The following is a 56,192-nucleotide window of genomic DNA, read 5'->3' as shown; positions in this document are numbered from 1 at the left end:
CGTCTGCCTGTTCCGCCAACCCGGCAACAGCGCTGTTGGGAGTGTACCCGGTAACCGTTGAGGACTTCAGCTAGGTAGGCTCTTGGCAGCAGTACCAGCCTGCCCAGGAACAAGGAGCGCCCCCGTGACCGCCCCCGAGTCGCCCCAGCCCGTAGACGTGCCCGATGACGACAAGTCGCACGTGCCTCCGATGACGACCCGGGTCGTCATCGCCGAGGACGAGGCGCTGATTCGGCTCGATCTCAAAGAGATGCTCGAAGAAGAGGGGTACTCCGTCGTCGGCGAGGCCGGTGACGGTGAGGAGGCCATCGAGCTGGCCCGCGAGCACCGTCCCGACCTGGTGATCCTCGATGTGAAGATGCCGAAGCTGGACGGCATCTCCGCCGCCGAGAAGATCACCGAGGAGTCCATCGCCCCGGTGCTGATGCTGACCGCGTTCTCGCAGCGTGACCTCGTCGAGCGGGCGCGGGACGCGGGTGCGATGGCGTACCTCGTGAAGCCGTTCAGCAAGAGTGACGTCGTACCGGCGATCGAGATGGCCGTCTCGCGGTACACGCAGCTGAAGGAGCTGGAGAAGGAGGTCGCCGACCTCAGCCAGCGGCTGGAGACGCGGAAGCTGGTGGACCGGGCGAAGTCGATCCTCCAGACGGAGTACGGGCTGACGGAGCCCGCCGCGTTCCGGTGGATCCAGAAGACGTCGATGGACCGGCGGATGTCGATGCAGCAGGTGGCGGAGGCCGTCATCCAGGACGCGGCGGAGAAGAAGGCCGCGAAGGACTGACCCGGTCATTCCGTCAGGCAGCACCGAGGCCCGCGTTCCCCTGTCAGGGAACGCGGGCCTCCGCGTCGTAGGGACGTGCCTAGTCCTCGCCCAGGTACGCCTTGCGGACCGACTCGTCGTGCAGGAGGTCCTGGCCGGTGCCGGAGAGGACGACCTTGCCGATCTCCATGACGTGGCCCTGGTCGGCGAGGGAGAGCGCGGCCTGGGCGTTCTGCTCGACGAGCAGGATGGTCGTGCCCTGGGACTTCAGCTCCGCGATCGTCGCCATGATCTTCTGCATCATGATCGGGGAGAGCCCCATGGAGGGCTCGTCGAGCATGAGCAGCTTGGGCCGGGACATCAGGGCGCGGCCCATCGCGAGCATCTGCTGCTCGCCGCCGGAGAGGGTGCCCGCGGCCTGCTTCCTGCGCTCCCCGAGGATGGGGAAGAGGTCGTAGGCGCGCTGGATGTCCTTCTCGATGCCGGGCTTGTCGTTGCGGAGGAAGGCGCCGAGGCGGAGGTTGTCCTCGATCGTCATGCGGGGGAAGATGTGCCGCCCCTCGGGGCTGTGGGCGAGCCCGAGGGAGACGATCTGGTGGGCGGGGACCTTCTTCAGCGACTTGCCGTTGAAGCGGATCTGGCCGCCGACCGGCTTGAGCAGCCCGGAGAGGGTGCGCAGCGTGGTGGTCTTCCCGGCGCCGTTGGTGCCGATGAGGGTGACGACCTGGCCTTCTTCGACGCTGAAGGAGATGCCCTTGACGGCTTCGATCTTGCCGTAGGCGACCCGGAGGTCTTCGACTTCGAGGAGTGCGGTCATCGGTCGTTCTCCTTGCCGGGCGCGGCGTCCGTCTTGGCCTCGGCGTGTGCTTCGGCGGCCTCGACCTCGGCGGCTTCTTCGTCTCCGGGGGCGTTCTCGAAGGGTTCGCCGAGGTAGGCGGCGATGACGCGTTCGTCGCCCTGGACGGTGGCGGGGTCGCCTTCGACGAGCTTCTCGCCCTGGACGAGGACGGCGACGCGGTCGCAGAGGTTGAAGATGAACCGCATGTCGTGCTCGATGACGAGGACGGCGATGCCCTTGTCGCGGATGGCGAAGACGAGTTCCTCGGTGGCGCGGGTCTCCTGGGGGTTCATGCCCGCGGTGGGTTCGTCGAGCAGGAGCAGCCCGGGTTCGCTGGCGAGCGCGCGGGCGATCTCCAGCTTGCGCTGTTCGCCGTAGGGCAGGTTGCGGGCGAGGTGTTCGGACTTCTCGGCGAGGCCGACGAACTCCAGGAGTTCCATGGCGCGTTCGCGGGAGGCGGCTTCGGCCTTGTGGAAGCCGGGGCCGCGCAGGAGGGCGGACCAGAGGCCCTCCTTGGTGCGGGTGTGGCGGCCGACGAGGACGTTCTCCAGGACGGTCATGTTGGCGAAGAGCCGGATGTTCTGGAAGGTGCGCGCGATGCCGGCGGCGGTGACCTTGAAGGACTTGGGCGGCAGGATGTCGCCCTTGTAGCGGACCTCGCCCTCGGTGGGGATGTAGAGGCCGGTGAGGCAGTTGAAGAACGTCGTCTTGCCCGCGCCGTTGGGTCCGATGAGTCCGACGATCTCGCCGCTGCCGACGGTGAGGTTGACCCCGCGTACGGCGGTGAGGCCGCCGAAGCGCATGGTCACGCCGCGTGCGTCGAGGACGGGGGTGCCGGGGGTGGTGGTGCCCGGGGCGTTCTGGGTGGTGGTGTCGGTGGTCATGGTGGTCAGGCCCCTGCCTTGCTGAGGACTGTGGGCGGCTCGGCCTCTTCGTGGAATTCGAGCTGGCGGCGCCGGTTGGGGATGAGGCCCTCGGGCCTGAAGCGCATCAGCAGGACGAGTGCGAGGCCGAAGGCGAAGAGCTGGTAGTCGCCGAGGAACTGGAGCTTGGCGGGGATGAGGTAGAGCAGGGCGGCGCCGACGAGGGGGCCGCTGATGGTGCCCATGCCGCCGAGGACGACCGCGGCGAGCAGGAACGCCGAGTTCGGCGGGACGACGTGGGCGAACTGGTACTGCTCGGGCGTCACGGTGTAGGTGACGTGGGCCTGGACCGTTCCGGCGAGTCCGGCGAGGGCGGCGCCGAGGGCGAAGGCGATGAGCTTGACGCGGAAGCCGTTGATGCCCATGGCCTCGGCGGCGGTCTCGTCCTCGCGGATGGCGACCCAGGCGCGGCCGATGCGGCTGTCGCTGCTGCGTCGGAAGACGACCACCACGACGAGGGTGATGAGCAGCATCAGCAGGAAGTAGTTGGCGAAGCGGGCGATGGTGAAGCCCGCGATGCTGTGTTCGGCGCCGAAGTCGAAGCCCAGGATGTTGAGGTTGGGGATCGAGCTGATGCCGTTGGAGCCGTTGGTGATGTCGGGTCCGGAGGTGCCGTCCATGTTGAGGACGGTGATGCGGAAGATCTCTCCGAAGCCGAGGGTGACGATGGCGAGGTAGTCGCCGCGCAGCCGCAGGGTGGGCGCGCCGATGATGACGCCGAAGACCATGGCGACGGCGGCGCCGAGGAGCGCGGAGGCCCAGAACGGCAGGTGGACGTCGAAGGGGGAGCTGGGGGACCCGGAGACCATGGCGGCGGTGTAGGCGCCGACGCCGAGGAAGGCGACGTAGCCGAGGTCGAGGAGTCCGGCGAGGCCGACGACGATGTTCAGGCCCAGGGCGACGGTGGCGAAGATGAGGATGTAGACGCCGATGGTGGCGTACTGGTCGTCGGACTGGGTGAAGGGGAAGGCGGCGGCCGCGACGAACGCGCCGATCATCGTCACGTTGCGGTGCTTGGCGGTGACGGCGGAGACGCGGCTCACGAGTCCGGCCTTGGCGACGGCGGCGAAGCCGAAGCCCGCGGTGATGAGGAAGCCGACGAAGAGTTCGTCGTACTCGGTGCCGATGCCGTAGGTGAAGACGGTGAGGCCGACGGCGAGGGCCGCGACGATGATGAGGATCTCGGCGTAGGCGGGCAGCTTGCGCGCGGGCGGCGTGGTGCCGGTGGCGATGGACGCCTTGAGGATCTCGCCGGTGGTGCGCAGCTGGTGGCGCAGTTGTTCCTGCGGGGTGTCCTCGGGGTCGATGGGGTCGGGGTCCGGCCAGGTGAACGGCAGGGCCAGGGAGCCGAGGACGGCGGCGAGGGTGCCCACGGCGACGACGTAGCCGCCGGGTTCGAGGTTGACGACACCGCCGAGTTCGGAGCTGATGGCGATGACGGTGTACCAGGCGGTGCCGAAGGTGCCGAGCGCGGCGAGTTTGAGGGCGCTGTCGGCGCCCGCGGGGGTGAGCCAGCCCAGTCCCCGGACGCCGTAGGAGGCGAGGGCGAGGAGGGTGGTGAGGATGCCGCCGATGAGGACGAGGACCTGGAGGCCGCCGGGGTAGCCGTAGACGGTGAGGTCGCCGGGGAACTCGTCGGTCCAGGTCCAGGCGAGGAAGGTGGAGACGATGGTGAGGGCGCCGCCCGCGGTGGCGAGGGCGCGGCCGAGGTGTGCGGGGATGCCGATGAGTCCGGCGTGCTTGCCGGTGTCGGTCGTCTGCGGGGTCTGTGGTGCGGTGGTCTGTGTCGTCATCGGTCTCACGCCCTGTCCGCGACGCGCTCGCCGAGCAGGCCCTGGGGCCGCAGGAGGAGCACGAGGATGAGGAGTACGAAGGCCCAGACGTTGGCCCAGGACTGGCTGCCGAACTGGTCCATGCCAGGGATGTCGGAGATGTAGGCGGTGGAGAGCGACTCGGCGACGCCGAGGACGAGACCGCCGAGCATGGCGCCGTAGATGTTGCCGATGCCGCCGAGGACGGCGGCGGTGAACGCCTTGAGGCCGAGGATGAAGCCCATGCGGAACTGGACCTCGCCGTACTTGAGGCCGTAGGCGACCGATCCGACGGCGGCGAAGACGGCGCCGAGCGCGAAGGCGACCACGATGATGCGGTCGGTGTTGATGCCCATCAGCTTCGCGGTGTCGGGGTCCTGCGCGGTGGCCTGCATTCCGCGGCCGGTGCGGGTCTTCATCACGAAGTAGGCGAGGATCGCCATGCTGATGGGGGCGGCGATGATGAGGAAGATGTCGCCGGTCTGGATGGTGACGCTGCCGATCTCGAAGGGCCCGCCCTCGATGTGCGGGAAGGTGATGGCGGACCGGGCGTCGGGGTACCAGGCCCACACCGCCTGCTGGAGGGCGAGGGAGAGGCCGATGGCGGTGATGAGGGGGGCGAGGCGTGGCGCGCCTCGCAGGGGGCGGTAGGCGAACCGTTCCGCTCCTACGGCGACGAGGACGGAGACGATGACGGCTCCGATGAGCATGAGGGGGAGCGCTACCCACATGGACGTGCCGTCGGGCAGTACATAGAGGTAGACGGTGAGCGCGCCGAAGCCGCCCACCATGAAGATCTCGCCGTGGGCGAAGTTGATGAGCTGGACGATGCCATAGACCATCGTGTAGCCGATGGCGACCAGCCCGTACATGGATCCCAGGAGCAGGCCGTTGACCAGCTGCTGCGGCAGTTCGTTCACCGCATGTCCTCCGAGACGTGTCGATGATTCGACGGAAGGTGACCGGATGTGAGTCCGCGCGGGGCGCCAGTGGTGCAGCGCCCCGCGCGGCTCAGGGGTTGGGTGCGGCTGGGCTCAGCCCTCGAAGGTGCCGGACTTGGCCGACTTCCACTCGCCGCCCTCGACGGAGTAGACGGTGAGCTGCTTGTTGGTGGCGTCACCGAACTCGTCGAAGGAGACCTTGCCGGTCACGCCGTCGAACGAGACGTTCTGCATGGCGGCGGTGATCTTCTCGCGGGCGTCGTCGGGCAGCTTGCCGTCGTTCTCGTCGACGACGGCCTTGACGGCCTCGATGATCGCCCACGCCGAGTCGTAGGAGTAGCCGCCGTACGCCTCGTAGGCCTCCTTGTAGCCCGCGGCCTCGTAGTTGGCGACGAACTCCTTGGCGGAGGGCAGCTCCTCGACGGGGGCGCCGACGGAGGTGGCGAGGTCGCCGGTGCCGCTGGCGCCGGCGAGCTTGATGAAGTCGGCGCTGTAGATGCCGTCACCGCCGACGAGCGGGATCTTGGCGCCGGCGGCCTTGATCTGCTTGCTGAGCGGACCGGCCTGCGGGTACTCGCCGCCGTAGTAGACGACGTCCGCGCCGGAGCTCTTGACCTTGGTGGCGACGGAGGAGAAGTCCTTCGTCTCGGGGTCGATGTGCTCGGTGCCGACGATCTTGCCGCCGAGCTTCTCGAACTCGTCGGAGAAGGTGGCGGCGAGGCCAGCGCCGTAGGTCTTCTTGTCGTCGATGACGAAGACCTTCTTCTTCTTGGCGTCGTTGAAGACGTACTGCGCGGCGAACGGGCCCTGGATGGCGTCCGTGGTCGCGGTGCGGAAGTACGACTTGTACGTGCGGACCTTGTTGGTCTGCCAGTCCTGGCCCTGGGTCAGGGCGGGGTTGGTGTTGGCGGGCGAGACCTGGACGAGCTTCGCGTCGTCGAAGACCTTCTGCATGGACTCGGCGACGGAGGAGTTCAGCGGGCCGACGACACCGAGGACGTCGTCGTTGGCGACCAGCTTGGTGGCGTTCTGCTGGCCGGAGGCGGGCTGGGCCTGGTCGTCGAGCGCCTGTATCTCGAAGGTGACCCCTTCGACGTACTTCTCCTTGTTGGCCGTCTTGGCCGCGAGGTCCACGGAGTTCTTGATGCCGAGACCCAGTGCGGAGAGGTCGCCGGTCAGCGGGGCGTCGACGCCGATGATGACCTTGGTGCCGCCGCTGCCGGAGTCCGAGCCGCCGTCGTCGTCGCGCGAGCCGCAGGCGGTGAGGGTGAGAGCTCCCGCCGCCAGCGCGGCGGTGATGGCGATGAGCGAACGTTGACGCACGATCAGTCCTTTCCCTGGCGCGGCCCTTCCCCCTGGAAGCGGCCGAGTCGAGCGCTGGGCCGAAGTGACATTCCGACGGCGCGGTGACTGGCCGTGACTCTAAGCGTGTGAGGGGAACGTGGAGGAGTATCTGGCCAAGGCTGTGACGCTCTTGTTATGACACGACGTAATGCAGAGCGGTACTGAGTGGGTGGAACCGCGAAATTCGGGCCGGTTCGCCCTGTCCGCATAGTGAGAACTCCCAGGCCTCGCCAGGGTATTTCAGGAGTCTCGGGGGTTTTGGTGATTACCGCGGACTGTTGCTGCAGGCTACCTGTAGGGCCTCCGAGAGATGCTGTGCGTAGCGTGATCCCAGGATGAAACTGTGCGTTTGTATTGCACGCGTATTACGTAGAGTTACGTCCAGGAAAGGCAGTCCTGCGTTACCCGGTACTTTTTCGCATTCCGTGACCCGCATGGTGATAACGATCTTGCGGGAGGTGCCAGCGGCTGTCCGAAAAGGGGCGGGCGGGGTCGAGGCCACGGTGAGCCCGGCGTACGGCTGGTCGACCCGGGTCACGGTCACGGGCGGGCCGGACAGCACGCTCAGCAGCACGTCGAAGCGGAAGTCGGCGCCCCGTGCGGGCGCGTCGTTGAGGTAGACGACGTCCACGGCCTGCGACGGGTACGGGGCGGCGGTGTCGCGCGGGACGGGGCGGGGGAGCGCCGGTGCGGGGTCGGCCGGGTGCGGCCGGGTCGCGTAGAGGTAGCCGCCGCCCGCGAGGACGGCGGTGGCCGTCGCGGCGGCCAGGACGGCGCGGTGGTGCCGGTGGTAGCGCCGCCGCAGCCCGGCCAGGCGCCCGTGCGGCGGCGCGCTCCCCGTCGTCGGGAGGGGCTCCCGTACGTAGGTGTCCTCGCCCGGTTCGACCGGTCCGACGCCGCTCACTGCCAGGGCCCGCCGCTGGGTCCGCCGGTGCGGTACCAGTCCACGCAGCCCTCGCGCGCCCGGCGCCTGATCAACTCGTCGGCGGCGGCGCCGCCGTGGCGCCCGCGCTCCGCCCGCGCGGCGTCGACGACCTCCCGGAGGATCTCGTACTGCCCGTTCGACAGGCCCATCGACTGGTAGTCGCCGTAGGTGCCGGTGTCCAGGACCTCACGGGCCCAGTGGGTGACGAGGCGGGCGCACAGGTCCTCGGGGGGCGTGGGGGACGGCGCCCGCGCGGCTCCGGAAGTCGCGGTGGCCGGTGCCGCCGTACCCGCGTCCGTGCCGGTGTCCGTGCCGGTGTCCGCGCACCCGGCGGCCAGCAGGGCCAGCGACAGCGCCGCCCCCGCGCGGAAGACCCCTCCCCTTGCCATGCCCCGACGCTACGGCGTACGGGGGGAGTTGGGCCAGGGGAGGGGGTGCCGTCCGCTGCTGCGGGCCGGGGCTCAGGCCGGGGTGCCACCGCTGAAGCGCTCCGCGTCGCCGCGGCTGACGTCGCGCAACATGCAGGTGAGCCGGGCGCTGCACACCCGGCGGCCCTCCTCGTCGGTGATGACGATCTCGTACGTCGCCGTGGAGCGCCCCCGGTGCAGGGGCGTGGCCACGCCGGTCACCAGGCCCGAGCGGGCGCCGCGGTGGTGGGTGCAGTTCAGGTCGACGCCGACGGCGAGCTTCGAGGTGCCGCCGTGCAGCATGGAGCCGATCGACCCGAGGGTCTCGGCGAGCACCGCGGAGGCGCCGCCGTGCAGCAGGCCGTACGGCTGGGTGTTGCCCTCGACCGGCATGGTGCCGACGACGCGGTCCGCCGACGCCTCCAGGATCTGCACGCCCATGCGGGTGCCGAGGTGGCCCGCGGAGAACAGGGCCTGGAGGTCGACGCCGAGCGCGGCGTACTCGTCGATGACGTCCTGCGGGAACTTCACGTGCTGCTGCTCGCCCATGGGGCCGCGCTCCGTTCGTGGGTCTCTCAGGCTCGGGACGGGTCGGTCTCGGCTGAGCAAACGCTCAGTCGGTGGCCGATTGTTCCAGACGGACCACGACGGACTTGCTGGCCGGGGTGTTGCTGGTGTCCGCGGTGGAGTCCAGTGGCACCAGGACGTTCGTCTCGGGGTAGTAGGCGGCGGCGCAGCCCCGCGCGGTCGGGTAGTGCACCACCCGGAAGCCGGGCGCCCGCCGCTCGACGCCGTCGCGCCACTCGCTCACCAGGTCGACGTACGACCCGTCCGCGACGCCCAGCGCGCGGGCGTCCTCCGGGTTGACCAGCACCACCCGGCGTCCGCCGGTGATGCCGCGGTAGCGGTCGTCGAGGCCGTAGATCGTGGTGTTGTACTGGTCGTGCGAGCGCAGCGTCTGCAACAGCAGCCGCCCCTCGGGCAGTTCGGGGTACTCCACGGGGGCGGCGGTGAAGTTGGCCTTGCCGGTGGCGGTGGGGAAGCGGCGCTCGTCGCGGGGGGCGTGCGGCAGGACGAAGCCGCCGGGGCGGGCCACGCGCGCGTTGAAGTCGTCGAAGCCGGGCACCACGCGCGCGATGCGGTCCCGGATCGTCGCGTAGTCCTTCTCGAACTCCTCCCACGGGACGACGCTGGCCGCGCCGAGCACCCGGCGGGCCATCCGGCACACGATCGCCGGTTCCGACAGCAGGTGCGGGCTGGCCGGTTCCAGTCGGCCGTGGGAGGCGTGCACCATGCCCATGGAGTCCTCGACGGTGACGAACTGCTCGCCGCCGCCCTGGAGGTCGCGCTCGGTGCGGCCGAGGGTGGGCAGGATCAGGGCGCGCGCGCCGGTGACGGCGTGGCTGCGGTTGAGCTTGGTGGAGACGTGCACGGTCAGCCGGGCGCGCCGCATGGCGGCCTCGGTGACGTCGGTGTCGGGGGAGGCGGCCACGAAGTTGCCGCCCATGGCGAAGAAGACCTTGGCCTCGCCGTCGCGCAGGGCGCGGATCGCGCGGACGACGTCAAGGCCGTGCTCGCGCGGGGGCGCGAAGCCGAACTCCTTCTCCAGGGCGTCGAGGAAGGCGGGCGCGGGGCGTTCGAAGATGCCCATGGTGCGGTCGCCCTGCACGTTGGAGTGGCCGCGCACGGGGCAGACGCCCGCGCCGGGGCGGCCGATGTTGCCGCGCAGCAGCAGGAAGTTGACGACCTCGCGGATGGTGGGCACCGAGTGCTTGTGCTGGGTGAGGCCCATGGCCCAGCAGACGATGGTCCGCTGGGAGGCGAGGACGAGGTCCAGGGCGCGGCGGACGTCGTCCTCGGTCAGCCCGGTCGCGGTGAGGGTGGCGGCCCAGTCGGCGGCGCGGGCGGCCTCGGCGAACTCCTCGTAGCCGTGGGTGTGCTCGCGGACGAAGTCCTCGTCGACGGCGCCCGGGGTGTCCAGGATCAGCTTGTTGAGGAGGCGGAAGAGGGCCTGGTCGCCGCCGATGCGGATCTGGAGGAAGAGGTCGGTGAGGGTGACGCCGGTGGTGAGGCCCTTGGCGGTCTGCGGGTTCTTGAAGCGCTCCAGGCCGCCTCGGGCAGCGGGTTGACGCTGATGATCTTCGCGCCGTTCGCCTTGGCCCTCTCCAGCGCGGAGAGCATCCGGGGGTGGTTCGTGCCGGGGTTCTGCCCGGCGACGATGATCAGGTCCGCCTGGTGGAGGTCGTCCAGCAGGACGCTGCCCTTGCCGATGCCGATGGTCTCCGTGAGCGCCGAGCCCGACGACTCGTGGCACATGTTGGAGCAGTCCGGCAGGTTGTTGGTGCCCAGTTCGCGGGCGAAGAGCTGGTAGAGGAACGCCGCCTCGTTGCTGGTGCGGCCCGAGGTGTAGAAGACGGCCTCGTCGGGGGAGTCGAGGGCGGTGATCTCCTCCGCGATGATGTCGAAGGCGCGCTCCCAGGTCACCGGCTCGTAGCGGTCCGCCCCTTCGGGGAGGTACATGGGGTGGGTCAGCCTGCCCTGCTGGCCGAGCCAGTAGCCGCTGCGGGTGGCGAGGTCGGCGACGGGGTGCGCGGCGAAGAACTCCGGGGTGACCCGGCGTACGGTGGCCTCCTCGGCGACCGCCTTCGCGCCGTTCTCACAGAACTCGAACGTGTGCCGGTGGTCGCCCTCCGGCCAGGCGCAGCCGGGGCAGTCGAAGCCCTCCTTCTGGTTGACCCTGAGCAGGGTGAGCGCCGTGCGCCTGACGCCCATCTGCTGCTGGGCGACGCGCAGGCTCTGCCCGATGGCGGTCAGCCCGGCCACCGTGTGCCGGGGCTCGCTGACCTTGGGCGCGTCCTGGACCGGATCACCCTGGGGCGGCTTCGTGGCCATCGGCACCCTTCTCCTTCGACTGCGTGGCGGTGTGCGCCGCGGGTACGGCGTGTGACTGCGTGCGCGCTGCATCTGTGAGCTGCGTCTCCGATCCTCGCACGGCCCACTGACACCGGGACCGGGTTCGTCGGACGCCGGGCGGGGGCACAGCGTGCGTACGGCGTCCGACGCCGGGTGGGTGCGAGGCGGGCGTACGGCGTCCGACGCCGGACGGGGCACAGCGTGCGTCCAGCCGCCGCGTCGGGAGCGCTGGTGTGCGGGTGGGCCCGACTGTCAGTGGGCCGTGGCAGGATCGGGGACGTGGCAGAGACAGCATCGAAGAAGACCGACAACACCTCCGGCGGTGAGCGTCCGCGGCTGATGCTCATGGACGGGCACTCGCTGGCGTACCGCGCGTTCTTCGCGCTGCCCGCGGAGAACTTCACGACCGCGACGGGCCAGCCGACGAACGCGATCTACGGCTTCGCGTCGATGCTCGCCAACACCCTGCGTGACGAGGCGCCCACGCACTTCGCGGTGGCCTTCGACGTCTCCCGCAAGACGTGGCGCTCGGAGGAGTTCACCGAGTACAAGGCGAACCGCTCCAAGACCCCCGACGAGTTCAAGGGCCAGGTCGAGCTGATCTGCGAGCTGCTCGACGCGATGCACGCCGAGCGCTTCGCGGTGGAGGGCTTCGAGGCGGACGACGTGATCGCCACCCTCGCCACCCAGGCCGAGGCGGCCGGTTTCGAGGTGCTGATCGTCACCGGCGACCGGGACTCGTTCCAGCTCGTCAGCGAGCACACGACCGTGCTGTACCCGACGAAGGGCGTCTCCGAGCTGACCCGCTTCACCCCGGAGAAGGTCCAGGAGAAGTACGGCCTGACGCCCGCGCAGTACCCCGACTTCGCCGCCCTGCGCGGCGACCCCTCCGACAACCTGCCCGGCATCCCCGGCGTCGGGGAGAAGACCGCCGCGAAGTGGATCAACCAGTTCGGTTCGTTCGCGGAGCTGGTGGAGCGCGCCGAGGAGGTCAAGGGCAAGGCCGGGCAGAACCTGCGCGACCACCTGGAGTCCGTCAAGCTCAACCGCAGGCTCACCGAGCTGGAGCGGCAGGTGGAGCTGGACCGCGGCGTGACCGAGCTGACCCGCGCGCCGTACGACCGCAAGGCGGTCGCCATGGTGCTGGACACCCTGGAGATCAGGAACCCGTCCCTGCGCGAGCGGCTCTTCGCCGTCGACCCCGGCGCCGAGGAGGCGGAGACGACGCCGGTCGCCGCGGACGGCATCGAGCTGGACGGCAAGGTCCTCACGACCGGCGAGCTGGCCCCCTGGCTGACCGAGCGCGGCGCGGAGCCCCTCGGGGTCGCCACCGTCGATAGCTGGGCGCTGGGCAGCGGCTCCGTGGCCGAGGTGGCGCTGGCCACCGCGGACGGCGCCGCCGTCTGGTTCGACCCGGCCCAACTGGACGAGGCCGACGAGCGTGCGTGGGCGGCCTGGCTGGCCGACGCCGACCGGCCGAAGGTCTTCCACAACGCCAAGGGCGCCATGCGGGTCTTCGCCGAGCACGGCTGGTCGGTCGAGGGCGTCACCATGGACACCGCGCTCGCCGCCTACCTGGTCAAGCCGGGCCGCCGCTCCTTCGACCTGGACGCGCTCTCCCTGGAGTACCTGCACCGCGAGCTGGGCCCGGCCGCCGCGGCCGACGGCCAGCTCGCCTTCGGCACGGACGACGGCGCCGAGGCGGAGGCGCTGATGGTGCAGGCCCGCGCGATCCTCGACCTCGGCGGGGTCTTCGAGGGCCGCCTGGAGGAGGTCGGCGCCGCGGACCTGCTGCGCGACGTGGAGCTGCCGACGTCCGCCCTGCTGGCCCGGATGGAGCGGCACGGCATCGCCGCCGACCGTACGCATCTGGAGGCCATGGAGCAGATGTTCGCGGGCGCCGTCCAGCAGGCGGTGAAGGAGGCTCACGCGGCGGCCGGGCACGAGTTCAACCTCGGCTCGCCCAAGCAGCTCCAGGAGGTCCTCTTCGGGGAGCTGGCGCTGCCGAAGACCAAGAAGACGAAGACCGGCTACACCACCGACGCCGACGCGCTGGCCTGGCTCGCCACCCAGACCGACAACGAACTGCCGGTGATCATGCTCCGCCACCGTGAGCAGGCGAAGCTGCGCGTCACCGTCGAGGGCCTCATCAAGACCATCGCGGCGGACGGCCGTATCCACACCACGTTCAACCAGACCGTCGCCGCCACGGGCCGCCTGTCGTCCACCGACCCGAACCTGCAGAACATCCCGGTCCGTACGGACGAGGGCCGCGCGATCCGCCGGGGCTTCGTCGTCGGCGAGGGCTTCGAGTCGCTGATGACCGCCGACTACAGCCAGATCGAACTGCGGGTGATGGCCCACCTCTCCGAGGACGCGGGCCTCATCGAGGCGTTCACCTCCGGCGAGGACCTGCACACCACCGCCGCCGCGCAGGTGTTCTCCGTGCCGCCCACCGCGGTCGACGCGGAGATGCGCCGCAAGATCAAGGCGATGTCGTACGGGCTGGCGTACGGCCTGTCGGCCTTCGGTCTGTCGCAGCAACTGAACATCGAGGCGGCCGAGGCCCGTGCCCTGATGGACGCCTACTTCGAGCGGTTCGGCGGGGTGCGGGACTACCTGCGCCGGGCGGTCGACGAGGCGCGGGCGACGGGCTACACGGCGACCCTGTTCGGGCGCCGCCGCTACCTGCCCGACCTCAACAGCGACAACCGCCAGCGCCGCGAGGCGGCCGAGCGGATGGCGCTGAACGCGCCCATCCAGGGCACCGCCGCGGACATCGTCAAGATCGCCATGCTCAACGTCGACCTCGCGCTGCGTGAGGCGGGGCTGAGGTCGCGGATGCTGCTCCAGGTGCACGACGAGATCGTCCTGGAGATCGCGCCCGGCGAGCGCGATGCGGCGGAGGAACTCGTCCGCCGCGAGATGGCCGCCGCGGTCCAACTGCGCGCCCCGCTCGACGTCTCGGTGGGCGTCGGCCCGGACTGGGAGTCGGCGGCCCACTGACCGTCTGCCCGGACGGGTCTGACGGCACGGGCCCCGCGCACGCGCGCGGGGCCCACGCCCGGCGTCCCACCCGCCCCGCCACCCCGGCCCGGGAACGCCGCGCCCCGCGCGTCCCAACGGGATGTGGCCAACCGGTGAAAACCGGACGTGAACCGCTCCCCGCGCGAGAGAAGTTGTCGTAGGGTCACCTGGGTCGACAAGAGCTACTGGGCGAGCACACAGACGACGAACGGACGCTCGGACGTCCAGGGGAGGGGTTCACCGTATGGGGCCGCAATTCGGCAGGAGGCTGCGCAAGGGAGCGGCGACCACCGCTGTCGCCGCCGCCGCGGTCGCGGCGCTGTCCGCGTCCCAGGCTCCCGGAGTGACCACCGACGCGGACGGCAGACAGTCCACCACCGGCGCGCAGCCCTCACCGGACGAGTACGGGCAGGACAGCGCCACCGGCAACTCGCCCTACTACACGGACCTGCCGCCGCTGAACAGCCCCACCCCGTCGCCGAGCACCGGCACCACGCCGCCCGCCACCGGCGAGACGGAGGCGGGCATCCCGGCGACCGTCCTCGACGCCTACAAGAAGGCCGCCGCGAAGCTGCGCGGCGCCAAGCCGGGCTGCAACATACCCTGGGAGCTGCTCGCCGCCATCGGCAAGGTGGAGTCAGGGCACGCCCGTGGAGGTAACGTCTCCACGGACGGCACCACCCTCAGCCCCATCCTCGGGCCGCAGCTCAACGGCAACGGTTTCGCCAACATCAGCGACACCGACGGCGGCCTGTACGACGGCGACAGCTCCTTCGACCGCGCGGTCGGCCCGATGCAGTTCATCCCGTCCACCTGGGAGTGGGCGGGCCGCGACGGCAACGGCGACGGGGTCAAGGACCCCAACAACGTCTACGACGCCGCGCTCGCCGCCGGGCACTACCTGTGCCGGTTCGGCTGGGACCTCTCGGACCAGTCCGACCTCAACAGCGCGATCCTCAGCTACAACAACTCCACCGACTACCTGAACACGGTCCTGTCGTGGCTGGAGTACTACCGCAAGGGCACCCACGAGGTCCCCGACGGCACCGGCGCGCTCCCCGGCAACCGCAGCGACGACCCGGCCGGGGCCAGCCCCACGCCCACCCCGCCGCCCTCCCCGCGGGACCGGGGCAGCGCGTCCCCGAAGCCGACCCCGCCCTCTTCTGGCGGCAGCAGCCCCACTCCGTCGCCGACGCCGCCCGGGACCACGCCACCGGCGACCCCGCCGACGCCCACCGACACCGTGCACCACCTGGAGGACGCGGGCACCGCCAAACTCACCGCCATGGCGGGCGACGCCTTCAGCGAGCGGATCAACACCCGCGCGGAGACCAAGGACGGCACCGCCGTCGGCAAGGTCCGCGTCCGCTTCACGATCATCGGCTCCACCGACGCCACCTTCTCCACCGGCGAGACCGTCGCCACGGTCGTCACCAGCAGCGCCGGTGTCGCCGTCGCCCCCGCCCTGCAAGCGGGCGAGAAGACGGGCGACTTCACGGTCCGCGCCGCCGTCGTCGGCCGCTCCCTGCCCGGGCTCGACTACACCGCCACCGTCACCGCGCGCGCCGCCGACACCCTCACCCGCGTCGGTGAGGCCGCGCTGAGCTGCGTCACGGGCGGCGAGTTCGCCGAGCAGGTCCAGGTGAAGGCGGCGTACAAGGGCGCCGTCGCGGACGGGGTGGCGGCCACCGCGACCCTGATCAAGTCGGCGGACGACCCCACGGCCAACGACAAGGGCCCCTACTTCAAGGACGCCGACGGCAACGCCGTACGCACCCTCACCGGTCTGAAGACCGACGCCGAGGGACTGCTGACGCTGCCGAAGCTGTACGCGGACGACACCGCGGGCACCTATCTGCTGCGGGTCACCACCACCGGCGGCGCGGCGCTCACCCTGGAACTCACGGTGACGGTTCCCGAGCCGACCCCGACGCCGAGCGAGACCACCAGCGAGTCGGCCAGCCCCTCGGCCTCACCGACCGCGTAACGACGCCAGCACCCGCACAGGGCGCCCCTCCGCCACCGCGGACGGGCGCCCTTCGGCGTCCGCGCGAGCTGTTCTCATCTCGTCCGTCCGTTGCCACGGTATGCCGTAAACCTGACGGTGCGTCAGCTAGGCACCCCACCCGGCCTCGGAACCGCAGACCGTCACCGCCTGAGCCGCGCGTTGGTGTGCCGGGTCGGCTCCGCGCTGGCGGGGTCCTCCGGCCACGGGTGCTTCGGGTACCGGCCGCGCAGCTCCGCCCGTACGCCCTGGTAGCCGTCCCGCCAGAAGGACGCGAGGTCCGCCGTGACCGCGGCCGGGCGCCCGGCGGGCGACAACAGGTGCACGAGCACCGGCACCCCGGCCAGCACGGGCGACTGCTGGAGCCCGAACATCTCCTGCAACTTCACGGCGAGCACCGGCCGTTCCGGATCGGAGTAGTCAATCCGAATTCTGGACCCACTCGGTACGGTGATCCGCTCGGGGGCGAGTTCGTCGAGCCGCGCCGCCTCCCCCGTGGCCCAGGGCAGCAACCGCGCCAGCCCCTGCCCGGCGTCGATCCGCGCGAGGTCCGCCCGCCGCCGGGCCCGGCTCAGCTCCGGCTCCAGCCACTCCGCCACGCGCGCGTGCAGCGCGTCGTCGGACACGTCGGGCCACGGCTCGCCGAGCCGCAGCCGCAGGAACGTCAGCCGCTCCCGCAGCCCCCGGGCCTCCGGCGACCACCGCAACAGCCCGAACCCGTCCGCCCGCAGCCCTTCGAGCAGCGCCTCGCGTACGAGGTGGGGGTCGGCGTCCCGCAGCGGTCGTACCGCCAGCTCCACCGCCCCGAGCCGCTCCACCCGCCGGGCGACGACATCGCCGTCCGCCCAGTGGACCTCCTCCCGCTCCTCCAGCAGGGCCCCGGCCGCGTACCGGGCGACCTCCTCGTCCACCACGGCGGCGAGCTGCACGCGTGCGTGCCCCCTGCCCACCGGCCGGTCGGCCACGGCGACCGCCAGCCACGGCGCTCCCCCCACGGCGGACCCGTCCCGCACCTCGGCCCGGGTCCCGGACACCATGACGTACGACCCACCGTCCGCCCTGCCCACCCGCTCCGGGAAGGCGAGCGCGACGACGACCCCGACGGCGGCGTCCTCCCCGCCGCCGAACGCGCTGGAGAGACGATCCCGTGGCGAGGCGGCGGGACGGCGATCGCCGGAGCCCGTTCCGGTGGACGCCCGGGACTCACCCGCGGCCGACACCCCCGCGGCGGCGGCCCGCAACCGCCGGACCTCCGCCCGCCACCGCCCCGCGTAGGCGTCGCCCCCGCGCCGGGCGGTCCGCAGCGCGGCGGCGAGATCGTCGCCGTACTCGCGCGGCGGCTCCTCGCTCAGCAGCGCCACCACCTCCGCGGCCAGGTCGGCGCCCACCAGCGGCGCCGCGTCCAGCAGCGCCCGCCCCAGCCGGGGATGCAGCCCGAGCCGGGCCAGCCGCGCGCCGCGCTCCGTGGCCCGCCCCGCGGCGTCGACGGCGCCCACCGCCGTCAGCGCCGCCCGCGCCGCCGCCATCGCCCCGCCCGGCGGCGGGTCCAGCAGCGCCAGCCCAGTGGCCTCAGGATCGCCCCAGCAGGCCGCCTGAAGCGCGAACGCCGTCAGGTCGGCCACTTTGATCTCCGGCGCGGGAAAACGCGGCAGGCGCCCGTCCTCGGCCTCCGCCCAGCACCGGTACACCGCTCCTGGGGCCTCCCGGCCCGCCCGCCCGGCCCGCTGCCGCCCCGCCGCCTGCGAGGCCCGTACCGTCGTCAACGCGCTCAGCCCGCGCGCGTGGTCCACGCGCGGCTCCCGCGCGAGCCCCGAGTCGACGACCACCCGCACCCCGGGAACGGTCAGCGACGACTCCGCCACCGCCGTCGCCAGCACCACCCGGCGCCGCGCCCCCGGCGCCAGCACCGCGTCCTGCACGGCGGCCGGTGCCCGCCCGTGCACCTGGAGCACCTCCACGTCCCCCAGGCCACCGAGCTGCCCGGCCACCCGCGCGATCTCGCCCACGCCCGGCAGGAAGCACAGCACGTCCCCCGGCCGCTCGGCCAGCGCCCGCCGCACCACCGACGCCACATGCGCCAGCAGCGCCGGGTCGACCCGCATCCCGTGCGGTGGCCGTACCGCACGCGCGGGCGGCGCCCACACCACCTCCACCGGATGAGAGACCCCCGCCGCCTCGACCACCGGGGCGTCGCCCAGCAGCCGCGCCCAGCCCTCCGCGTCGGTGGTGGCCGACGCCGCCACCAGCCGCAGCTCAGGGCGGAGCGTCTGCCGTACGTCCCACAGGAAGGCCGCCGCCGTATCGGCGTCCAGATGCCGTTCGTGGCACTCGTCGAGCACCACCACGTCGACCCCGGCCAGCTCCTGGTCCCGCTGCACGCGCTGGAGCAGCACACCCGTCGTGACGACCTCCACGCGCGCGTGCCGCCCGACGACCCGCTCGCCGCGCACCGTGTAGCCGACGTTCCCGCCGACCTCCTCGCCGAGCAGCCACGCCATCCGCCGGGCCGCCGCCCGCGCCGCGATCCGCCGCGGCTCGGCCACGACGACCCGCCTGGGCGGCTGCCCGCCGTCCAGCAGCCCGGCCAGCGCCAGCGGCACCAGCGTCGTCTTGCCGGTGCCGGGCGGCGCGACGAGCACGGCGGTGCCGGGGCCGTCCAGGGCCTCGGTCAGGGCGGGCAGGGTGGCCCGTACGGGAAGGGCGTCCAGGGCGTCGTAGCGGATCACGCACTCAGTCTCGTACGCACACGAAGATCGCCGTGCCGGGGATCAGCCGCCCGCGCAGCGGGGACCAGCCGCCCCACTCGGAGGTGTTCCACGCGGGCCACTCCGGCTCCACCAGGTCCACCAGCCGCAGGCCCGCCGCCACGACGTCCCGCACGCGGTCGCCGAGCGTCCGGTGGTGCTCGACGTACACCGCGCGGCCCGCCTCGTCCTGCTCGACGTAGGGCGTGCGGTCGAAGTAGGACGCGGAGACGGACAGGCCCTCGGGGCCGGGCTCGTCCGGGAACGCCCAGCGGATCGGGTGGGTCACCGAGAACACGAACCGGCCGCCCGGCCGCAGCACCCGCCGCACCTCGCGCAGCACCAGCACCGGGTCGGCGACGAACGGCAGCGCGCCGTACGCCGAGCAGGCCAGGTCGAAGGAGGCGTCCGCGAAGGGCAGCGCGGCGGCGTCGGCGCACACCAGCGGGAACGTCCCACCGATCCGCAGGGCGTGCTGGAGCTGGCGGTGGGAGAGGTCGAGGGCGACCGGACGCGCGCCCTGCGCGGCGAGCCAGCGCGAGCACTGCGCCGCGCCCGCGCCGATCTCCAGGACCTCCTTGCCCGCCAGCTCCTCCGCGGGGCCGAGCAGCTCGGCCTCCACCTCGTCGAGGCCCTCGGGACACCACACGAAGCGGTCGTCGCCGAGGAACGAGCCGTGCTCGACCTGGTACTCGTCGGCGTTGCGGTCCCACCAGCCCCGGTTCGCGCGGGCGCTCTCCGCGACCCCGGCGGCGCGCCGGGTCGCCTCGGGCTCCTCGGTTTCCTCGGGTCCCTCGGGTTCCGCCGCCGCGCTGTCGGGCGTGGTCTGGGACATCACGGGCTCTTGGATGATGGGCTCCCTCGTCGTACTCTTCCGTCCAGCCCGTCCCGGTGGTGTCACCGAAGGGGCGCCATGCGGCACGCGTGGCCTCGGTGGACGGCTTTTGTGCCGGTTATGCGGCGATCCGCCCCGGGTGTGCGGCTTCGCGCATTGACCCTGCCCGGCCGCCCCCGTATGCTACAAGTTGCGCTGCGGGCCTGCGCACCTCAGACGTAGCAGGCTGCGCTCGCATCTGTTGTATGTCCCCTCGGTTGTCGAGGCGCCGTCACCAGTTCGCTGGTGGGGCGCTTCCTTGGCTGTCCGGCTTCTGCAGAGCGAAACGGGCTCCTGGCGCAAGCAGTACCTACGACTTCAATGTCCGTACCGGAGCCCTTTCCCACATGACGAGCAGCACCGAGACCACCGCCACCACCCCGCAGGTAGCGGTCAACGACATCGGTAACGAGGAAGCCTTCCTCGCAGCGATCGACGAGACGATCAAGTACTTCAACGACGGCGACATCGTCGACGGCGTCATCGTGAAGGTCGACCGGGACGAGGTCCTGCTCGACATCGGTTACAAGACCGAAGGTGTCATCCCGAGCCGCGAGCTCTCGATCAAGCACGACGTCGACCCCAACGAGGTCGTCGCCGTCGGCGACGAGATCGAGGCCCTGGTCCTCCAGAAGGAGGACAAGGAAGGCCGCCTGATCCTCTCGAAGAAGCGCGCCCAGTACGAGCGTGCCTGGGGCACCATCGAGAAGATCAAGGAAGAGGACGGCATCGTCACCGGTACCGTCATCGAGGTCGTCAAGGGTGGTCTCATCCTCGACATCGGCCTCCGCGGCTTCCTCCCGGCCTCCCTGGTCGAGATGCGCCGCGTCCGCGACCTCCAGCCGTACGTCGGCAAGGAGCTCGAGGCGAAGATCATCGAGCTGGACAAGAACCGCAACAACGTGGTCCTGTCCCGCCGTGCCTGGCTGGAGCAGACCCAGTCCGAGGTCCGCCAGACGTTCCTCACGACCCTCCAGAAGGGTCAGGTCCGTTCCGGTGTGGTCTCCTCGATCGTCAACTTCGGTGCCTTCGTGGACCTGGGTGGCGTCGACGGTCTGGTCCACGTCTCCGAGCTGTCCTGGAAGCACATCGACCACCCCTCCGAGGTCGTCGAGGTCGGCCAGGAGGTCACGGTCGAGGTCCTCGACGTCGACATGGACCGCGAGCGTGTCTCCCTGTCGCTGAAGGCGACCCAGGAAGACCCGTGGCAGCAGTTCGCCCGCACCCACCAGATCGGCCAGGTCGTGCCCGGCAAGGTCACGAAGCTGGTTCCGTTCGGTGCGTTCGTCCGCGTGGACGAGGGCATCGAGGGTCTGGTCCACATCTCCGAGCTGGCCGAGCGCCACGTGGAGATCCCGGAGCAGGTCGTCCAGGTCAACGACGAGATCTTCGTCAAGGTCATCGACATCGACCTCGAGCGCCGTCGCATCAGCCTCTCGCTGAAGCAGGCCAACGAGTCCTTCGGTGCCGACCCGGCCGCGGTCGAGTTCGACCCGACCCTGTACGGCATGGCCGCGTCCTACGACGACCAGGGCAACTACATCTACCCCGAGGGCTTCGACCCCGAGACCAACGACTGGCTCGAGGGCTACGAGAAGCAGCGCGAGGAGTGGGAGCGCCAGTACGCCGAGGCGCAGCAGCGTTTCGAGCAGCACCAGGCGCAGGTCATCAAGTCCCGCGAGGCGGACGCCCAGGCCGCTGCCGAGGGTGGCGAGGCCGCCGCTCCGGCCGCGTCCGGCGGTGGTGGTTCGTACTCGTCCGAGGGCGGCGACAACTCCGGCGCCCTGGCGTCGGACGAGGCGCTGGCCGCGCTGCGCGAGAAGCTGGCCGGAGGCCAGAGCTGAATCGCGACGGCTGAGTAGCTGACCGCCGAGGACCCGCACCCGTCGAGGGTGCGGGTCCTCGGCGTTCTCCGTGATCGGCCTTCTGGTCGCCTTGGTGACCGGCTTTCCGGGTCGGCTTTCTGGTCGCCATGCGCCTTGATCGGCTCCGGGGCGTCCGTTCGGGAATGCCGGTGGCCCGCGCCACGTTGTGCAGTACGGACATGAGGAGGAGCGGTCACAGTGCTTGATCCGCAGGGTTTGTACACGTGGGAGCCGAAGGGGCTGGCCGTCGTCGACATGGCGCTGGCCCAGGAGTCGGCCGGACTTGTCATGCTCTACCACTTCGACGGATACATCGACGCGGGCGAGACCGGCGACCAGATCGTCGACGGCATCCTCGACTCGCTGCCCCACCAGATCGTCGCCCGCTTCGACCACGACCGGCTCGTGGACTACCGCGCCCGCCGCCCGCTGCTGACCTTCCGGCGCGACCGCTGGACGGCGTTCGAGGAGCCCACCCTCGCGGTGCGGCTCGTCCAGGACGCCACGGGAGCGCCCTTCCTGCTGCTGTCCGGCCCGGAGCCGGACGTGGAGTGGGAGAGGTTCGCCGCGGCCGTCGACCAGATCGCGGAACGGCTGGGCGTCCGCCTCGCCGTGAACTTCCACGGCATCCCCATGGGCGTCCCGCACACCCGCCCGGTGGGGCTCACCCCGCACGGCAACCGCACCGAACTGGTGCCGGGCCACCGCAGCCCCTTCGAGGAGGCCCAGGTCCCCGGCAGTGCCGAGGCGCTCGTCGAGTACCGCCTGATGGAGGCGGGGCACGACGTCCTGGGCGTCGCCGCGCACGTCCCGCACTACATCGCCCGCTCCGCCTACCCGGACGCGGCCCTGACCGTCCTGGAGGCCATCACGGCCGCCACCGGACTGGTCCTGCCCAGCATCGCGCACTCCCTGCGCACCGACGCCTACCGCACCCAGACGGAGATCGAACGCCAGATCCGCGAGGGCGACGAGGAGCTGACCGCCCTGGTCCAGGGCCTTGAGCACCAGTACGACGCCGTCGCGGGCGCCGAGACCCGGGGCAACATGCTGGCCGAACCGGTGGAGATCCCGTCGGCCGACGAGATCGGCCAGGAGTTCGAGAGGTTCCTGGCGGAGCGGGAGGGCGACGGCTAGGGCCTGTCGTGCCAACCCCAGGTCCGTCGCCCGGGTCGGGGAACACCTGTCCGGTGGCAGGGCCTAAGCTGCCGTCCATGCTGAAAGTGGGCTTGACCGGTGGGATCGGCGCGGGCAAGAGCGAGGTGTCGCGGCTGCTCGTGGAGTGCGGCGCCGTACTGATCGACGCCGACAAGATCGCGCGTGAGGTCGTGGCGCCCGGCACTCCCGGACTCGTCGAGGTCGTGCGGGCCTTCGGCGAGGAGGTGCTCACCGAGGACGGCGCCCTGGACCGCCCCAAGCTGGGCTCCATCGTCTTCTCCGACCCCGAGCGGCTCGCCGTGCTGAACTCGATCGTGCACCCCCTGGTCGGCGCCCGTTCCCGCGAGCTGGAGGCGGCGGCCAGCGAGGACGCCGTCGTCGTCCACGACGTACCCCTCCTCACGGAGAACGGCCTCGCACCGCTGTACGACGTCGTCGTGGTCGTCGACACCAGCCCCGGCACCCAGCTCGACCGGCTGGTGCGGCTGCGCGGGATGACGGAGGAGGACGCCCGCGCCCGGATGGCCGCCCAGGCGACGCGGGAACAGCGCCTGGCGATCGCGGACATCGTCATCGACAACGACGTGCCGCTGCCCGAACTCCAGGGGCGTGTAAGGGACGTATGGGCGGATCTCGCGCGCCGCGCGCAGGAGCCCGGGGAGCCGCTCAAGGAATAACGCGCCCTGGCGCGGGCGTTGAACGCGCCGAGTGAGGGAAGGACTTTGCTGTGCCCGACACCAGCGGTTCCACCGGACGTAGCCCGGAGACGCATGTCATCGACTTCCGTGCCGCCGAGCAACTGCTCGCCGCACGGGACCCGCGGGGCGCGGTGAAGCTGCTCGACGAGGTCATCGCCGCGCACCCGGAGAACACCGCCGCCCGCCTGCTGCGTGCGCGCGCCTTCTTCGCCGCCGCGCAACTGCGGCCCGCGGAGCTGGAGTTCAGCGTGGTCCTGGAGCGAGAGCCGGACAACGCGTACGCGCATTTCGCGCTGGCCCGCACCTACGAGCGTCAGGGACGGCCTGACCAGGCCATACGTCACTTCCGGCTGGCCGCCGCGCTGGACCCGAAGCCGCAGTACGTGAAGGCGGCTCGCTTCGACTCCTGAGCCCGTAGTTTTCGGGTCCCGCCCCCTGTGTCACTCGAACGGGTGAAGTGGGGACGTCTGGGAACGGCTGTGCGGATGTGGGCCGTTGGACGGGCATGGAGCTGAGAATGCGGACGGGACATCAGGGGACGGGACCCGGGGCCATCACCCCGGACGGCTGCGCGGTGGAGCTGTACTCACGGCTGCCCAGCGGACCGGAGGCCGACATCATCGCGGCGGCGGTACCGCCGGGGGCGCACATCCTGGAACTGGGCAGCGGGGTGGGCCGCATGACCCACCCCTTGCTGGAGCGGGGCTTCACGGTCACCGCGGTGGACGAATCCGCCGAGATGCTGGAAAGGGTCCGCGGCGCGCGCACGATATGCAGCCCCATCGAGGACCTCGACCTCGGCGAGACGTTCGACGTCGTGCTGCTCGCCTCGTTCCTCGTGCACGCCGGGGACATCGAGGTCCGGAGAGGGCTGCTGCGCACCTGCGTACGGCATGTCGCCAAGGGCGGCTGTGTCCTCATCCAGCGGGAGGGCGCGGACTACCACACCAACCTGCCGCGTGAGCGGGTCGATCCCAGCGGCTTCACGGTGCGCATCCTGTCGTCCGAGCCGGTCGGTGACGGAGTCAACTCGGTGCACGCGGAGTACGTGTTCCCGGACGCGATATGGACGCAGACGTTCCGGGCGAGGCCGCTGACCAAGGACCAGTTCGAGGAGGCGTTGGAGGAGGCAGGGCTGACCGTCGACAAGTACCTGACGGAGGACGGGATCTGGGTGCGAGCGATGAGTTCGTGACCGCCGCGGGGTCTACCTCTGTGACCGCACCACGAAGCACCACCTCACACAGGAGACCCCCATGACCGAGATCGCCACCACCGCCTCCGCCGCATCCACCACCGAGGCTTCCTCGACCGGCATGGTCATCGGGGAGTCCTCGACCGCTCGTGGCCGCCGCGCCCGGATCGCGCTGCGCGCGCTTCAGGTGGTGCTCGCCCTGTTCTTCGGCATCGCGAGCGCGTTGCCCAAGCTGATCGGGCACGCGTCGGCCGCCGAATCCTTCGACGAGATGGGCTGGGGCAGCGCGGGGATGTACACCATCGGCGCGCTGGAACTGGCCGGAGCGGTCGCCCTGTTGATACCGGTGCTCCAGTCGGTCTCGGCGGTGGCGCTGAGCGCGCTGATGGTGGGCGCGTTCGTCGTCCAGCTCACCGTCTTCGACGGGCAGTACGCGGCGACACCGCTGATCCTGATAGTGCCCCTCGCCCTCATAGCCTGGGTGCGCCGCGCTCACAACGCGGAGCTGCTGCGGCTGCTGCGCCGACAGTCCTGAGGCGACCTGGAGGTCAGCGCCCGCCGGACCTGCCGCGGTCACCGGGTCGGCCGGGTCGGCTCGGTCGGCCAGCCCGGCCGGGGCGACCAGGCCGACCGGACCCACCGCTCAGGCCGCCGAGTCCGTCAGGCGCGGTGAGCCCGTCAGGCCCGCCCAGCCCGTCCGGCCCGCCGGACGTGTCCGCTTCACCGGGCACGTCGGACCCGCCAGCCGCACCGCGCCCGCGCCCACCGGGCGATCCGGCGCCGGTAGGTCGGCCACTGAAGCCGCGCAGGGCACGGAGGCGTTCGAGCTCGCGGCGGTCGCGCTTGGTCGGGCGGCCGGTGCCGCGGTCGCGGATGCCGGGCGGGGCGACGGCCTCGCGGGGCGGGGGCGGCGGGCTGTTGTCGACATAGCACTGGACGGCCACCGGGGCGCCGACGCGCTTGCGGATCAGGCGCTTGACGACGACGATCCGCTCCCGGCCCTCGTGCCGCAGGCGTACCTCGTCGCCGACGCGGACGGAGTGGGCGGGCTTGACCCGCTCGCCGTTCACCCGGACATGGCCGCCCTTGCAGGCGGCGGCGCCGATGGAGCGGGTCTTCACCAGGCGTACGGACCAGATCCAACTGTCGATGCGCACGCTCTCGCCGCTCTGCGGCCGAGCGGCCTCGGCGGCGGCCACCGCGGCGGCGACCTTGGGGTCGGGGACGGGGGCGGATGCGGTGCCGTCCGCGCTCCGCGCACCAGTGCCTTGCCCGACCGCACCCTGCGCGCCTTGCGTGTCCTGCGCGCCCTGGGTGTCCTGCGGGCCCCATGCGTCCTGCGTGTCCTTCGGGTCCTCGTGGTCCCTAGCCTCGGAAGCCATGCCTTGACCTTAGCTCCCCGGGAGGGAGGGGACGGTCCCGTTTTTCCTGGCGGGGGGTTCTACGGTGGGGGTATGGACAGCGGCACCAGCAGCGGCCTCGTGGGGCTGGACGAGCGGATCGCCGGGTGCCGGGCCTGTCCTCGGCTGGTCGGCTGGCGTGAGGAGGTGGCCCGTACCAAGCGGGCGGCCTTCGCGGACTGGACGTACTGGGGGCGGCCGGTCCCGGGCTTCGGCCCGGCGGACGCCCGGCTGCTGATCGTCGGGCTGGCACCGGCGGCGCATGGCGGCAACCGGACGGGACGGATGTTCACCGGTGACCGGTCGGGGGACGTGCTGTACCGGGCGCTGTACGAGGTGGGGTTGGCGTCCCAGCCCACGTCCGTGAGCGCGGGGGACGGGCTGGAGCTGTACGGGGCCCGGGTCACGTCGCCCGTGCACTGTGCGCCGCCCGCCAACAAGCCGACGCCCGAGGAGCGGGACACCTGCCGTCCCTGGCTGGTGCAGGAGCTGCGGCTGCTGCGGCCGACGCTGCGGGCGGTGGTGGTCCTCGGGGCCTTCGGCTGGCAGGCCGCGCTGCCCGCGTTCGCGGAGGCGGGGTGGGCGGTGCCGAGACCGCGGCCGGTGTTCGGGCACGGCGCGAGGGTGCGGCTCGACAGCGCGGAAGGCGAGGCTGGGGGAGGGCTCGACCTCTTCGGGTGCTTCCACGTCAGCCAGCGCAACACCTTCACGGGGCGACTCACCCCGGAGATGCTGCGGGAGGTGCTGCGCGCGGCGGCAGGTGCGGCCGGGCTCGGCGGCGGGGCGGCTTAATGGGCTGCGAGGTACGGAGGGCGCGGGCTAGGGTCGCCGGATGCCTCTTTACCCGGAGATCGAACCGTACGAGCACGGCATGTTGGACGTCGGCGACGGCAACCGCGTGTACTGGGAGGTCTGCGGGAACCCGCGCGGCAAGCCAGCGGTGGTGTTGCACGGCGGGCCGGGGTCCGGCAGCAACGCGTACTTCCCGCGGCTCTTCGATCCGGAGGCCTACCGGATCGTGCTGCTCGACCAGCGGGGGTGCGGGCGTTCGACGCCGCCCGCGAGCGCGTACGAGACGGACATGAGCGTCAACACGACGGCTCATCTCATCGCGGACCTGGAGCTGCTGCGGCGGCACCTGGGGATCGAACGGTGGCTGGTGTGGGGGGTGTCGTGGGGGTCGGTGCTCGGGCTGCGGTACGCGCAGACGCATCCGGGTGCCGTGTCGGAGCTGGTGCTGACGGGAGTGGCGACCGGCTCCAACGCCGAGGTGGCCCTGCTGACCAGGGGGTTGGGGAAGCTGTACCCGGAGGCGTTCGAGAAGTTCCTCGCCGAACTGCCGGAGGGCGAGCGGGAGGGGAACCTCGCCGCCGCCTACAACCGGCTGCTCGAATCGCCGGACGTGAAGGTGCGGGAGCGGGCGGCGCGGGCGTGGACGGACTGGGAGACGGCGTTCGCCGCGCTGCCGCCGCGTTCGGTGCCGCGTTACGAGGACCCGGAGTTCCGGATGCGCTTCGCCCGTACGGTCACGCACTACTGGGGCAACGACCACTTCCTGGGCGAGGGCAACGACGAGGGCGTGGTGCTGCGGGACGCCCACCTGCTGAAGGGCATCCCCGGCACGCTGGTGCAGGGCGGTCTGGACTTCGGCAACCTGCTGGGCGTCGTATGGCGGCTCCAGCACGCCTGGCCGGGCAGTGAGCTGGTGATGGTGGACGAGGTGGGGCACAACGCCGGTGCGCCGGGGATGGCGGAGGCGCTGGTAGCGGCGACGGACCGGTACGCGACGGGGCGGTAGGGCCAGCCCGGAGCGCGCCTCAGGGCCGCCACTCGTACCGCACGTCCGGCTCCCGCTCCTCGTTGCCGCTGCCGTCGGTGCGTTCCACGGCGACGAAGCCGTGCCGTTCGTAGAAGCGGTGGGCGGGGGCGTTGACCTGGAAGGTCCACAGGGTGAGGCCCCGCGGGCTGCGCTCCTTGGCGAGGGCGACGAAGCGGTCCCCGAGGCCGCGCCCGCGCCAGTCCGGGTCGAGGTAGAGCTGTGAGAGCAGTTGCCCGTCGAGCACCATCAGCCCCACGACCCCCGCCCCGCCCGCGTCCGCCACCCAGGTCTCCCGCAGGGGCACCACGACGTCCTGGATGTAGGCGCGCACCTCGTCATCGGTACGGGGCCGTACGACGGTCGGCAGCGCGGCGGCGAAGGAGCGCAGCCACACGTCGGCCACGGCGGCGGCGTCACCGACGGTGGCGCGGCGCAGGTCGACGGCGGTCACGGCGTCGGACGTCACGCTCCCGCACCCTCCGGTACGACGGCCGTGGCCGTGATCTCCACCAGTTGCCCGGTGTATCCCAGACAGGCCACGCCCAGCAGCGTCGACGAGTGCGGCCCGGTGCTCAGACCGGACGCCTCGACGACGTCCCAGACGGCGGAGAGCACGGCGGTCTCGGTGCTCACGACGTACACGTCGGTCGACACGACATGCGCGAGGTCACTCCCGACGGCCCGCAACTGCTCCTCCAGGTTGGCGATCACCTGCTCGGCCTGCCGTACGGCGTCCCCCTCGCCGACGAGCTTCCCGTCCGCGTCCAGCGGCACCGCACCGGCGAGGAAGGCCAGCTTGGTACCGGCCTCCACCACGGAGGCGTGGGAGTAGGTGGGGGGAGGGAAGAGGGCGGGCACGGTGACACGGCGAATCATGGGACGGCTCCTGGCCAGGGGGCGGACAACTCACTGATCCTCCGTCCTGGCGGCGCCGCACGCATCCGTATTTTCATGGCCCCATGAGCGACGACACCCGCTTCCTCTCCACGGTCACCGACCGCCTCGCCAGCCTCCCCGGCGTCCGGGGCGTCACCCTCGGCGGTTCGCGGGCGCAGGGCACGCACCGGCCGGACAGCGACTGGGACCTGGCCGTGTACTACCGCGGCGCCTTCGACCCCGCCGACCTGCGCGCCCTCGGCTGGGACGGCGAGGTGTCCGAGATCGGCGGCTGGGGTGGCGGCGTCTTCAACGGCGGGGCGTGGCTGACCGTCGAGGGGCGCCGGGTCGACGTCCACTACCGGGACCTCGACGTCGTCGAGCAGGTCATGGCCGACGCCGAGGAGGGCCGGTTCCGGGTCGAGCCGCTGATGTTCCACCTGGCCGGGATCCCGACGTACCTGCTGCTGGCCGAACTCGCCCTCAACCAGGTCCTGCACGGCGAACTGCCCCGCCCGGCAGGCTATCCGCCCGCCCTGCGCCGCACCGCCCCCGAACGCTGGTACGGCCCCGCCACCGCCACCCTCGCCTACGCCAGGTCGGGCCACGCGCCCCGCGGCGCCGTCACCCAGGTCACCGGGGCCGTCGCCCTCGCCACGACCCAGACCGCCCACGCCGTGCTGGCGGCGCGGGGCGAGTGGGTCACGAACGAGAAGGGGCTGGTGCGGCGGGCGGGCCTCGACGCGGTGGACGACCTTCTGTCCGGGCTCAGGCCCGACCCCGGGTCGTTGGTCGACGCGGTCGCGCGGGTCGAGGGGCTGCTCGGCGCGGCGTACCGCTCCGCCTGTTGACCACGGCTCACGGCGGACGGGACCGTCGGGCTCAGGTTCGTTGGGCAACGGCTGTAACCGCCTTGGTTTCTCGTTGTCACCGAGCCCGTTTACCCTGGTATCACCTCGATCCCAGCCCGGCCACCGTCGTCCGAGGGCGTTCCGCCTGGACGACTGGAGTGCTGCTTGCCGCGCCGTGTGATGTCCGTACTGCCCCCGTTGCCGCCGCTTCCGCTGTGGCTCGCCCATGCCCTGCGGGCCCAGCGCGGGCCCGTGCCCTGGAGCGCGGTGACGCGGGGGGCGCTGGCGGCCGGGCCGCTGCTGCTGGCGGCCGTGGTCGCCGGGCGGCCCTCGGTCGGCGTCGTGGCGGCCGTCGCCGCGATGCTCGCCGGGATCAACGACCGGCCCGGCGGGCGTCGGGTCTCCGTGAAGAGGATCGGCGTGCCCGCGGTGGCGGGTGCCGTGGGGATGGTGGTGGGGACCGCCGCCGGGGCGGGCCTCGGTGCCGTCTGGCTGGTGGCGGTGTTCACCGGGCTCGGGCTGGTCGCCGGTGGGGTGAGCGCCGTGGGGCCCGTCGCCTCGGCGGCCGGGACGCAGTTGCTGGTCGGCTCGGCCGTGGGCGCGGGGATGCCGCTGCCCGAGCCCGGGTGGGCGCGGGCGGTCGCCTTCCTCGCCGGGGCCGGGTGGCTGCTCGCGCTGCGGGTGGCGCTGCCCTCGCCGGGGTCGTTCGGGGCGGGCGCCGGTGACTACCGCTTCGACGGCGAGCGGGCCGCCGTGGCCGCCGTGTACGACGCCGTCGCCGCGCTCCTCGACGCGGTCGGGACCGGGCACGCCACCGCCCGGCGGGCCGCGCTGACCGCCGCGCTCGACCAGGCGCAGGACGTCCTCGCCGGGCCCCGGCTGCGGCGGTACGCCAGCTCCGCGGCCGAGCGGCGGCTGCACGCGCAGTACGCCGCCGCGCTGCCGCTCGCCGAGGCCGCGACCGCGCTGGCCTGGGCCGGGGACGCCGTCTCCGCGCGGGCCGCCGAAGGGCCACGGCGGCTGGCGGCTGCCGTGCGTGGCACCACGCACACCGGGCCGCTGCCCGCGCCCTGCCGGTCCGTGCCCGCGCTGCGCGCCCTCGACGACGCGCTGCTGCACGCCGCCGAGGCGTTCGACCAGGCGGACGGCGGCGATCTGCACACCCGGCGGCGGAGCGTGCGGGAACTGGCGCGGACCGTGTTCGGTGGCGGCGGGCGTGAGTACGGGGCGCGGGTCGCCCTCAGTTTCGGGGCCAGCGGCGGCGTCGCGCTGGGGCTGTTCCACGCCCACTGGTACGGGCAGCACACCCACTGGTACTGGCTGCCCGCCACCGCCGTCTTCCTCGTCAAGCCCGACCTCGGGCCGCTGGCCTCGCGGGTGCTGTGCCGGGCCGCGGGGACCGTGCTGGGCGCGCTGCTGTTCGCCGCCCTCGCCGCGGTGCTGCCGAACCCGGCGGGGCTCATCGCGCTCGTCGCCGTCAGCGGCGCGCTGATCCCGGTCGCCACCCGGCACTTCGCCGCGCAGACCGCCGTCGTCACCGTGCTCGTCCTCGCGCTGGTCATGGTCGGCGGGGAACCGCAGGCGTCCGTCAGCCGGATCGGGGAGACGCTGCTGGCCTGCGCGATCGTGCTGGTCGTCGGGCACCTGCCGATGCCGGGGCGGCGCGGCGGCACCGTGCGCGCCCGGCTCACGGCGGCGGGCCGGGCCGCGTACGCCTACCTCACCCACGTCATGGACCAGCCCGACGACCGCGCCCGCCGCTGGACGCTGCGCCGCGACGCCTACCGCGCGCTCGCCGAGGCCCGGAACGCCATCGCCCTCGCCGCCGCCGAACTGCCCGCGCTCGCCCGGCACACCGAGGGCGCCGACCGGGTCGCCGTACTGCTGGAACGGCTCGTCGACACCACCACCGCCTGCGCCGTGCACCTCGACGACACCGGGCGGCTCACACCCCGGCACGCGGAGCGCCTCACCGGGCTGCTGGCGGAGCTGGCCGGGCTGACGGACCTGCCGGGAACCGTCGGCCTGCCTGGCCCTGACCGTCGTACGTTGAGCGCATGACGTCTTCTCGCGCCGATCTCATCATCAGCGGATGCGCCGTCCTCGTCCATGACGGGCGGGGGGAGGTGGGCTTTCGGGAGGACTCCGCCGTCGTGGTGCGGGGCGGGGTGGTGGAGGCCGTCGTCGACGCCGACGACGTCAGTGGGTTGGCCGCCGTCGAGTGGATCGACGCGCGGGGGCAGGTCGCCATGCCGGGGCTGATCAACTGTCACACCCACGCCCCCATGGTCGCGTTGCGCGGGGTCGCGGAGGACCTGCCGACCGAGGCGTGGTTCAACGACGTCGTCTGGCCCATCGAGTCCAACCTGACAGGCCGGGACGTCGAACTCGGCGCGCGGCTCGCCTGCGCCGAGATGATCCGCGGGGGCGTGACCTGCTTCGCGGACCACTACTTCGCCATGGACACGGTCGCCGCCGTCGTCGCGGAGTGCGGGATGCGGGCCCACCTGGGGGAGGCGTTCTTCTCCTCGCAGGGCGCCGAGGGGCGCGAACGGTCACTGGAGTTCGCGTTGCGGCACCGGGGGGCGGCCGATGGCCGTATCACCACCGCGCTCGCGCCGCACGCCCCCTACACCGTCGACGCCGCCGACCTCGCCGCCACCGCCGACCTCGCCCGCGAGCACGGGCTGTCCGTGCACCTGCACGCCGCCGAGAACCGCGACCAGACCGACGCCAGCCTCGCCCGCCACGGCCGTACGCCCATCGAGGTGCTGGAGCGGGCCGGGCTGCTCGGCGTCGAGCTGCTCATCGCGCACGGCACCGGCATCGACGCCGACCGCGACCTGCCCGTGCTGGCGCGGGCGAGCGGGCGGGTGGCGGTGGCGACCTCGCCGCGCGGCTACCTGAAGTTCGGCTGGCCCGGGACGACGCCCGTCCGCGCGCTCAACGCCCTCGGCATCCCCGTCGGACTCGCCACGGACGGCGCCGCCTCCAACAACTCCCTCGACGTGTGGGAGTCGATGGCGCTGACCTCGCTGGTGCAGAAGTCGGTCGAGGGCGATCCACGGTGGCTGACGGCCCGGCAGGCGCTGCACCACGCCACCGTGCAGAGCGCCCGCGCGGTCGGCCTCGGCGACAGCGTCGGACGGATCGCGCCCGGACGGCGGGCCGACCTCGTCCTCGTCGACCTCAGCGGCCCGCACACCCAGCCCGTGCACGACCTCGCCGCCACCCTCGTGCACAGCGCCCGCGCCGCCGACGTCCGCACGACCGTCGTCGACGGGCGGGTCCTGATGCACGACCGCGAGCTGCGCACCCTCGACGTGCCCGCGATCGTCCGGGAGTTGGAGGAGCGACTGCCCGCACTGCTCGACCGGAGCCATGGGCGGCGTATCCAGGAGTACGACACCTGAACGGCCACGGCGGAAAAATCTTCGCGCGGCGGCGATGAGTTCCGCCGCCTCCTCCGGTCACCAACCGCAACGGGACCGTTGCACTGGAGGGCACATGTCGCTGCCGGAGATCGTCTCGCGCGCACAGTGGCGCAGGGCGCGCGAGGAACTGCTGGTCAAGGAGAAGGCGGCCACCCGCGCGCGGGACGCGCTCAACGCCGAACGGCGCGCCCTGCCCATGGTCGAGGTCGAGGAGGAGTACGTCTTCGAGGGCGGCGACGGCAAGGCCAGCCTGTTCGACCTCTTCGAGGGACGGCAGCAACTCGTCGTCTACCACTTCATGTTCGCCCCCGAGTGGGACGCGGGCTGCCGCAGTTGCTCCGCGTTCCTCGACCAGGTCGGCCATCTGGCCCATCTGCACGCGCGGGGCACGTCGTTCGCGGCGGTCTCCAGGGCGCCGTACCCGAAGATCCTGCCGTTCAAGGCGCGGATGGGCTGGACGGTGCCCTGGTACTCGTCGTACGGCACCGACTTCAACCAGGACTTCGGGGTCACCCTGGAGTATGAGGGCGAGCTGACCGAGCGGCCGGGGCTGAGCTGCTTCCTGCGGGACTTCGACCGTGTCTTCCACACCTACTCGACGTACGAGCGCGGGCTCGACGGGCTCGGCTCCACCACCAGCTTCCTCGATCTGACGGCACTGGGGCGACAGGAGGAGTGGGAGGAGCCCAAGGGGCGCGCGTCGGCCTTTGGGGCGCCTGCGGGTAGTGAGCGCATCCGTTACCACGATGAGTACGACGAGTGAGACGGGTGGTGCGGATGGTGGTGAAAGGGGGCCCAGTGTTGCGGAACCCTCACTCCGCGTGGTGAGCGCGTGTCAACTACGTCTCAGTCGGGTCACCGCGCGAGGCGTTTCCCTGTCAGAGGGCGTTAACTCCTACAAGAGATTCAACGGGGTACGACGTCGGGTGGAGGTGCAGGGTGGTGAACGGGCGAACGGTGCTCGAACGCTTTCCCGCGGGCGGGCCGAGAGGATCCTGGCCCGCGGAGGAGTTCGCGCACGCGCGGCGCCTGGAAGGGCTGCCCGCCGAGGTGGTCATGGACCTCGCCACGGACACCTTCCTCGTCATCGTGCGCGGGGGCGACGCGACCGACTGACCGGTGCTAGCCCGCCTCCGGCGTGGGCAACCGGTCGGGGGCGACCGGGGTGAACTGGCGTGCCTGGAGTGAGTACAGCTCCGCGTAGACCCCGCCGCTGGCCAGCAGCTCGTCGGGGGTGCCGGACTCCACCAGCCGACCGTGGTCCAGGACGTGCACCAGGTCCGCGTGGCGCACGGACGCCAGCCGGTGCGTGATCAGGACGACCGTCTGGCCGGTGCCCGCGAGGGACCGGATCCTCTCGAAGACCTCCAGCTCCGCACGGGCGTCGAGGGCCGCCGTCGGCTCGTCCACGATCAGCACGCTGCCCTGCCGGTACGCCGCCCGCGCGATCCCCAGCCGCTGCCACTGCCCGCCCGACAGCGCGTGCCCGCCGCTGAAGTGCCGGGCCAGCAGGGTGTTCAGGCCGCGCGGCAGGTCCGCGACGACGGCCCCGGCCCCCGCCTCCCGCACCGCCGACGCCAGCCTGTCCTCGGTGAGCGGCGCCGAGGAGCGGCCCACGGCCACGTTGACGCGCGCGGTGAACGGCCAGCGCTTGAAGTCCTGCGCCACCATCGCCATCCGCTCCGCCAGCAGGCGCCGGTCGACGGACGCCGCGTCCACGCCGTCCCACATGATCCGGCCCCGGTCCGGGGTGTAGAGCCCGGCGAGCAGCTTGACCAGGGTCGTCTTGCCCGAGCCGTTCTCACCGACCAGGGCGACGATCTTGCCCAGCGGGATGGTCAGGGTGACGTCGTCGAGGGCGGGTCGGCGGGGCTTCCCCGCGGCGGCGGCCGGGCCGTCCTGCGGCTGCTCACCCGGGTAGGTGAACGTGACGCTCTCGAACCGGATCTCGCGCGGGTTGGCGGGCAGGGCCGTCCCGCCGACCGGGATCAGCCGGTTCGCCGCCTCGGTGTGCAGCCGCTGGAGGTCGCCGACGAACAGCGCCTCCTCGTGCAGCGCGTTCACCTCGACGACCAGCGTGTCCAGGTTCGCGGAGCCGGTGCGGATCGCGATCACCGCCGTACCCGCGACGGCCAGCGCCATCGCACCGGTCAGCAGCAGCGCGCCCAGCGTCGCGTACGTCGCCACGGTCGCCAGGCCCGTCCACAGGGCCGCGATGAGTCCGGTGCGGGCCGCGAGCCCGGCCAGCCGGGCCTGCTCGGCCTCCGCCGTCTCCGACATCGACCGGTAGTGCCGCAGCAGGAACGGGCCCACCCCGTGCACCCGGATCTCCGGCGCCGCCTCCGGCTCGATCAGCAGCGAGCCGATCAGCCGGGCCGCGCGCTCGTGCTGCACCCACGCGTGGTACGACTCGTAGCGCCGCCGCGCGATCGTCAGCGCGCTCCACGCGCTCGGGAGCGTCATCGTCACCAGCAGCGGCAGCAGCGCCGGGTGCAGCACGGTCAGCACGCTCGCCGCCGCGACCAGCGAGATCATGGCGTTCACCACGCGGGTGGCGTACGAGATCATGCGGCGGGCCGAGGCGGCGCCGTACTGGGCGGTGTCCAGCAGCTTGTGGAAGGCGTGGTCCTCGATCGCGGACAGCTCCACCGACGCCGCGCGCTCCAGGTACTGCTCGGTCGCCACCCGCTCCACCTTCGGCTCCAGCCGCCCGGCGGCGTACGTCGACGCGGCCCGCAGCAGCGCCGACAGCAGGGCGACGGCGGCGACCGTGGTGAGGGCGGGGGCCGCGCCGCGCAGCCGGTCCTCGATGGGGCCGCCCGCGAGCAGGCCGCCCAGGACGCTGTTCACCGCGAGGAGGCTCACCGCCTGCGCCGCGCCCCGTCCCGTCTCGGCGGCGATCACGGTGCGGGTGGCCCGCCGGTCGGCCTGCCGGGCGAGCCGCAGGCTGGCGGTGAGCAGGCCGGGCAGCCGGGCGACCATGGCGCGGAAGCCGAGTTCGAGGAAGGCGTCCGTGTGCTGGTTCCAGCCCATGTCGTAGCGGAGCGGGCCGCCGAAGAGCAGGCGCTCGGACTCGGAGACCTGGGGCTGGTCGGGGTCGTCGCGGTGTTTCCTGCCCCGCGCTGCTCGCCGGGTGCCCGGTGTGCCCACTGAGGACCTCCCCCGCATTCACGTCGGCCATGGGTGGACGGACGGCCACTATCGCGGGGTGGCCCGGCTGGCGGGCAGGGCGCGGACGGGGGAGGGGCGGGTACGCGGGCGTACGCCGTGGGCGGGGGTGCCGTACCGGGGGGTCAGGCGCTGATCGGGCGGGACCAGGTCGGTGTGGTGCCCATGGCCTGGCAGAGGGCCAGGTAGAGGGGTATCGGCGGGGTGTACGGAACCGTACCGTCCGGTCGGTGGATGAGACGCGTGGTGGCGGGGACGAGGGCGCCGGTCACGTACTGGGCGGGCGCGGGCCAGTCCATGGCGTAGTCGGAGTCGGCGGGCACGAGCCACCACCAGTGCGCCTCGTCGGCGTACACGCACCCGAGCCGGGGGAGCCGGGGGGTGACCAGCGGGCCGAGGCGGGCGGGCACCGCCACCGCGTCACAGCCCAGGGGGGCCGTCATGCCGTCCGGGACGGACAGCCGCCGGGGCGGGTCCACGTCGGGGGTGCGCTGTTCGCGCCCGAGGCGGACCAGCGTGTCCAGGCTCAGCAGAGGACCGCCGCGGGGGGCAGCCGTCATGGGCGGTGCCTTTCTGCTGGGTGCTGGTGGGACGGGGAGTGCGGTTCGGGGCGGTGATGGGGGGTGAGGTGGTGATGGTCGGTGCGGTGGTCGCCCCGGTGATCGATCCGGTGGTCGATCCGGTCGCTCCAGTCGCTCCGGTCGCTCCTGTGGTGAACGGGAGGGTGCGGGCTCGGCGCGCCGTGGGCGGCGGTGGGGCGGGGGTCGTCCCCGCCGGGTATGGAGGGGCGGGGCGCGGGGGAGGTCCCGGTGCCGCGGTGGGCTCCGGTGCCGCCCTGCGGGGCGGGGTCCGGCTCGTCGTCCTCGTCCGGGCCGCCGGACTCGCCCGGCTTGGGGCGGGCGCCCCAGCCGAGGTCGTCGCGGGGCGCGTCGGCGTCGGAGTAGGCGTCCGCGTCCCCGTGGGCGGGGTGGGCGTCGGTGTCGGCCGGGGGCGTTTCCGCGCCGCGTGGCAGCTCGGCCCAGACCAGCAGGCCGGGACCGTGCTCCAGGGCACCCCAGGCCCGGCACATCGCGTCGACGAGGAGCAATCCCCTCCCGTGCTCCTCCTCGGGCTGGCTCGGTGACGGGTGGGGCTCGCCCGGCGCGCATCCCTCGTCACGCACGGCTATCCGCACCAGGTCGTCGCAGTCGTGCAGCTCGCACACCACGGTCGTGCTCGCGGTGTGCACGATCGCGTTGGTGACCAGCTCGGATACGACCAGGGCCGCCGTGTCGCAGGTGTCCTCGCACACCGACCAGCCGGTCAACCGGGCCCGCGTCAGGCGTCTGGCCTGTGCGGGTGAGCCCGGATGGGCGGCTAGTTCGAAGCGGAACCGGCGCTCGGAAGGGGCCCCGGCGGGGCCGACTCCCGGATGGGCACCGAGGCCGAAAGAGCCCATGGCGGCGTCTGTTCCTAAGGGCGCGGACGGAATCACGCTTGCCACTATCTCCCCGTCGGGAACACTTGGCAAGTGTCACTATGAAAAATGCAGAGTGCTGTGTGACGTAGTGGAAGGGCGTGGCACACTGCTCGCAACAGCACGACGAACGGCGCCACTTGGGATCGCCGGGGGTCTGGTCAAAGGCGTCCGATCGGTCCGGTTTCATGAGAATCCGGCCGCATATGCCGGGCGCGTATGAGGTCAGTTCCTCGAAAAGGTCTTCGAATGGCGCCGTCGAGCTGTGTGGAAATCCCTGCTGGAGGTGGAGCGTGAGTGAACCGCGGTCCGCGCCGACGGTCGGCCAGGTCGTCCTCGGTCGGCGCCTGCTGGACCTGCGAGAACGCGCGGGCCTGAAACGTGAGGAGGCCGCCCGCGTCCTACGGGTCGCCCCCGCCACGGTGCGACGCATGGAGATGGCCGAGGTCGCCTTCAAGATCCCGTACCTCCAACTTCTCCTGAAGGCCTACGACGTTCCCGACGACGAGGCCGAGGCTTTCGTCCAACTGGCCGAGGAGGCCAACAAACCCGGTTGGTGGCAGCGCTTCCACGACATCCTTCCCGGCTGGTTCTCGATGTACGTCAGCCTGGAGGGCGCCGCCGTCCTGATCCGCAGCTACGAGCCCCACTTCGTACCCGGACTCCTCCAGACCGAGGACTACGCCCGCGGCGTCCTGACCTCGGGCGCCATCGGCCACGCGAGCCCGGAGGACATCGAGGGGCACGTCGCCCTGCGGATGCAGCGGCAGGCGCTGCTCACGCGTGAGGACGCGCCCCGGATGTGGGTCGTCATGGACGAGACCGCGCTGCGCCGTCAGGTCGGCGGCCCCGACGTGATGCGCGCCCAGATCGACAAACTGCTCGACGTCACGGAGTTGCCCAACGTCACGCTGCAGGTCATCCCGTTCCGCACGGGACCGCACCCCGGCACCTACGGGCCCTTCGTGATCTTCCGGTTCGCCATGCCCGAACTGCCGGACATGGTCTACAGCGAGTACCTGACCGGCGCCGTCTACCTCGACGCGCGCTCCGAGGTGGCGACCTACCTCGAGGTCATGGACCGCATGGCGGCACAGGCCGCTACGGCACATCGCACGAACGAGATCCTCCGGGATCTCCGCAAGGAGCTGTAAATGGAGCGCATCAAACCGCGCATACGTGTCTACAACGGAATGCCCGCGCGGGACCTCGGCAGCGAGGGCTGGCACAAGCCCTGGAGCGGGGGCAACGGCGGCAACTGCCTGGAGGCGATGAAGCTCGCCGACGGCCGGATCGCCGTCCGTCAGTCCACCGATCCGGACGGTCCGGCGCTGATCTACACCACGGACGAGATGACGGCCTTCATCGAGGGGGCCAAGGCGGGAGAGGCGGACTTCCTGTTGTCCTGATCCTTGCCCCTGTTTGTTGTTCAGCCCCCTCCCGCAAGTCCCGTACGTTGGTACTGAGTTGATCATTAACTGCTTGAGACCCTTATGGAGTGCGTCATGACCGGGCAGCCCCACGTCGAGATCGACACCAGCAAACCGCATCCCGCGCGGATGTACGACTGGTACCTCGGCGGCAAGGACAACTATCCCGTCGACGAGGAGATGGGCCGTCAGATGCTGGCCCTCGACCCGCGCGTGCCGGTGATGGCGCGGGTCAACCGCGCCTTCATGCACCGTGCCACGCGCTGGCTGGCGGGGCAGGGCGTACGGCAGTTCCTGGACATCGGCACGGGCATCCCGACCGAGCCGAACCTGCACCAGGTCGCCCAGCAGGTCGCCGCCGACGCACGCGTCGTCTACTGCGACAACGACCCGATCGTGCTCGCCCACGCCGCGGCGCTGCTGCGCAGTACGCCCGAGGGCGTGACCGAGTACCTCCAGGCCGATGTGCGGGACCCGGCGGCCATCGTCGAGGGGGCGAAGAAGGTCCTGGACCTCAGCCGTCCGGTGGCCCTCTCCCTCATCGCGCTGCTGCACTTCGTCTCCGACGAGGACGGCGCGCACCAGCTGGTGAACCGGCTGCTGGCCGAACTGCCCTCCGGCAGCTACCTGGTGATGACCCACGCCACCGCCGACTTCTCCCCGGAGGAGTCGGCGGCGGCGACCGCGAAGCTCAAGGCGGCGGGCATCACCCTCGCCCTGCGCTCCCGCGCCGAGTTCGCCCGCTTCTTCGACGGTCTCGAACTCGTCGAGCCCGGCGTCGCGATCGTCCCCGAGTGGCACCCGGAACTGGGCGAACCGGTGCCGGGTCAGGAGGACGGGGTCATTCCCGGGTACGGGGCGGTGGGGCGCAAGCTCTGAGGCTCGTGGCTGGCCTGTTCGTTCCGGCCTGTTCCGGTCCTGTTCTGTTTGGCCCCGTTCGGTTCGATCGGCGGCGGATCTGGCGCACCTCGTGCGTCGGGACCGCCGCCTTTCGCGTGGGGGCGCATGGGGTGCGTTTCGTGTGGCGGTCACACCGCCATGGGCCGGTCGTACGGTCCGATCGGCGCCGGGAGCCGGGAGCTGCCCGTCAGATGGTGGTCGACGGCCGCCGCCACCGCCCGGCCCTCCGCGATCGCCCACACGATCAGTGACTGCCCGCGCGCGGCGTCCCCCGCGGCGAACACCCCGGGCACGTTGGTGGCGAAGGAGGCGTCCCGGGCGATCGTGCCGCGTGGACCCAGCTCCAGGCCGAGCTGGTCGACCAGGCCGTCCGTCCGGTCGGGGCCGGAGAAGCCGAGGGCCAGGAGGACCAGGTCGGCGGGGAGCGCCCGCCCGGTGCCGGGCCGTGGGCGGCGCCGCGCGTCCACCTCGACGAGGTGCAGCGCCCGCACCCGGCCGTCCGCGTCGCCGGTGAACCGCAGCGTCGACGCCGCGAACAGCCGCGCGTCCGCGTCCGCCGCCGGTGCCGTACCCAGCTCGCCCGCCTCCTCGTGCGCGGCCGAGAGCCGGTAGATCCGGGGGTACGTCGGCCAGGGCTCGGCGTCCTCGTCGCGCTCCGCGCCCGGCTGGGCGTAGATGTCGAGCTGGGTCACGGACGCGGCGCCCTCCCGTACGGCGGTGCCCAGGCAGTCGGCGCCGGTGTCGCCGCCGCCGACGATCACCACGTGCTTCCCGGCGGCGGACATCGGGGAGCTGTCCAGATCACCCTCGCCCACCCGGTTGGCCAGCGGCAGGTACTCCATCGCCTGCTGGACGCCGGCCAACTCCCGGCCCGGCACGTCCAGTTCCCGCCACGCCGTCGCCCCCGTGGCGATCACCACCGCGTCGTAGCGCGACCGCAGCTCGTCGGCGCCGACGTCCCGTCCGACCGCCGTCGACGTACGGAACTTCGTCCCCTCGGCGCGCATCTGCTCCAGCCGCCGTTCCAAATGGTGCTTCTCCATCTTGAACGCGGGGATGCCGTAGCGCATCAGCCCGCCGAGCCGGTCGTCCCGCTCGTAGACGGCGACCGTGTGCCCGGCCCTGGTGAGCTGCTGTGCGGCGGCGAGCCCGGTGGGGCCCGAGCCGATCACCGCGACCGTCCGCCCGGTCAGCCGGTCCGGTGGCCGGGGCGGTGTGAACCCCTCCTCCCAGGCGCGGTCGGCGATCGCGCACTCGACGTTCTTGATGGTGACCGCGGGCTGGTTGATGGCGAGCACACAGCCCGCCTCGCACGGCGCCGGGCACAGCCGCCCGGTGAACTCCGGAAAGTTGTTCGTGGCGTGCAGCCGGTCGCTCGCCTGCCGCCAGTCCTCGCGCGCGACCAGGTCGTTCCACTCGGGGATCAGATTGCCCAGCGGACACGCCTCGTGGCAGAACGGGATCCCGCAGTCCATGCAGCGGTCGGCCTGCTTGCTGATGATCGGCAGCAGCGCCCCGGGCACACACACCTCGTCCCAGTCCCGGACCCGCTCCCCGACGGGGCGTCGGGGCCAGTCCTGGCGAGGGGTGGTCAGGAAACCTCTGGGATCGCCCATGGCCGTATTCCTACGTCGGCCGTCACACGTCGCCGAGTGGCACGCTTTCGGCCACGATACGTCGCTTCAGCCAGGCCCGCAGAGGCGGGGACAGCGCTTCCTGCGGCCGAGCCTCCCCCCGGTCTCCGGCAGCCGTCGGGTCCGGGCCTCGCGGCATCATGGCCGTGTGCGACTCGAAGCGATCACCTGGGAACGGCTCGGCGACCAGCTCGCCGAGCGGCTGCTCGACCTGAAGACGGCCGACGGCGGTCCCTGGCCGCGCGTCGCCTTCGACGGCGCCCCGGCGGCGCGCCCCGGCGACCTCGCCGACCTGGTCCACGAGGCGCTGCGGATACGCGGCCGTCCCTCACTCGTCGTCGGCACCGAGGGCTTCCTGCGCCCCGCCTCGCTCCGCCTCGAACACGGCCGCCAGGACGTCGACTCCTACTACGACGGCTGGTTCGACACCGGCGCGCTGTGGCGCGAGGTGTTCGGCCCGCTCGAACCGGGCGGCGACGGCCGGATCCTGCCCGACCTCAGGAACCCGGTCACCGACCGCGCCACCCGCAGCCCCTACGTCCAGCTCCCGCCCGGCGGTGTGCTGCTGCTCCACGGCCCGCTCCTGCTGCGCCACTGGTTCCCCTTCGACCTGTCCGTCCATCTCCTCCTCTCACCGGGCGCCCTGCGCCGCCGCACCCCGGAAGCCGACCACTGGACCCTCCCCGCCTTCGCGCGCTACGAGCACGAGACCGACCCCGCCGCCACGGCCGACGTCCTGGTCCGGGCCGACGACCCGCGCCATCCGGCGTGGCGCGGCTGACCAGGCCCTCGCCGGGGCGGCGGGCCCCGCGCCGGAGTGGCCCCGCCCGGGGTGGTTCGGTCGGCGGCGTCTCCGGGTGCGGGTCCCGGAGGGCGCCGCGAGAATGAGGGCGCCGGGACTGCCGGGACCAGCGGTGCCCCCGTGCCGCGCCGAGCGTCCGGCTCCAGGAGGTACGCCATGACCACAGCCGCGGACATCATGCACCGGGGAGCCCAGTGGATCCCCGCCCATGAGACCCTCGACCGCGCCGCCCAGCTGATGCGCGACCTGGGCGTGGGCGCCCTGCCCATCAGTGACTCGGACGAGCGGCTCTGCGGCATCCTCACCGACCGCGACATCGTCGTCGGCTGTGTGGCGATGGGCCACGACCCGGCCAGGGTCACCGCGGGCGAGATGGCCCAGGGCACCCCGCGCTGGATCGACGCCAACGCCGACGTCGGCGAGGTCCTGCGGGAGATGCAGTCCCATCAGATCCGCAGGCTGCCCGTGATCGAGAACAAGCGTCTCGTCGGCATGATCAGCGAGGCTGACCTCGTACGGCACCTGACGGGCGACCAGATCGCCTCCTGGGCCGGACGCGTCTACGCCGAGAGCGGCGCCCGCTGACCCTCCAGCGTCCCGCTCCGCCACCGCCCGTCGACGGGTGCGCTCACAGCCAGCCGTTGCGCCGGAAGCCGCGGTACAGCACCAGACAGGCCACGGCTATCACCCCGAGGACCAGCGGGTAGCCGTATCGCCAGCCCAGCTCCGGCATATGGGCGAAGTTCATGCCGTACACCCCGCAGACCATGGTCGGCACGGCGACGATCGCCGCCCACGCCGTGATCTTCCGCATGTCCTCGTTCTGCGCGACCGTGACCTGGGCGAGGTGCGCCTGGAGGATGGAGTTGAGCAGTTCGTCGAAGGCGGCGATCTGCTCGGCCGCCCGCAGTTGGTGGTCGGCGACGTCGCGGAAGTACGCCTGTATCTCCTGGTCCACCACCCGCATCGGCCGGTCGGCGAGTTCCAGGAGGGGGCGGCCGAGGGGGACCACGGCCCGCTTCAGTTCGAGCAGTTCGCGCTTGAGCTGGTAGATGCGGCCCGGGTCGACCCGTTCGCCGTCCTCCGCGAAGACGTCCGTCTCCACCTGGTCCATGTCCGCCTGCACGGCGTCGACCACGCTGAGGTACTCGTCGACGACGTGGTCCGCGATGGCGTGCAGCACGGCCGAGGGACCCTTGGCGAGCTGACGGGGGTGCGATTCCAGCTCCTCGCGCACCGGGCCGAGCGAGCCGTGCATCCCGTGCCGCACCGTGACCGCGAAGTCGGGGCCGAGGAACACCATGATCTCGCCGGTGTCCACCACCTCGCTGGTCGCGGTGAGTTCCTCGTGCTCCACGTAGCAGACGGTCTTGAACACCGCGAACAGCGTCTCGCCGTACCGCTCCAGCTTGGGGCGCTGATGGGCCTCCACCGCGTCCTCGACGGCGAGCGGGTGCAGGTCGAACTGCTCGGCGATGCCCGCGAACTCGTCGCTCGTCGGCTCGTGCAGTCCGAGCCAGACGAATCCGTCGCCGCTCTTGCGTACCCGCTCCACCGCGTCGGCGAGATCGCCCTCGACGGGGACCCGCACCCCGTCCTCGTACGCCACGCAGTTGACCACCGACGAGCCCAGCGGGGAGCGGGCGGGGTGGCTCAGGTCGACCCGGCGCCGTCGCCTGGTCAGCCGCGCCACCCTGCGCAGGCCGCCCACCGCGCTGAGGCCCCTGACCTTCCGTAGATTCCCTGCCATGGACATCCGGCACTCCTCGCATGGTCCCCCGTGACGCGTTTCCGCGCCCTGTCGTGCCAGTTTGCCAGCCGGGCAAGGACCGTGGGGAAGCCTGTGGGTAGCACACGTTCCGCTTGGTTCCCGCCTGTGGACAACGGGGCGTTGCCTCCCGGGAAGCATGAGTTCGCCGCACATCTCGTCATACCGGAGCGTCGCCCACTCCCGACAAGCCGGACAACTGGGATGATCGCGGCATGATGCGAACCGATGGTCATCTCCTCGCTGACCGGCAGGCCGCCACGGCCGACCGGCAGACCCGCACGCCCACCCGGCAGACCGACGCGGCGGCGCGCTCCGACGCCCTCGCCGCCCTCTTCGACCCCACCACCTTCCGGCACCTCGAAAGCCTCGGGGTCGGACCCGGTTGGCGCTGCTGGGAGGTCGGCGCCAGCGGCACCTCCGTGGTGTCCTGGCTGGCCAAGAAGGTCGGCCCGACCGGCAAGGTCCTCGCCACCGCCGCCGCCACCGACCTGTCCTGGGCCACCCCGGTCGCCCGGCCCCCGGTGGAGGTGCGCCTCCACGACGTGGGCGCCGAGGAACCCCCGGGCGACGGCTACGACCTGGTGCACGCCCGGCTGCCGCTGGTCCATGTGCCCGACCGCGAACGGGCGTTGCGGTGCATGGTCAAGGCGCTCCGTCCCGGTGGACGGCTCCTGGTCGAGGACGCCGACCCCGCCCTGCAGCACCTCGCCTGCCCCGACGAGCACGGGCCCGAACAGCAACTGGCGAACCGGCTGCGCAAGGGGCTCCTCCGCCTGCTCGTCAGTCGCGGCGACGACCTCTCCCACGGGCGCAGGCTGCCGCGTCAGCTCCGCGCGGCCGGACTGCGCCGGGTCGGCGCCGACGCCTACTTCCCCCTCGCCTCGCCCGCCTGCGCCGCGCTGGAATCGGCGACGATCCGTCAGTTCCGGGACGAACTCGTCACCGCGGGCTTCGGCACCGGCCAGGACATCGACCGCCACCTGGCGAACCTCGCCTCCGGGACGATGGACCTCGCCAGCGCGCCGATGATCTCGGCCTGGGGGCGTAGGCCGTAGAGGGCTGAGGGTGCAGGCCGTAAAGGGTTGACGGTGCAGGCCGTAAAGGGTTGACGGTGTAGGCCGTAGCGGGCTCAGGTGAAGGCCCGCGCCGCACGGCGCCCGACTCGCCGTCAGGTGACCTCCGCGGCACCGCCCGGTGGTCTGCCGCCCACCCGCGCCACGGCCAGTGCGCCCGCCCGGCACCCCTCCGCCGCCGCGTCCCGTGGCCCGGCGCCCGCGAGCAGCGCGGCGAGGAAGGCGCCGGTGAAGGCGTCGCCCGCGCCCGTGGTGTCCCGGGGCACCGCCGGGAGAGCGGGCACGCGCGCGTACACGCCCCCGGAGCGGGCGACCAGCGCGCCCTCCGCCCCTAGTTTCACGACGACCAGCGGGACGTGGCGGCTCAGCTTGGCCGCCGCGTCCGCCGCGTCGGGCAACCCCGTGAGCAGGCACGCCTCGTCCCGGCTCGGCAGCAGCACCGCCACCCCGGCGACCAGCTCCAGGAACCGGTCGACGCCGAGCAGGGACAGGAACCCGGTCGACGCCGGGTCCAGGCTCACCGGCACTCCACGCGCGCGTGCCGACTCCAGGGCCGCCGAGAGCAGCGCGCGGCTCGGCTCGGAGAACAGCAGGTAGCCCGAGAGGTGCAGCCGCGCCACCCCGTCGAGCAGTGTCGGTGACCAGTCGCCTGGCTCCAGCCGCAACGACGCGCCGCTGTCCGTGAGGAACGTCCGCTCGGCCGCGGCGCCCGTGTCCACCAGGCAGATCACCGTGCCGGTCGGCGCCACCGGGTCGACGACCAGCCGCGCACGCACCCCGGCGGCGGTCAGCTCCCGCTCGTGCCACACCGCCGCGTCGGCCCCCACCCGGCCCAGCAGCCGGACGTCCGCGCACCCCCAGTGCGCCGCCCAGCACGCCACGTTGGCGCCCGCGCCGCCCGGTAGCGTCCGCACCGAGGCGGCGGTGTCGGTGCCCGGCGCGAGCGGCCCCCGATGGCGGGCCACGACGTCGGTCACCACGTCCCCGACGACCAGCAGCGCACCGTCGCCGCCCCCGTTCACACCCCCGCCCAAGCCGCCGCGATCCGCGCCGCCAGGCGTACGTTGCCCCGCACCGCCGCCAGGTTGGCCTCCAGGGAGGCGCCGCCGGTGTGCCGTACCAGGTGGTCGAGGAGGAACGGGGTGACCGCCTGGCCGGTGACGCCCTCGCGGTCGCAGGCCCGGAGCGCCTCGTCGAGTACGCGCGCGTGCAGCTCGGGGTCGAGCTGCTCCGCCTCCGGCACCGGGTTGGCCACGATCAGCGCCGACTCCGGCCCGCCGAGCGCGTCCTGCGCCCGCATGACGTCCGCCACCTCCCGCGGTGACCGCAGCGTCCAGTCCACCGGGTGCCCGGAGTCGGAGAGGTAGAAGCCGGGGAAGCGGTCGGTGCCGTACCCGGCGACCGCGACACCCAGCGTCTCCAGCCGCTGCAAGGTCGCCGGGACGTCCAGGATCGACTTCACGCCCGCGCACACCACCGTGATCCGCGTCCGCGCGAGCAGCCCCAGGTCCGCCGACTCGTCCTGCGTCACCGTCCACTGCCGGTGCACCCCGCCGAGGCCGCCCGTCGCGAACACCCGCACCCCGGCCAGCGCCGCCAGCAGGGCCGTCGCTGACACCGTCGTCGCGCCGCTCGCCCCACCGGCCACCGCCAGCGGCAGATCGCGGTGGCCCAGCTTGCGGATGCCGTCCTCGTTGGCGATCCGCTCCAGTTGCTCCTTGTCCAGGCCCACCCGGGGCCGCCCGTCCAGCACGGCGATCGTCGCCGGTACGGCGCCCTCCCGCCGTACGACGTCCTCCAGCTCCAGCGCCACCTGGAGGTTGCGCGGGCGGGGCAGCCCGTGCGCGATGATCGTGGACTCCAGGGCCACCACGGGCCGACGCGCGTCGACCGCCTCCCGCACTTCCTCGGACACCACCAGCGACACGGGCGCCTCCTGTCTGTCGGTCTTCCCTCATCCCTGGCGGGCGGCGCGCCCCGTCAAACCCTTGCCGTCGGTGCGGGACCCCACCAGCCTGGGGTGCATGACGGACAACACGACACGACTCGACCATGTCGTCCTCTGGGTGCGCGACCCGCTGGCCGCCGCCCGCTTCTACGAGGAGGCGGTCGGTCTGGAGGCGATCGGGGTCACCGAGTTCGCCGCGGGACAGGTCTCCTTCCCGTCGGTGCGCCTCAACGAGGAGTCGATCCTCGACCTTGCGCCGCTGACCATGGCGCCGCGCATGACCATGGTCCCCGGCGCCGCGGAGAGCGCCGGGCACCCCGTGAACCACATCTGCCTGGCCATGCCGGAGGACCGCTTCGACGCGCTGCGGGCCCGGCTGGCGGAGCGGTCCGTCCCGGTCTCCGGGATCTCCCACGACCTCCTCGGCGCCCGCGGCATGGCCCGGCGCAGCTTCTACTTCCGCGACCCGGACGGCAACGTGTGCGAAGTGCGGCACTACGGGTGACGTGTGCGGCGCGGGGCACTACAGGTGCCGCCCGTGCCGCCGGGGCACGAGAGGTGGCGCGGGCGCCGTGTGGCACTACGGGTGACGCGTGCACCACGAGGCACCACGGGTGACGCGTGCACCACGAGGCAGGGTGACGTGTGCGGCGCGGGGCGATGGGGACGCCGCCCGTCTCAGAAGAGCGGCTGCGGAAGCACACCCTCCAGGGCCAGCAGCGTCCGCTTGGTCTCCAGCCCGCCCCCGAAGCCGCCGATGCCGCCGTCGCTCTCGACGACCCGGTGGCAGGGCACGACCACCGGCAGCGGATTCGCGCCCATCGCCGCCCCGACCGCCTGGGCCGCGCCCGGCTGCCCGACCCGCCCGGCCAGATCGCCGTACCCGACGACCGCGCCGAACGGCACCGAGGCGGCCAGCTCACGCAGCACCTGGCGGTTGAAGCCGGAGATCAGCGCCCAGTCCAGCGGTAGCTCGAAGTCCTTGCGGGCCCCCGCGAAGTACTCCTCGACCTGGCGTATCGCCTCGGCCAGCAGCGGCGCGCCCGGCGCCTCGACGGGCTCGCAACCCAGCCGGGAGGCGAGCTGGCCGAGCGCCCGCTCGCGCACCCGGTCCGTGGCGTGGAACACGACGTTGACCAGGCCCTGCCGGGTGGCGGCCAGCAGCAGGGGGCCGATGTCGGTACCGACGACGGCCCACACCACCTGCGGCTCGTCCCGCCGCTCGTACTGCCCATCGCTGTTCATGCGCCCCACCGTACGGCCCGGCACTGACAACGCCGCCGGCCACGGGAGCACCACGGCGTACGCGCGGTCTCCCCGCCGTGGTCACCGGGGCGGCACAACTGGGGCAAGGGCGTGTTTCTTTGCCGGAAAATCGTTCGACCTCGTTGGCCGGGGTCATACTCTTCGCCTGAACCCTGGGCGTTAGGCGGTCCTGGGAGGGGGCGCACATCAGGAGATCTGGGGACGCGAGAGGGCGGAAGGACAGCCGCGGATGCAAGGCACGGTCGACGGATTCAGTTACGGCCTCGTCACCCCGCTGGTGGCCTTTCTCATGGCCTGCCTCGGCGGCGCCCTCGGGCTGCGCTGCACCACCAGATCCCTGCTGGTGACCCACTCCTGGCGCCCCGGCTGGCTCGCCCTCGGCTCCGCGGCGATCGGGTCGGGGATCTGGACCATGCACTTCATCGCGATGATGGGCTTCACCATCGAGGAGACGCCGATCAGCTACGACAAACCGCTGACGTACGCCAGCCTGGGCGTGGCCATCGTGATGGTCGGCGTCGGGGTCTTCATCGTCGGCTACAAGGGCGCGCGGGGCACCGCCCTGTTCACCGGGGGCACCGTCACCGGCCTGGGCATCGCCACGATGCACTACCTCGGCATGGCGGGGATGCGCTTCCACGGCACCTTCGAGTACAACACCCTCACCGTCGCCGCCTCCGTCGTGATAGCCATGGCCGCCGCCACCGCCGCCCTGTGGGCCGCCGGACAGGTCAGGGGGTTCCTGTGGAGCGTGGGCGCCAGCCTCGTCATGGGCGTGGCCGTGACCGGGATGCACTACACGGGGATGGCGGCCCTCAGCGTCCACCTGCACGGCGCCTCCGCCGGTCCCGGCGTCACCGGGGACTCGCCCGCGGCCCTGCTCGCGCCCCTGCTGATCGGACCGCTCGCCTTCCTGTGCCTGGCCGGTGTCGTGATGCTGTTCGACCCGCTGCTGGTCATGGGCAAGCCCGGATGGCCCCCCATCGAGGACAAACCGGGCGTCCCGGCGCACCCGACCGTCTCGCACTCCGGGCCCCGGCGCCCGCTGCGCCCCCGCCGCCCGGTCGGCCAGCGGGGCTCGCGCAGCCCGCAGAACCGCTGATCGGAGCCGGTTGTCAGTGGTGGGTCGTACGGTGGATGACATGCGGCCCGTTTCCCACATCGAACGCACGGTGGCGCCCTTCGAGGTCGTCAGTCCCTACCAGCCGAGCGGCGACCAGCCGACGGCCATCGCCGACCTCGCGCGGCGCATCGAAGGCGGCGAGAAGGACGTCGTCCTGCTCGGCGCCACCGGCACCGGCAAGTCCGCCACCACCGCGTGGATGATCGAGAAGCTCCAGCGCCCCACCCTGGTGATGGCGCCGAACAAGACCCTGGCCGCCCAGCTCGCGAACGAGTTCCGCGAGCTGCTGCCGAACAACGCCGTCGAGTACTTCGTCTCGTACTACGACTACTACCAGCCCGAGGCGTACGTCCCCCAGTCGGACACCTACATCGAGAAGGACTCCTCGATCAACGAGGAGGTCGAGCGGCTGCGCCACTCCGCGACCAACTCCCTGCTCACCCGGCGCGACGTCGTCGTGGTCGCCTCCGTCTCCTGCATCTACGGCCTCGGCACCCCGCAGGAGTACGTGGACCGCATGGTCCCGCTGCGCGTCGGCGACGAGATCGACCGCGACGAGCTGCTGCGCCGCTTCGTGGACATCCAGTACACGCGCAACGACATGGCGTTCACCCGCGGCACCTTCCGGGTCCGCGGCGACACCATCGAGATCTTCCCGGTCTACGAGGAGCTGGCCGTCCGCATCGAGATGTTCGGTGACGAGATCGAGGCGCTGTCCACCCTGCACCCGCTCACCGGCGAGATCATCAGCGACGACCAGCACCTGTACGTCTTCCCCGCCTCGCACTACGTCGCCGGTCCCGAGCGCATGGAGCGGGCCGTCAACGACATCGAGAAGGAGCTGGCCGAGCGGCTCGCGGAGCTGGAGAAGCAGGGCAAGCTCCTTGAGGCCCAGCGGCTGCGGATGCGCACCACGTACGACATCGAGATGCTCCGCCAGATCGGCACCTGCTCCGGCGTCGAGAACTACTCGATGCACTTCGACGGCCGCGCGCCCGGCTCCCCGCCCAACACCCTGCTGGACTACTTCCCGGACGACTTCCTCCTCGTCATCGACGAGTCCCACGTCACCGTGCCGCAGATCGGCGCCATGTACGAGGGCGACGCCTCCCGCAAGCGCACCCTCGTCGACCACGGCTTCCGGCTGCCGTCCGCGCTGGACAACCGGCCGCTGAAGTGGGAGGAGTTCCAGGAGCGCATCGGCCAGACCGTCTACCTGTCGGCCACCCCGGGCGCCTACGAGCTGTCCCGCGGGGACGGCGTGGTCGAGCAGATCATCCGCCCCACCGGCCTGGTCGACCCCGAGGTCGTCGTCAAGCCGACCGAGGGCCAGATCGACGACCTGGTGCACGAGATCCGGCAGCGCGTCGAGAAGGACGAGCGCGTCCTGGTCACCACGCTCACCAAGAAGATGGCCGAGGACCTCACCGACTACTTCCTGGAGCTGGGCATCCAGGTCCGCTACCTGCACAGCGACGTCGACACCCTGCGCCGCGTGGAGCTGCTGCGCGAACTGCGCGCCGGCGAGTACGACGTCCTGGTCGGCATCAACCTGCTCCGCGAGGGCCTCGACCTGCCCGAGGTGTCCCTGGTCGCCATCCTCGACGCCGACAAGGAGGGCTTCCTGCGCTCGGGGACCTCCCTGATCCAGACCATCGGCCGCGCGGCGCGCAACGTCTCCGGCCAGGTCCATATGTACGCCGACAAGATCACCCCGGCGATGGAGCGGGCCATCGACGAGACCAACCGCCGCCGGGAGAAGCAGATCGCGTACAACACGGCCAACGGCATCGACCCGCAGCCGCTGCGCAAGAAGATCAACGACATCGTCGCGCAGATCGCCCGCGAGGACGTCGACACCGCGGAACTGCTCGGCAGCGGCTACCGCGCCAAGAAGGACGGCGGCGGGACCAAGGCCCCGGTGCCCTCGCTGGGCGGCAAGGCGGCCAAGGCCGGGAAGGGCGCCAAGGGCAAGGCCAAGGAGACGGTGCCCACCGACCGGCCCGCGGCCGAACTCGCCGAGCAGATCGAGGAGCTGACCGAGCGGATGCGGGCCGCCGCAGCGGACCTCCAGTTCGAGATCGCGGCCCGGCTGCGGGACGAGGTCTCCGAGATGAAGAAGGAACTGCGGCAGATGCGGGAGGCGGGCCTGGCCTGACGGACCCGCGCGGGCACCGGTCCACCCGTGGGGCCGGTGCTCCCCGAAACGGCCCCTGTGACCTCGGCGGGGCTGCGCAGTGTTGCAAGACCGACACAAAGTCCGGACCGGGGTACGGCACTGTCAGTGCTCCTGCGTAGTGTTCTGCGCAACCGCGGTTCTCGCGGTCAACAGGGGATGTCCGAGAGGGGAATCAGCGCGTGACCGTCAACATGACCAAGGGTCAGGCCATCAGTCTTCAGAAGAACGACGGCGGCACTCTGACCGCGGTGCGCATGGGTCTCGGCTGGCAGGCGGCCCCCCGGCGCGGCCTGTTCGGCTCGCGCACCCGGGAGATCGACCTCGACGCCTCCGCCGTGCTGTTCGCCGACAAGCAGCCGGTCGACGTCGTCTTCTTCCGCCACCTGGTGAGCGACGACGGCTCCGTCCGCCACACCGGTGACAACCTGGTCGGCGGTGCCGGTCAGGGCGGCGACGACGAGTCGATCCTCGTCGACCTCCAGCGCGTCCCGGTCCACATCGACCAGATCATCTTCACCGTGAACTCCTTCACGGGGCAGACGTTCCAGGAGGTGCAGAACGCCTTCTGCCGTCTGGTCGACGAGACCAACGGCCAGGAGCTGGCCCGCTACACCCTCGCCGGTGGCGGCGCCTACACGGCCCAGATCATGGCCAAGGTGCACCGCAACGGCCCGGGCTGGACGATGACCGCCCTCGGCACCCCGGCCAACGGCCGCACCTTCCAGGACCTGATGCCCGCCATCCTGCCGCACCTCTGAGCGGACCAGGCACCCGACAGCGACGAGCGACGAGCGACACAGCGATCCAGGGGGACGAAGGCGATGACGGCCGAGCTGGCGCGGGGACAGAACCACCCGCTCTCCCAGACCCGTCTAGAGATCCGGGTCTCGGCCGGTACGCCGATCGTGGCCGCCGCGACGCTCGGCGACGAGCAGGGCAAGGTGCACGGCGCGGAGTGGGTGGCCCACCCGGGCACACCGACGCTGGCCGGTCTGGAGGTGTCCCGGCAGGCCGCCGCCGACCACCGCCTCGCGGTGGACCTGGACGCCATGCCGGACGCCGTGCACCGCGTGCACGTGCTGCTCGCCCTGCCCGTCGGGCAGGGCGGCGGCCCGGTCCGCTTCGGCGCCGTCGCCGCCCCCTTCGTGGCGGTCACCGGCCTCGACGGCACCGAGATCGCCAGCTTCACCCTCACCGGTCTGGACGCCGAGTCCGCCGTCGTCGCGCTGGAGCTGTACCGGCGGCAGGGCGCCTGGAAGGTGCGCGCCGTCGGCCAGGGCTACGCCGGTGGCCTCGCGGAACTCCTCGCCGACCAGGGCCTGCTCCACTCCCACCAGCTCGCGGGCGCCATCCTCGAAGCGGTGGGCCAGGGCATGGCCCGCTCGGTGGCGGCACCCCCGCCCCGCACGGCGGACGGCGACCGCGCCCGGCAGTCGTCGGCGCCGTCGCCCTACGGCCCCGACCAGACCGGCTCGCCGTACGGCCCGCAGAGCCCGCAGGGCGGCACCGGGCACCACCCGGGCTACCCGCCGAACGGCGGCACCGCCCCGGCCGACCCCACGCCCCCCGCCGCCACCCCGGCCCAGCCCGCCGGGCAGCCCACCGGCGGCCCCGTCAACTACACCCACCCCGGGCGTCAGACCTCCGCGCCCCCGCCGCCCCCGCCCGCCGCGCCCCCGGCCCCTCCCGGACAGCCCAGGCAGCCCGTCGCGGGCGACGCGACCGGCTGGTCCATGGACGAGCGGCTCTACAACCAGGTGTGGGGCATGTTCGAGGATCTCGCCCGCACCACCGCCGCATACCGCAGCGCCGTCGACTTCGCCGACTCCCGGATGGAGAAGGAGCTGGAGCAGGTCCTGTCCGACCCGCGCAGCCGGATCGGCGGCCAGGCCGACGCGGCACGGGCGTCGGCGCGCGCCCGGCACACCCAGCTCGTCGACCAGGCCCGGCAGGCCCTCGACCGTGACCTCGCCCAGCTCACCGCCGAGGCGGGCGTGGTCGAACCCGCGCTGCCGCCGATGTTCGCGGGCTGGGACAACCCCGTGTGGCACGCCTACCGGGTCCCGATGGAGATACCCATGGCCGTGCGCGTGGGCGACCTCCACCTCCCCGAGTGCGCCCAACTGCGCATCCCGATGCTGGTCCGGCTGCCGCTGGAGCGGGGCCTGTGGATCGACAGCGGGCGCGCGGCGTCGCTCGACGGCTCCTTCACCGACTCCCACGACCTGCGGCGCCTCGCCATGGAGACCGCGGTGGCGCACACCGCCCGGCTGCTGGCGATCCACCCGGCGGGCGAGTTCACCGTGCACGTCATCGACCCTGCGGGTTCGGGCGCGCAGGCGCTGGCACCGCTGGTGCAGACCGGGGTGCTCGCCACCCCGCCCGCGCTCGGCGCGGCGGGGGTCACGGACGTCCTCACCCGGCTGACGCAGCGGGTTGACCTGGTGCAGATGGCGCTGCGCGGCGGCGCCGCCGACTCCCTCCCCCCGGACCTGGACACCGCCCAGCAGCTCCTCGTGGTCAACGACTTCCCGCACGGCTTCGACGACCGCGCGGTGACGCAGTTGCGCTACCTCGCGGACGAGGGGCCGGACGTCGGCGTCCACCTGATGATGGTCGCCGACCGGGAGGACGCCGCCGGGTACGGCCCGCTCCTGGACCCGTTGTGGCGTTCGCTGCTGCGACTCACCCCGGTGCCGGACGACCACCTGGCGGACCCGTGGGTCGGGCACGCCTGGACGTACGAGCCGCCGCGCGTCCCGTCCGGCAGCCAGGTGCTCCAGCAGGTGCTCACCCAGGTGGCGGCGGCCCGCCGGTCCTGGAACCGCTGACCCGCCCCACCTGGCACTATAAAGCGTAAGTAAAGCCCCCCGACCAGCGACTTTGGCCTTTCTTTTGCCAAGTACTTTACCTTTCCTTGGGAATCGGGTTACCGTAGTTGGCACGGAGGGGAGTACTCCCTGCCAACTGCGGCGTTCCCGTCAATACGGACCTGCACAGGTCCCGGGGCGTCGGCCCGTGGGTACCCGGGGCGCGTGAGCGCGCCGGACGCCCGGGGTGGAAGAGACCTCCGGCAGCGATGACGCTGACTGACTGTTTGCAGACACGTACTGCCGGAGGCGCAGTGGATGTTTCCCTGACCCTGTGGGTCCTGACCATCGTGGGCCTGAGCGCCCTCATCGCCGTCGACTTCTTCATCGGGCGCAAGCCCCATGACGTCTCGATCAAGGAAGCCGGGATCTGGACCGTCGTCTGGATCGTGCTGGCCGCGCTCTTCGGGCTCGGCCTGCTGGTCTTCAGCGGCGGCCAGCCCGCCGGGGAGTTCTTCGCGGGCTACATCACCGAGAAGTCGCTGAGCGTCGACAACCTCTTCGTCTTCGTCCTGATCATGGCGAAGTTCGCGGTGCCCTCGCAGTACCAGCAGCGCGTCCTGCTCATCGGCGTGCTCATAGCCCTGGTGCTGCGCGCGGTCTTCATCGCCGCCGGTGCCGCGATCATCGCCAGCTTCTCCTGGGTCTTCTACCTCTTCGGCGCCTTCCTGATCTGGACGGCCTGGAAGCTCATCCAGGAGGCCCGCGCCGACGAGGACGACGAGGAGTACGAGGAGAACAAGCTGCTCAAGGCCGCCGAGCGCCGCTTCGGTGTGGCCGACCGCTACCACGGCACCCAGCTCTGGATCCGGGAGAACGGCAAGCGCGTCATGACCCCGATGCTGGTCGTGATGCTGGCGATCGGCACCACGGACGTCCTGTTCGCGCTCGACTCGATCCCCGCGATCTTCGGCCTCACCCAGGACCCGTACATCGTCTTCACGGCCAACGCCTTCGCGCTGATGGGTCTGCGGCAGCTCTACTTCCTCATCGGCGGTCTGCTGCGCAAGCTGGTCCACCTCAGCTACGGCCTGTCGATCATCCTCGGCTTCATCGGTGTGAAGCTGGTGCTGCACGCCCTGCACGAGTCGGGGGTCCACGTCCCGGAGATCAGCATCCCGGTCTCGCTCGGCGTCATCTGCACCGTCCTCATCGTCACCACGATCACCAGCCTGATGGCCACCCGGCGGCAGGAAGCGGCCGAGGTGGCGGGCAAGGAGTCCGAGGACACTCCGCAGAACAGCCTGAAGGGCTGACCGTGCCCGGCGTAGTGACAACGGGCCACGGGAGCGGTGCGCGGCGAATTGCCGGGCACCGCTCCCGGTGCTTGCTTGGAGCTGAGCGCACCTCCCCTCCGGGGGCGCACGACCGGCGGAGGCACCATGAAGTTCACCCAGATCGTCGACTTCGAGACCGAGCGGCTGGACGAGATCGAGCGGTTGCTGGAAGAGGCCAGGCAGCGATCGGCGGGCAGGGAGGGCGGCCCCACCCACCGCATCCTCCTGAAGGACCGGGACAACCCGGGCCGCTACCTCGCGCTGATCGAGTTCGAGTCGTACGAGGAGGCCATGCGCAACAGCGAGTCCCCCGAGACCAACAAGCTGGCGGAGCAGCTCGGCGCCCTGTGCAGCCGCCCGCCCCGCTACACCAACTGCGACCTGCTGGACGCCCGAGAACTGAAGTAGCCGCCCGGAGCGCGAGCGGGCGCGGCGTGCCCCGCGCCGCCGATGTGCGGGGCACGGCCGACCTTGCGAGGATCGCGGC

At 72.1% G+C, this 56,192-nt stretch carries 49 protein-coding genes, 1 tRNA gene and 2 pseudogenes (1 of these 52 running past the window's edge); 29 read left to right on the top strand and 23 right to left on the bottom strand.

Annotation, left to right across the window (positions count from 1 at the left end):
* Positions 1–25 (bottom strand) — tRNA-Leu (locus ACFQZ6_RS08765) (it extends 59 nt beyond the left edge of the window).
* Positions 26–124: 99 nt separating this feature from the next.
* On the opposite strand from ACFQZ6_RS08765, the gene ACFQZ6_RS08760 reads away from it, so the two are divergent.
* Positions 125–781, top strand: coding sequence for an ANTAR domain-containing response regulator (locus tag ACFQZ6_RS08760; protein ID WP_381606354.1), 657 nt, complete (start codon positions 125–127; stop codon positions 779–781).
* A 79-nt stretch (positions 782–860) separates the two neighbouring features.
* Here the strand turns inward: ACFQZ6_RS08760 and ACFQZ6_RS08755 are convergent, their stop codons facing one another.
* The 9 genes and pseudogenes from ACFQZ6_RS08755 to ACFQZ6_RS08715 all read right to left on the bottom strand — a co-directional run bounded on the left by ACFQZ6_RS08755 (position 861) and on the right by ACFQZ6_RS08715 (position 10,841).
* On the bottom strand, positions 861–1,577 hold the full coding sequence (locus tag ACFQZ6_RS08755; RefSeq protein ID WP_381606352.1) for an ABC transporter ATP-binding protein: 717 nt from the start codon (positions 1,575–1,577) through the stop codon (positions 861–863).
* Complete coding sequence (locus tag ACFQZ6_RS08750; protein WP_381606350.1) at positions 1,574–2,482, bottom strand: ABC transporter ATP-binding protein; 909 nt, start codon at positions 2,480–2,482, stop codon at positions 1,574–1,576. The genes ACFQZ6_RS08755 and ACFQZ6_RS08750 overlap by 4 nt, the downstream gene beginning before the upstream one ends.
* A gap of 5 nt (positions 2,483–2,487) precedes the next feature.
* Positions 2,488–4,314, bottom strand: coding sequence for a branched-chain amino acid ABC transporter permease (locus ACFQZ6_RS08745; protein WP_381606348.1), 1,827 nt, complete (start codon positions 4,312–4,314; stop codon positions 2,488–2,490).
* 5 nt (positions 4,315–4,319) lie between these two features.
* Positions 4,320–5,252 carry a branched-chain amino acid ABC transporter permease gene (locus ACFQZ6_RS08740; protein ID WP_381606347.1) on the bottom strand — a complete coding sequence of 311 codons (933 nt, stop codon included), beginning with the start codon at positions 5,250–5,252 and terminating at the stop codon, positions 4,320–4,322.
* A 114-nt stretch (positions 5,253–5,366) separates the two neighbouring features.
* Entirely contained in the window at positions 5,367–6,596 is a 1,230-nt protein-coding gene (locus ACFQZ6_RS08735) for a branched-chain amino acid ABC transporter substrate-binding protein (protein ID WP_381606345.1), read from the bottom strand.
* Positions 6,597–6,882: 286 nt separating this feature from the next.
* Complete coding sequence (locus tag ACFQZ6_RS08730; RefSeq protein ID WP_381606343.1) at positions 6,883–7,521, bottom strand: Tat pathway signal sequence domain protein; 639 nt, start codon at positions 7,519–7,521, stop codon at positions 6,883–6,885.
* Complete coding sequence (locus ACFQZ6_RS08725; RefSeq protein ID WP_381606341.1) at positions 7,518–7,931, bottom strand: hypothetical protein; 414 nt, start codon at positions 7,929–7,931, stop codon at positions 7,518–7,520. Before ACFQZ6_RS08725 ends, ACFQZ6_RS08730 begins: the two co-directional genes overlap by 4 nt.
* A 72-nt stretch (positions 7,932–8,003) precedes the next feature.
* A complete protein-coding gene (locus tag ACFQZ6_RS08720) occupies positions 8,004–8,498 on the bottom strand; it encodes a PaaI family thioesterase (RefSeq protein ID WP_381606339.1) in 495 nt (164 codons plus the stop codon).
* Positions 8,499–8,562: 64 nt separating this feature from the next.
* Positions 8,563–10,841, bottom strand: a pseudogene (locus ACFQZ6_RS08715) (FdhF/YdeP family oxidoreductase).
* Between the two features lie 300 nt (positions 10,842–11,141).
* Here ACFQZ6_RS08715 and polA point away from each other — a divergent pair.
* Both polA and ACFQZ6_RS08705 read left to right on the top strand, forming a co-directional pair.
* Positions 11,142–13,868, top strand: a complete 2,727-nt coding sequence (gene polA / locus ACFQZ6_RS08710; RefSeq protein ID WP_381606337.1) for a DNA polymerase I — start codon at positions 11,142–11,144, stop codon at positions 13,866–13,868.
* 265 nt (positions 13,869–14,133) lie between these two features.
* On the top strand, positions 14,134–15,876 hold the full coding sequence (locus ACFQZ6_RS08705; RefSeq protein ID WP_381606335.1) for a lytic transglycosylase domain-containing protein: 1,743 nt from the start codon (positions 14,134–14,136) through the stop codon (positions 15,874–15,876).
* A gap of 161 nt (positions 15,877–16,037) precedes the next feature.
* Here ACFQZ6_RS08705 and hrpB read toward each other — a convergent pair whose 3' ends face one another.
* Both hrpB and ACFQZ6_RS08695 read right to left on the bottom strand, forming a co-directional pair.
* Positions 16,038–18,620, bottom strand: a complete 2,583-nt coding sequence (gene hrpB / locus ACFQZ6_RS08700) for an ATP-dependent helicase HrpB (protein WP_381606333.1) — start codon at positions 18,618–18,620, stop codon at positions 16,038–16,040.
* A gap of 4 nt (positions 18,621–18,624) precedes the next feature.
* Entirely contained in the window at positions 18,625–19,473 is an 849-nt protein-coding gene (locus ACFQZ6_RS08695; protein ID WP_381606331.1) for a class I SAM-dependent methyltransferase, read from the bottom strand.
* A 386-nt stretch (positions 19,474–19,859) separates the two neighbouring features.
* On the opposite strand from ACFQZ6_RS08695, the gene rpsA reads away from it, so the two are divergent.
* The 6 genes from rpsA (at position 19,860) to ACFQZ6_RS08665 (ending at position 24,963) form a co-directional block, all read left to right on the top strand.
* Entirely contained in the window at positions 19,860–21,356 is a 1,497-nt protein-coding gene (rpsA, locus tag ACFQZ6_RS08690) for a 30S ribosomal protein S1 (RefSeq protein WP_381606329.1), read from the top strand.
* A gap of 219 nt (positions 21,357–21,575) precedes the next feature.
* Positions 21,576–22,514: a PAC2 family protein gene (locus ACFQZ6_RS08685; RefSeq protein WP_381606328.1), complete on the top strand. Its 939-nt coding sequence runs from the start codon at positions 21,576–21,578 to the stop codon at positions 22,512–22,514.
* A 77-nt stretch (positions 22,515–22,591) separates the two neighbouring features.
* Positions 22,592–23,212: a dephospho-CoA kinase gene (gene coaE, locus ACFQZ6_RS08680; RefSeq protein WP_381606326.1), complete on the top strand. Its 621-nt coding sequence runs from the start codon at positions 22,592–22,594 to the stop codon at positions 23,210–23,212.
* Positions 23,213–23,262: 50 nt separating this feature from the next.
* Positions 23,263–23,643, top strand: coding sequence for a tetratricopeptide repeat protein (locus ACFQZ6_RS08675; protein ID WP_381606323.1), 381 nt, complete (start codon positions 23,263–23,265; stop codon positions 23,641–23,643).
* Between the two features lie 107 nt (positions 23,644–23,750).
* The gene (locus tag ACFQZ6_RS08670; RefSeq protein WP_381606321.1) at positions 23,751–24,428 is read left to right on the top strand and encodes a class I SAM-dependent methyltransferase; all 678 of its coding nucleotides are present in this window, start codon (positions 23,751–23,753) and stop codon (positions 24,426–24,428) included.
* A gap of 61 nt (positions 24,429–24,489) precedes the next feature.
* Positions 24,490–24,963: a DoxX family protein gene (locus tag ACFQZ6_RS08665; protein ID WP_381606319.1), complete on the top strand. Its 474-nt coding sequence runs from the start codon at positions 24,490–24,492 to the stop codon at positions 24,961–24,963.
* Positions 24,964–24,976: 13 nt separating this feature from the next.
* Here the strand turns inward: ACFQZ6_RS08665 and ACFQZ6_RS08660 are convergent, their stop codons facing one another.
* Entirely contained in the window at positions 24,977–25,810 is an 834-nt protein-coding gene (locus tag ACFQZ6_RS08660) for an RNA-binding S4 domain-containing protein (RefSeq protein WP_381606317.1), read from the bottom strand.
* Between the two features lie 72 nt (positions 25,811–25,882).
* Here ACFQZ6_RS08660 and ACFQZ6_RS08655 point away from each other — a divergent pair, with 72 nt between their 5' ends.
* Both ACFQZ6_RS08655 and pip read left to right on the top strand, forming a co-directional pair.
* Positions 25,883–26,620, top strand: a complete 738-nt coding sequence (locus tag ACFQZ6_RS08655) for a uracil-DNA glycosylase (RefSeq protein ID WP_381606315.1) — start codon at positions 25,883–25,885, stop codon at positions 26,618–26,620.
* A 40-nt stretch (positions 26,621–26,660) separates the two neighbouring features.
* Complete coding sequence (pip, locus tag ACFQZ6_RS08650) at positions 26,661–27,626, top strand: prolyl aminopeptidase (protein WP_381606313.1); 966 nt, start codon at positions 26,661–26,663, stop codon at positions 27,624–27,626.
* Positions 27,627–27,645: 19 nt separating this feature from the next.
* Here the strand turns inward: pip and ACFQZ6_RS08645 are convergent, their stop codons facing one another.
* Together ACFQZ6_RS08645 and ACFQZ6_RS08640 are read right to left on the bottom strand one after the other, a co-directional pair.
* Entirely contained in the window at positions 27,646–28,113 is a 468-nt protein-coding gene (locus tag ACFQZ6_RS08645) for a GNAT family N-acetyltransferase (protein ID WP_381606311.1), read from the bottom strand.
* Positions 28,110–28,523 carry a RidA family protein gene (locus ACFQZ6_RS08640; RefSeq protein WP_381606308.1) on the bottom strand — a complete coding sequence of 138 codons (414 nt, stop codon included), beginning with the start codon at positions 28,521–28,523 and terminating at the stop codon, positions 28,110–28,112. The genes ACFQZ6_RS08645 and ACFQZ6_RS08640 overlap by 4 nt, the downstream gene beginning before the upstream one ends.
* 83 nt (positions 28,524–28,606) lie before the next feature.
* On the opposite strand from ACFQZ6_RS08640, the gene ACFQZ6_RS08635 reads away from it, so the two are divergent.
* The 5 genes from ACFQZ6_RS08635 to ACFQZ6_RS08615 all read left to right on the top strand — a co-directional run bounded on the left by ACFQZ6_RS08635 (position 28,607) and on the right by ACFQZ6_RS08615 (position 33,924).
* The gene (locus ACFQZ6_RS08635) at positions 28,607–29,374 is read left to right on the top strand and encodes a nucleotidyltransferase domain-containing protein (protein ID WP_381606306.1); all 768 of its coding nucleotides are present in this window, start codon (positions 28,607–28,609) and stop codon (positions 29,372–29,374) included.
* 180 nt (positions 29,375–29,554) lie between these two features.
* The gene (locus ACFQZ6_RS08630; protein WP_381618152.1) at positions 29,555–31,435 is read left to right on the top strand and encodes an FUSC family protein; all 1,881 of its coding nucleotides are present in this window, start codon (positions 29,555–29,557) and stop codon (positions 31,433–31,435) included.
* Entirely contained in the window at positions 31,432–32,787 is a 1,356-nt protein-coding gene (locus ACFQZ6_RS08625) for an amidohydrolase (RefSeq protein WP_381606304.1), read from the top strand. Before ACFQZ6_RS08630 ends, ACFQZ6_RS08625 begins: the two co-directional genes overlap by 4 nt.
* 94 nt (positions 32,788–32,881) lie before the next feature.
* Complete coding sequence (locus tag ACFQZ6_RS08620; RefSeq protein ID WP_381606302.1) at positions 32,882–33,571, top strand: DUF899 domain-containing protein; 690 nt, start codon at positions 32,882–32,884, stop codon at positions 33,569–33,571.
* A gap of 179 nt (positions 33,572–33,750) precedes the next feature.
* Positions 33,751–33,924, top strand: coding sequence for a hypothetical protein (locus ACFQZ6_RS08615; protein ID WP_381606300.1), 174 nt, complete (start codon positions 33,751–33,753; stop codon positions 33,922–33,924).
* A gap of 6 nt (positions 33,925–33,930) precedes the next feature.
* Here the strand turns inward: ACFQZ6_RS08615 and ACFQZ6_RS08610 are convergent, their stop codons facing one another.
* The 3 genes and pseudogenes from ACFQZ6_RS08610 to ACFQZ6_RS08600 all read right to left on the bottom strand — a co-directional run.
* Positions 33,931–35,841, bottom strand: coding sequence for an ABC transporter ATP-binding protein (locus ACFQZ6_RS08610; protein ID WP_381618149.1), 1,911 nt, complete (start codon positions 35,839–35,841; stop codon positions 33,931–33,933).
* A 260-nt stretch (positions 35,842–36,101) separates the two neighbouring features.
* Positions 36,102–36,536, bottom strand: coding sequence for a hypothetical protein (locus ACFQZ6_RS08605; protein ID WP_381606298.1), 435 nt, complete (start codon positions 36,534–36,536; stop codon positions 36,102–36,104).
* 242 nt (positions 36,537–36,778) lie between these two features.
* Positions 36,779–37,459: pseudogene (locus ACFQZ6_RS08600) on the bottom strand (ATP-binding protein); the annotation flags it as partial.
* A 266-nt stretch (positions 37,460–37,725) separates the two neighbouring features.
* On the opposite strand from ACFQZ6_RS08600, the gene ACFQZ6_RS08595 reads away from it, so the two are divergent.
* From ACFQZ6_RS08595 to ACFQZ6_RS08585, 3 genes are all read left to right on the top strand, one after another.
* On the top strand, positions 37,726–38,586 hold the full coding sequence (locus ACFQZ6_RS08595; protein ID WP_381606296.1) for a helix-turn-helix domain-containing protein: 861 nt from the start codon (positions 37,726–37,728) through the stop codon (positions 38,584–38,586).
* Entirely contained in the window at positions 38,587–38,841 is a 255-nt protein-coding gene (locus ACFQZ6_RS08590; protein WP_360213792.1) for a DUF397 domain-containing protein, read from the top strand.
* A gap of 84 nt (positions 38,842–38,925) precedes the next feature.
* Entirely contained in the window at positions 38,926–39,741 is an 816-nt protein-coding gene (locus ACFQZ6_RS08585) for an SAM-dependent methyltransferase (RefSeq protein WP_381606294.1), read from the top strand.
* A 149-nt stretch (positions 39,742–39,890) separates the two neighbouring features.
* Here ACFQZ6_RS08585 and ACFQZ6_RS08580 read toward each other — a convergent pair whose 3' ends face one another.
* Positions 39,891–41,378 carry a glutamate synthase subunit beta gene (locus ACFQZ6_RS08580; RefSeq protein WP_381606292.1) on the bottom strand — a complete coding sequence of 496 codons (1,488 nt, stop codon included), beginning with the start codon at positions 41,376–41,378 and terminating at the stop codon, positions 39,891–39,893.
* Positions 41,379–41,544: 166 nt separating this feature from the next.
* Between ACFQZ6_RS08580 and ACFQZ6_RS08575 the strand changes: the two genes are divergently transcribed.
* Together ACFQZ6_RS08575 and ACFQZ6_RS08570 are read left to right on the top strand one after the other, a co-directional pair.
* Positions 41,545–42,177, top strand: a complete 633-nt coding sequence (locus ACFQZ6_RS08575) for a uridine kinase (RefSeq protein WP_381606289.1) — start codon at positions 41,545–41,547, stop codon at positions 42,175–42,177.
* Positions 42,178–42,354: 177 nt separating this feature from the next.
* Positions 42,355–42,783: a CBS domain-containing protein gene (locus ACFQZ6_RS08570; RefSeq protein ID WP_381606287.1), complete on the top strand. Its 429-nt coding sequence runs from the start codon at positions 42,355–42,357 to the stop codon at positions 42,781–42,783.
* Positions 42,784–42,826: 43 nt separating this feature from the next.
* Here ACFQZ6_RS08570 and ACFQZ6_RS08565 read toward each other — a convergent pair whose 3' ends face one another.
* Entirely contained in the window at positions 42,827–43,954 is a 1,128-nt protein-coding gene (locus ACFQZ6_RS08565; RefSeq protein ID WP_381606285.1) for a magnesium and cobalt transport protein CorA, read from the bottom strand.
* 227 nt (positions 43,955–44,181) lie between these two features.
* On the opposite strand from ACFQZ6_RS08565, the gene ACFQZ6_RS08560 reads away from it, so the two are divergent.
* Positions 44,182–45,024: a methyltransferase domain-containing protein gene (locus tag ACFQZ6_RS08560; protein WP_381606283.1), complete on the top strand. Its 843-nt coding sequence runs from the start codon at positions 44,182–44,184 to the stop codon at positions 45,022–45,024.
* Between the two features lie 113 nt (positions 45,025–45,137).
* Here the strand turns inward: ACFQZ6_RS08560 and ACFQZ6_RS08555 are convergent, their stop codons facing one another.
* Positions 45,138–46,064: a carbohydrate kinase family protein gene (locus ACFQZ6_RS08555; RefSeq protein ID WP_381606281.1), complete on the bottom strand. Its 927-nt coding sequence runs from the start codon at positions 46,062–46,064 to the stop codon at positions 45,138–45,140.
* Positions 46,061–46,969: a pseudouridine-5'-phosphate glycosidase gene (locus tag ACFQZ6_RS08550; RefSeq protein ID WP_381606280.1), complete on the bottom strand. Its 909-nt coding sequence runs from the start codon at positions 46,967–46,969 to the stop codon at positions 46,061–46,063. Before ACFQZ6_RS08550 ends, ACFQZ6_RS08555 begins: the two co-directional genes overlap by 4 nt.
* Before the next feature lie 97 nt (positions 46,970–47,066).
* Here ACFQZ6_RS08550 and ACFQZ6_RS08545 point away from each other — a divergent pair, with 97 nt between their 5' ends.
* Positions 47,067–47,495, top strand: a complete 429-nt coding sequence (locus tag ACFQZ6_RS08545) for a VOC family protein (RefSeq protein WP_381606278.1) — start codon at positions 47,067–47,069, stop codon at positions 47,493–47,495.
* Positions 47,496–47,668: 173 nt separating this feature from the next.
* Here the strand turns inward: ACFQZ6_RS08545 and ACFQZ6_RS08540 are convergent, their stop codons facing one another.
* Positions 47,669–48,235, bottom strand: a complete 567-nt coding sequence (locus ACFQZ6_RS08540; RefSeq protein ID WP_381606275.1) for a methylated-DNA--[protein]-cysteine S-methyltransferase — start codon at positions 48,233–48,235, stop codon at positions 47,669–47,671.
* A 250-nt stretch (positions 48,236–48,485) separates the two neighbouring features.
* On the opposite strand from ACFQZ6_RS08540, the gene ACFQZ6_RS08535 reads away from it, so the two are divergent.
* The 6 genes from ACFQZ6_RS08535 to ACFQZ6_RS08510 all read left to right on the top strand — a co-directional run bounded on the left by ACFQZ6_RS08535 (position 48,486) and on the right by ACFQZ6_RS08510 (position 56,113).
* Entirely contained in the window at positions 48,486–49,358 is an 873-nt protein-coding gene (locus ACFQZ6_RS08535; protein WP_381606273.1) for an MHYT domain-containing protein, read from the top strand.
* A 40-nt stretch (positions 49,359–49,398) separates the two neighbouring features.
* The gene (gene uvrB, locus ACFQZ6_RS08530) at positions 49,399–51,537 is read left to right on the top strand and encodes an excinuclease ABC subunit UvrB (RefSeq protein WP_381606271.1); all 2,139 of its coding nucleotides are present in this window, start codon (positions 49,399–49,401) and stop codon (positions 51,535–51,537) included.
* Between the two features lie 200 nt (positions 51,538–51,737).
* A complete protein-coding gene (locus ACFQZ6_RS08525; RefSeq protein WP_381606269.1) occupies positions 51,738–52,316 on the top strand; it encodes a TerD family protein in 579 nt (192 codons plus the stop codon).
* A gap of 63 nt (positions 52,317–52,379) precedes the next feature.
* Positions 52,380–54,389, top strand: a complete 2,010-nt coding sequence (locus ACFQZ6_RS08520) for a TerD family protein (RefSeq protein ID WP_381606267.1) — start codon at positions 52,380–52,382, stop codon at positions 54,387–54,389.
* A gap of 293 nt (positions 54,390–54,682) precedes the next feature.
* Positions 54,683–55,684, top strand: coding sequence for a TerC family protein (locus ACFQZ6_RS08515; protein ID WP_381606265.1), 1,002 nt, complete (start codon positions 54,683–54,685; stop codon positions 55,682–55,684).
* A 126-nt stretch (positions 55,685–55,810) separates the two neighbouring features.
* Positions 55,811–56,113 carry a hypothetical protein gene (locus ACFQZ6_RS08510; protein WP_381606262.1) on the top strand — a complete coding sequence of 101 codons (303 nt, stop codon included), beginning with the start codon at positions 55,811–55,813 and terminating at the stop codon, positions 56,111–56,113.
* Positions 56,114–56,192 lie beyond the last annotated feature (79 nt).

Source organism: Streptomyces flavalbus (assembly GCF_042674625.1).
Classification (GTDB): Bacteria; Actinomycetota; Actinomycetes; order Streptomycetales; family Streptomycetaceae; genus Streptomyces; species Streptomyces flavalbus.
This window is presented reverse-complemented; position numbering and strand designations above follow the sequence as displayed.

What these genes read in the sequence shown, in the direction of transcription:
- ACFQZ6_RS08580 (WP_381606292.1), bottom strand. Translation starts at nt 41,378, where the DNA reads ATGGGCGATCCCAGAGGTTTCCTGACCACCCCTCGCCAGGACTGGCCC.
- ACFQZ6_RS08725 (WP_381606341.1), bottom strand. Translation starts at nt 7,931, where the DNA reads ATGGCAAGGGGAGGGGTCTTCCGCGCGGGGGCGGCGCTGTCGCTGGCC.
- ACFQZ6_RS08635 (WP_381606306.1), top strand. Translation starts at nt 28,607, where the DNA reads ATGAGCGACGACACCCGCTTCCTCTCCACGGTCACCGACCGCCTCGCC.
- ACFQZ6_RS08520 (WP_381606267.1), top strand. Translation starts at nt 52,380, where the DNA reads ATGACGGCCGAGCTGGCGCGGGGACAGAACCACCCGCTCTCCCAGACC.
- ACFQZ6_RS08610 (WP_381618149.1), bottom strand. Translation starts at nt 35,841, where the DNA reads ATGGGCTGGAACCAGCACACGGACGCCTTCCTCGAACTCGGCTTCCGC.
- ACFQZ6_RS08585 (WP_381606294.1), top strand. Translation starts at nt 38,926, where the DNA reads ATGGAGTGCGTCATGACCGGGCAGCCCCACGTCGAGATCGACACCAGC.
- ACFQZ6_RS08625 (WP_381606304.1), top strand. Translation starts at nt 31,432, where the DNA reads ATGACGTCTTCTCGCGCCGATCTCATCATCAGCGGATGCGCCGTCCTC.
- ACFQZ6_RS08540 (WP_381606275.1), bottom strand. Translation starts at nt 48,235, where the DNA reads ATGAACAGCGATGGGCAGTACGAGCGGCGGGACGAGCCGCAGGTGGTG.
- ACFQZ6_RS08660 (WP_381606317.1), bottom strand. Translation starts at nt 25,810, where the DNA reads ATGGCTTCCGAGGCTAGGGACCACGAGGACCCGAAGGACACGCAGGAC.
- ACFQZ6_RS08655 (WP_381606315.1), top strand. Translation starts at nt 25,883, where the DNA reads ATGGACAGCGGCACCAGCAGCGGCCTCGTGGGGCTGGACGAGCGGATC.
- ACFQZ6_RS08750 (WP_381606350.1), bottom strand. Translation starts at nt 2,482, where the DNA reads ATGACCACCGACACCACCACCCAGAACGCCCCGGGCACCACCACCCCC.
- pip (WP_381606313.1), top strand. Translation starts at nt 26,661, where the DNA reads ATGCCTCTTTACCCGGAGATCGAACCGTACGAGCACGGCATGTTGGAC.
- rpsA (WP_381606329.1), top strand. Translation starts at nt 19,860, where the DNA reads ATGACGAGCAGCACCGAGACCACCGCCACCACCCCGCAGGTAGCGGTC.
- ACFQZ6_RS08640 (WP_381606308.1), bottom strand. Translation starts at nt 28,523, where the DNA reads ATGATTCGCCGTGTCACCGTGCCCGCCCTCTTCCCTCCCCCCACCTAC.
- coaE (WP_381606326.1), top strand. Translation starts at nt 22,592, where the DNA reads ATGCTGAAAGTGGGCTTGACCGGTGGGATCGGCGCGGGCAAGAGCGAG.
- ACFQZ6_RS08570 (WP_381606287.1), top strand. Translation starts at nt 42,355, where the DNA reads ATGACCACAGCCGCGGACATCATGCACCGGGGAGCCCAGTGGATCCCC.
- ACFQZ6_RS08560 (WP_381606283.1), top strand. Translation starts at nt 44,182, where the DNA reads ATGATGCGAACCGATGGTCATCTCCTCGCTGACCGGCAGGCCGCCACG.
- ACFQZ6_RS08745 (WP_381606348.1), bottom strand. Translation starts at nt 4,314, where the DNA reads ATGACGACACAGACCACCGCACCACAGACCCCGCAGACGACCGACACC.
- ACFQZ6_RS08535 (WP_381606273.1), top strand. Translation starts at nt 48,486, where the DNA reads ATGCAAGGCACGGTCGACGGATTCAGTTACGGCCTCGTCACCCCGCTG.
- ACFQZ6_RS08720 (WP_381606339.1), bottom strand. Translation starts at nt 8,498, where the DNA reads ATGGGCGAGCAGCAGCACGTGAAGTTCCCGCAGGACGTCATCGACGAG.
- ACFQZ6_RS08755 (WP_381606352.1), bottom strand. Translation starts at nt 1,577, where the DNA reads ATGACCGCACTCCTCGAAGTCGAAGACCTCCGGGTCGCCTACGGCAAG.
- ACFQZ6_RS08510 (WP_381606262.1), top strand. Translation starts at nt 55,811, where the DNA reads ATGAAGTTCACCCAGATCGTCGACTTCGAGACCGAGCGGCTGGACGAG.
- ACFQZ6_RS08590 (WP_360213792.1), top strand. Translation starts at nt 38,587, where the DNA reads ATGGAGCGCATCAAACCGCGCATACGTGTCTACAACGGAATGCCCGCG.
- ACFQZ6_RS08605 (WP_381606298.1), bottom strand. Translation starts at nt 36,536, where the DNA reads ATGACGGCTGCCCCCCGCGGCGGTCCTCTGCTGAGCCTGGACACGCTG.
- ACFQZ6_RS08620 (WP_381606302.1), top strand. Translation starts at nt 32,882, where the DNA reads ATGTCGCTGCCGGAGATCGTCTCGCGCGCACAGTGGCGCAGGGCGCGC.
- ACFQZ6_RS08670 (WP_381606321.1), top strand. Translation starts at nt 23,751, where the DNA reads ATGCGGACGGGACATCAGGGGACGGGACCCGGGGCCATCACCCCGGAC.
- ACFQZ6_RS08665 (WP_381606319.1), top strand. Translation starts at nt 24,490, where the DNA reads ATGACCGAGATCGCCACCACCGCCTCCGCCGCATCCACCACCGAGGCT.
- uvrB (WP_381606271.1), top strand. Translation starts at nt 49,399, where the DNA reads ATGCGGCCCGTTTCCCACATCGAACGCACGGTGGCGCCCTTCGAGGTC.
- ACFQZ6_RS08705 (WP_381606335.1), top strand. Translation starts at nt 14,134, where the DNA reads ATGGGGCCGCAATTCGGCAGGAGGCTGCGCAAGGGAGCGGCGACCACC.
- ACFQZ6_RS08545 (WP_381606278.1), top strand. Translation starts at nt 47,067, where the DNA reads ATGACGGACAACACGACACGACTCGACCATGTCGTCCTCTGGGTGCGC.
- ACFQZ6_RS08695 (WP_381606331.1), bottom strand. Translation starts at nt 19,473, where the DNA reads ATGTCCCAGACCACGCCCGACAGCGCGGCGGCGGAACCCGAGGGACCC.
- ACFQZ6_RS08565 (WP_381606285.1), bottom strand. Translation starts at nt 43,954, where the DNA reads ATGTCCATGGCAGGGAATCTACGGAAGGTCAGGGGCCTCAGCGCGGTG.
- ACFQZ6_RS08630 (WP_381618152.1), top strand. Translation starts at nt 29,555, where the DNA reads ATGTCCGTACTGCCCCCGTTGCCGCCGCTTCCGCTGTGGCTCGCCCAT.